At 71.6% G+C, this 56,268-nt stretch carries 48 protein-coding genes and 2 pseudogenes (2 of these 50 cut by a window edge); 29 read left to right on the top strand and 21 right to left on the bottom strand.

Features of this window, described 5'->3' with window-relative positions; all coding sequences use genetic code 11:
* The 4 genes from ACK1X7_RS42325 to ACK1X7_RS42310 form a co-directional block, all read left to right on the top strand.
* A protein-coding gene (locus tag ACK1X7_RS42325; RefSeq protein WP_413116516.1) for an NADP-dependent oxidoreductase crosses the window boundary here: on the top strand, positions 1-912 show its 3' portion. Its footprint begins 90 nt before the window's first position; only the last 912 of its 1,002 coding nucleotides appear in the window; its start codon lies off the left edge, out of view; the stop codon is at positions 910-912.
* Positions 913-1,189: 277 nt separating this feature from the next.
* Positions 1,190-1,981, top strand: a complete 792-nt coding sequence (locus tag ACK1X7_RS42320) for an SDR family NAD(P)-dependent oxidoreductase (RefSeq protein ID WP_390794134.1) — start codon at positions 1,190-1,192, stop codon at positions 1,979-1,981.
* Between the two features lie 252 nt (positions 1,982-2,233).
* Positions 2,234-4,639, top strand: a complete 2,406-nt coding sequence (locus tag ACK1X7_RS42315) for a GH92 family glycosyl hydrolase (protein WP_413116515.1) — start codon at positions 2,234-2,236, stop codon at positions 4,637-4,639.
* An 83-nt stretch (positions 4,640-4,722) separates the two neighbouring features.
* The gene (locus tag ACK1X7_RS42310) at positions 4,723-5,787 is read left to right on the top strand and encodes a zinc-dependent alcohol dehydrogenase family protein (protein ID WP_385146589.1); all 1,065 of its coding nucleotides are present in this window, start codon (positions 4,723-4,725) and stop codon (positions 5,785-5,787) included.
* A 168-nt stretch (positions 5,788-5,955) separates the two neighbouring features.
* Here the strand turns inward: ACK1X7_RS42310 and ACK1X7_RS42305 are convergent, their stop codons facing one another.
* On the bottom strand, positions 5,956-7,263 hold the full coding sequence (locus ACK1X7_RS42305) for a CitMHS family transporter (RefSeq protein ID WP_390794132.1): 1,308 nt from the start codon (positions 7,261-7,263) through the stop codon (positions 5,956-5,958).
* A gap of 144 nt (positions 7,264-7,407) precedes the next feature.
* On the opposite strand from ACK1X7_RS42305, the gene ACK1X7_RS42300 reads away from it, so the two are divergent.
* The 4 genes and pseudogenes from ACK1X7_RS42300 to ACK1X7_RS42285 all read left to right on the top strand — a co-directional run.
* Positions 7,408-8,352 (top strand): LysR family transcriptional regulator, encoded by a 945-nt coding sequence (locus ACK1X7_RS42300; protein ID WP_361502572.1) that lies wholly within the window; start codon positions 7,408-7,410, stop codon positions 8,350-8,352.
* 115 nt (positions 8,353-8,467) lie between these two features.
* Complete coding sequence (locus tag ACK1X7_RS42295) at positions 8,468-9,679, top strand: CaiB/BaiF CoA transferase family protein (protein WP_385146593.1); 1,212 nt, start codon at positions 8,468-8,470, stop codon at positions 9,677-9,679.
* Positions 9,680-9,710: 31 nt separating this feature from the next.
* Positions 9,711-10,658 carry an HpcH/HpaI aldolase/citrate lyase family protein gene (locus ACK1X7_RS42290; protein ID WP_413116514.1) on the top strand — a complete coding sequence of 316 codons (948 nt, stop codon included), beginning with the start codon at positions 9,711-9,713 and terminating at the stop codon, positions 10,656-10,658.
* A gap of 41 nt (positions 10,659-10,699) precedes the next feature.
* A pseudogene (locus ACK1X7_RS42285) lies at positions 10,700-10,984 on the top strand (LLM class flavin-dependent oxidoreductase); the annotation flags it as partial.
* A gap of 126 nt (positions 10,985-11,110) precedes the next feature.
* On the opposite strand, the gene ACK1X7_RS42280 reads toward ACK1X7_RS42285, so the two are convergent.
* The 3 genes from ACK1X7_RS42280 to sigJ form a co-directional block, all read right to left on the bottom strand.
* Complete coding sequence (locus ACK1X7_RS42280; protein WP_413116513.1) at positions 11,111-11,287, bottom strand: hypothetical protein; 177 nt, start codon at positions 11,285-11,287, stop codon at positions 11,111-11,113.
* Between the two features lie 26 nt (positions 11,288-11,313).
* Positions 11,314-11,649, bottom strand: coding sequence for a hypothetical protein (locus ACK1X7_RS42275; protein WP_385146599.1), 336 nt, complete (start codon positions 11,647-11,649; stop codon positions 11,314-11,316).
* Positions 11,650-11,750: 101 nt separating this feature from the next.
* A complete protein-coding gene (sigJ, locus tag ACK1X7_RS42270; RefSeq protein ID WP_390794129.1) occupies positions 11,751-12,641 on the bottom strand; it encodes an RNA polymerase sigma factor SigJ in 891 nt (296 codons plus the stop codon).
* A gap of 228 nt (positions 12,642-12,869) precedes the next feature.
* On the opposite strand from sigJ, the gene ACK1X7_RS42265 reads away from it, so the two are divergent.
* On the top strand, positions 12,870-14,717 hold the full coding sequence (locus ACK1X7_RS42265; protein WP_413116512.1) for a glycoside hydrolase family 9 protein: 1,848 nt from the start codon (positions 12,870-12,872) through the stop codon (positions 14,715-14,717).
* A 61-nt stretch (positions 14,718-14,778) separates the two neighbouring features.
* Here the strand turns inward: ACK1X7_RS42265 and ACK1X7_RS42260 are convergent, their stop codons facing one another.
* A complete protein-coding gene (locus tag ACK1X7_RS42260) occupies positions 14,779-15,267 on the bottom strand; it encodes a glutathione peroxidase (RefSeq protein WP_385141213.1) in 489 nt (162 codons plus the stop codon).
* Between the two features lie 81 nt (positions 15,268-15,348).
* Here ACK1X7_RS42260 and ACK1X7_RS42255 point away from each other — a divergent pair, with 81 nt between their 5' ends.
* Entirely contained in the window at positions 15,349-15,609 is a 261-nt protein-coding gene (locus ACK1X7_RS42255; protein ID WP_385141210.1) for a DUF3761 domain-containing protein, read from the top strand.
* A 78-nt stretch (positions 15,610-15,687) separates the two neighbouring features.
* Here the strand turns inward: ACK1X7_RS42255 and ACK1X7_RS42250 are convergent, their stop codons facing one another.
* Together ACK1X7_RS42250 and ACK1X7_RS42245 are read right to left on the bottom strand one after the other, a co-directional pair.
* Positions 15,688-16,602, bottom strand: a complete 915-nt coding sequence (locus tag ACK1X7_RS42250; protein ID WP_385141219.1) for a YceI family protein — start codon at positions 16,600-16,602, stop codon at positions 15,688-15,690.
* Positions 16,603-16,693: 91 nt separating this feature from the next.
* Positions 16,694-18,442, bottom strand: coding sequence for an FAD-dependent oxidoreductase (locus ACK1X7_RS42245; RefSeq protein WP_413116511.1), 1,749 nt, complete (start codon positions 18,440-18,442; stop codon positions 16,694-16,696).
* A gap of 204 nt (positions 18,443-18,646) precedes the next feature.
* Here ACK1X7_RS42245 and ACK1X7_RS42240 point away from each other — a divergent pair, with 204 nt between their 5' ends.
* The 6 genes from ACK1X7_RS42240 (at position 18,647) to fxsT (ending at position 29,906) form a co-directional block, all read left to right on the top strand.
* Entirely contained in the window at positions 18,647-20,479 is a 1,833-nt protein-coding gene (locus ACK1X7_RS42240; RefSeq protein ID WP_413116510.1) for a sigma-54-dependent Fis family transcriptional regulator, read from the top strand.
* Between the two features lie 85 nt (positions 20,480-20,564).
* Positions 20,565-21,122 (top strand): hypothetical protein, encoded by a 558-nt coding sequence (locus tag ACK1X7_RS42235; RefSeq protein ID WP_385141201.1) that lies wholly within the window; start codon positions 20,565-20,567, stop codon positions 21,120-21,122.
* A gap of 66 nt (positions 21,123-21,188) precedes the next feature.
* Positions 21,189-22,490 carry an effector-associated domain 2-containing protein gene (locus tag ACK1X7_RS42230; protein ID WP_413116509.1) on the top strand — a complete coding sequence of 434 codons (1,302 nt, stop codon included), beginning with the start codon at positions 21,189-21,191 and terminating at the stop codon, positions 22,488-22,490.
* 383 nt (positions 22,491-22,873) lie between these two features.
* The gene (locus ACK1X7_RS42225; protein WP_385141195.1) at positions 22,874-24,373 is read left to right on the top strand and encodes an effector-associated domain 2-containing protein; all 1,500 of its coding nucleotides are present in this window, start codon (positions 22,874-22,876) and stop codon (positions 24,371-24,373) included.
* Positions 24,370-25,551, top strand: a complete 1,182-nt coding sequence (locus ACK1X7_RS42220; protein ID WP_385141193.1) for an AAA family ATPase — start codon at positions 24,370-24,372, stop codon at positions 25,549-25,551. The genes ACK1X7_RS42225 and ACK1X7_RS42220 overlap by 4 nt, the downstream gene beginning before the upstream one ends.
* Positions 25,548-29,906 carry an FxSxx-COOH system tetratricopeptide repeat protein gene (fxsT, locus tag ACK1X7_RS42215; protein WP_413116508.1) on the top strand — a complete coding sequence of 1,453 codons (4,359 nt, stop codon included), beginning with the start codon at positions 25,548-25,550 and terminating at the stop codon, positions 29,904-29,906. Before ACK1X7_RS42220 ends, fxsT begins: the two co-directional genes overlap by 4 nt.
* A 45-nt stretch (positions 29,907-29,951) precedes the next feature.
* Here the strand turns inward: fxsT and ACK1X7_RS42210 are convergent, their stop codons facing one another.
* The 3 genes from ACK1X7_RS42210 to ACK1X7_RS42200 form a co-directional block, all read right to left on the bottom strand.
* Positions 29,952-31,730 (bottom strand): HEXXH motif domain-containing protein, encoded by a 1,779-nt coding sequence (locus tag ACK1X7_RS42210; protein WP_385141188.1) that lies wholly within the window; start codon positions 31,728-31,730, stop codon positions 29,952-29,954.
* Positions 31,731-31,768: 38 nt separating this feature from the next.
* Entirely contained in the window at positions 31,769-31,960 is a 192-nt protein-coding gene (locus ACK1X7_RS42205; protein WP_385141185.1) for a hypothetical protein, read from the bottom strand.
* A 164-nt stretch (positions 31,961-32,124) separates the two neighbouring features.
* Positions 32,125-32,874: a DUF4232 domain-containing protein gene (locus ACK1X7_RS42200; protein ID WP_413116507.1), complete on the bottom strand. Its 750-nt coding sequence runs from the start codon at positions 32,872-32,874 to the stop codon at positions 32,125-32,127.
* A 266-nt stretch (positions 32,875-33,140) separates the two neighbouring features.
* Here ACK1X7_RS42200 and ACK1X7_RS42195 point away from each other — a divergent pair, with 266 nt between their 5' ends.
* The gene (locus tag ACK1X7_RS42195) at positions 33,141-33,560 is read left to right on the top strand and encodes a LysM peptidoglycan-binding domain-containing protein (RefSeq protein WP_385141180.1); all 420 of its coding nucleotides are present in this window, start codon (positions 33,141-33,143) and stop codon (positions 33,558-33,560) included.
* Positions 33,561-33,702: 142 nt separating this feature from the next.
* Here ACK1X7_RS42195 and ACK1X7_RS42190 read toward each other — a convergent pair whose 3' ends face one another.
* Both ACK1X7_RS42190 and ACK1X7_RS42185 read right to left on the bottom strand, forming a co-directional pair.
* Complete coding sequence (locus ACK1X7_RS42190) at positions 33,703-33,993, bottom strand: DUF1876 domain-containing protein (protein ID WP_371834390.1); 291 nt, start codon at positions 33,991-33,993, stop codon at positions 33,703-33,705.
* A gap of 11 nt (positions 33,994-34,004) precedes the next feature.
* Positions 34,005-34,652: pseudogene (locus tag ACK1X7_RS42185) on the bottom strand (phosphoribosyltransferase); the annotation flags it as partial.
* Between the two features lie 144 nt (positions 34,653-34,796).
* Here ACK1X7_RS42185 and ACK1X7_RS42180 point away from each other — a divergent pair.
* Both ACK1X7_RS42180 and ACK1X7_RS42175 read left to right on the top strand, forming a co-directional pair.
* Positions 34,797-35,036 (top strand): hypothetical protein, encoded by a 240-nt coding sequence (locus tag ACK1X7_RS42180; RefSeq protein ID WP_059146070.1) that lies wholly within the window; start codon positions 34,797-34,799, stop codon positions 35,034-35,036.
* A complete protein-coding gene (locus ACK1X7_RS42175) occupies positions 35,033-35,791 on the top strand; it encodes a DUF72 domain-containing protein (RefSeq protein WP_385141177.1) in 759 nt (252 codons plus the stop codon). Before ACK1X7_RS42180 ends, ACK1X7_RS42175 begins: the two co-directional genes overlap by 4 nt.
* Positions 35,792-35,842: 51 nt before the next feature.
* On the opposite strand, the gene ACK1X7_RS42170 is transcribed toward ACK1X7_RS42175, so the two are convergent.
* Genes ACK1X7_RS42170 through ACK1X7_RS42155 form a run of 4 tightly spaced genes read right to left on the bottom strand, consistent with a single transcriptional unit; the run spans position 35,843 to position 40,158 of the window.
* The gene (locus ACK1X7_RS42170; RefSeq protein WP_385141174.1) at positions 35,843-36,667 is read right to left on the bottom strand and encodes a carbohydrate ABC transporter permease; all 825 of its coding nucleotides are present in this window, start codon (positions 36,665-36,667) and stop codon (positions 35,843-35,845) included.
* A complete protein-coding gene (locus ACK1X7_RS42165) occupies positions 36,664-37,572 on the bottom strand; it encodes a carbohydrate ABC transporter permease (RefSeq protein WP_216343179.1) in 909 nt (302 codons plus the stop codon). Before ACK1X7_RS42165 ends, ACK1X7_RS42170 begins: the two co-directional genes overlap by 4 nt.
* Positions 37,569-38,999 (bottom strand): extracellular solute-binding protein, encoded by a 1,431-nt coding sequence (locus tag ACK1X7_RS42160; RefSeq protein WP_398159055.1) that lies wholly within the window; start codon positions 38,997-38,999, stop codon positions 37,569-37,571. The genes ACK1X7_RS42165 and ACK1X7_RS42160 overlap by 4 nt, the downstream gene beginning before the upstream one ends.
* Before the next feature lie 31 nt (positions 39,000-39,030).
* Positions 39,031-40,158 carry a carbohydrate kinase family protein gene (locus ACK1X7_RS42155; RefSeq protein WP_385141169.1) on the bottom strand — a complete coding sequence of 376 codons (1,128 nt, stop codon included), beginning with the start codon at positions 40,156-40,158 and terminating at the stop codon, positions 39,031-39,033.
* A gap of 142 nt (positions 40,159-40,300) precedes the next feature.
* Here ACK1X7_RS42155 and ACK1X7_RS42150 point away from each other — a divergent pair, with 142 nt between their 5' ends.
* The 8 genes from ACK1X7_RS42150 (at position 40,301) to ACK1X7_RS42115 (ending at position 49,124) form a co-directional block, all read left to right on the top strand.
* Positions 40,301-41,062: a DeoR/GlpR family DNA-binding transcription regulator gene (locus ACK1X7_RS42150; RefSeq protein WP_208518750.1), complete on the top strand. Its 762-nt coding sequence runs from the start codon at positions 40,301-40,303 to the stop codon at positions 41,060-41,062.
* Positions 41,059-42,411 (top strand): 6-phospho-beta-glucosidase, encoded by a 1,353-nt coding sequence (locus tag ACK1X7_RS42145; protein ID WP_385141165.1) that lies wholly within the window; start codon positions 41,059-41,061, stop codon positions 42,409-42,411. The genes ACK1X7_RS42150 and ACK1X7_RS42145 overlap by 4 nt, the downstream gene beginning before the upstream one ends.
* A gap of 277 nt (positions 42,412-42,688) precedes the next feature.
* Positions 42,689-43,450 carry a DeoR/GlpR family DNA-binding transcription regulator gene (locus ACK1X7_RS42140; protein ID WP_020866433.1) on the top strand — a complete coding sequence of 254 codons (762 nt, stop codon included), beginning with the start codon at positions 42,689-42,691 and terminating at the stop codon, positions 43,448-43,450.
* Between the two features lie 53 nt (positions 43,451-43,503).
* Positions 43,504-44,853: an ABC transporter substrate-binding protein gene (locus tag ACK1X7_RS42135; RefSeq protein WP_385141159.1), complete on the top strand. Its 1,350-nt coding sequence runs from the start codon at positions 43,504-43,506 to the stop codon at positions 44,851-44,853.
* Complete coding sequence (locus tag ACK1X7_RS42130) at positions 44,850-45,815, top strand: carbohydrate ABC transporter permease (protein WP_385141156.1); 966 nt, start codon at positions 44,850-44,852, stop codon at positions 45,813-45,815. Before ACK1X7_RS42135 ends, ACK1X7_RS42130 begins: the two co-directional genes overlap by 4 nt.
* Complete coding sequence (locus ACK1X7_RS42125) at positions 45,812-46,690, top strand: carbohydrate ABC transporter permease (RefSeq protein WP_216343187.1); 879 nt, start codon at positions 45,812-45,814, stop codon at positions 46,688-46,690. Before ACK1X7_RS42130 ends, ACK1X7_RS42125 begins: the two co-directional genes overlap by 4 nt.
* Entirely contained in the window at positions 46,687-47,676 is a 990-nt protein-coding gene (locus ACK1X7_RS42120; protein ID WP_059146081.1) for a zinc-dependent alcohol dehydrogenase family protein, read from the top strand. The genes ACK1X7_RS42125 and ACK1X7_RS42120 overlap by 4 nt, the downstream gene beginning before the upstream one ends.
* A 77-nt stretch (positions 47,677-47,753) precedes the next feature.
* Entirely contained in the window at positions 47,754-49,124 is a 1,371-nt protein-coding gene (locus tag ACK1X7_RS42115) for an NAD(P)/FAD-dependent oxidoreductase (RefSeq protein WP_385141153.1), read from the top strand.
* Between the two features lie 87 nt (positions 49,125-49,211).
* Here the strand turns inward: ACK1X7_RS42115 and ACK1X7_RS42110 are convergent, their stop codons facing one another.
* The 3 genes from ACK1X7_RS42110 to ACK1X7_RS42100 all read right to left on the bottom strand — a co-directional run bounded on the left by ACK1X7_RS42110 (position 49,212) and on the right by ACK1X7_RS42100 (position 52,469).
* Positions 49,212-49,979, bottom strand: a complete 768-nt coding sequence (locus tag ACK1X7_RS42110; protein ID WP_385141150.1) for an HpcH/HpaI aldolase family protein — start codon at positions 49,977-49,979, stop codon at positions 49,212-49,214.
* A gap of 70 nt (positions 49,980-50,049) precedes the next feature.
* Positions 50,050-51,039, bottom strand: coding sequence for a phosphoglycerate dehydrogenase (locus tag ACK1X7_RS42105; RefSeq protein ID WP_390794119.1), 990 nt, complete (start codon positions 51,037-51,039; stop codon positions 50,050-50,052).
* Positions 51,036-52,469 carry an Nramp family divalent metal transporter gene (locus ACK1X7_RS42100; RefSeq protein ID WP_390794118.1) on the bottom strand — a complete coding sequence of 478 codons (1,434 nt, stop codon included), beginning with the start codon at positions 52,467-52,469 and terminating at the stop codon, positions 51,036-51,038. The genes ACK1X7_RS42105 and ACK1X7_RS42100 overlap by 4 nt, the downstream gene beginning before the upstream one ends.
* Positions 52,470-52,636: 167 nt before the next feature.
* On the opposite strand from ACK1X7_RS42100, the gene ACK1X7_RS42095 reads away from it, so the two are divergent.
* Positions 52,637-53,434 carry a DeoR/GlpR family DNA-binding transcription regulator gene (locus ACK1X7_RS42095; protein WP_385141143.1) on the top strand — a complete coding sequence of 266 codons (798 nt, stop codon included), beginning with the start codon at positions 52,637-52,639 and terminating at the stop codon, positions 53,432-53,434.
* A 59-nt stretch (positions 53,435-53,493) separates the two neighbouring features.
* Here ACK1X7_RS42095 and ACK1X7_RS42090 read toward each other — a convergent pair whose 3' ends face one another.
* Positions 53,494-54,054: a snapalysin family zinc-dependent metalloprotease gene (locus ACK1X7_RS42090; protein ID WP_390794116.1), complete on the bottom strand. Its 561-nt coding sequence runs from the start codon at positions 54,052-54,054 to the stop codon at positions 53,494-53,496.
* 159 nt (positions 54,055-54,213) lie between these two features.
* Here ACK1X7_RS42090 and recQ point away from each other — a divergent pair, with 159 nt between their 5' ends.
* Positions 54,214-56,085, top strand: coding sequence for a DNA helicase RecQ (gene recQ, locus ACK1X7_RS42085; RefSeq protein WP_398158998.1), 1,872 nt, complete (start codon positions 54,214-54,216; stop codon positions 56,083-56,085).
* 177 nt (positions 56,086-56,262) lie between these two features.
* Here recQ and ACK1X7_RS42080 read toward each other — a convergent pair whose 3' ends face one another.
* Positions 56,263-56,268, bottom strand: the end of a protein-coding gene (locus ACK1X7_RS42080; protein WP_413116950.1) for an OmpL47-type beta-barrel domain-containing protein. Its footprint extends 2,148 nt past the window's final position; the window shows 6 of its 2,154 coding nt (coding positions 2,149-2,154); its start codon lies off the right edge, out of view; it ends in the stop codon at positions 56,263-56,265.

Here is a 56,268-nt window from a genome sequence, read left to right as displayed (position 1 = left end):
CTCATCCGGGTGCGGGCCGCGGGCCTGAACCCGATCGACTACAAGCTGAGGCAGGGCCTGATGCGCCTGATCAATCGCCTGCCCCTGCCCATGGTCGCGGGCAGCGAACTGGCCGGAGAGGTCGCGGCGGTGGGCCCCGGCGTGACCCGATTCGCCGTCGGCGACCGGGTGTTCACCCGCGTGGACAAGGGCGAGCTCGGCGCCTTCGCCACCTACGCCACCGTGGAAGAGTCGCTGGTGGCGAAGATGCCCGCGAGGCTGGGCTGCATCGACGCCGCCGGGCTGCCGCTGGCCGGGCTGACGGCGTTGCAGGCCCTGCGCGACGAGCTGGGCCTGCGGCCCCGTGACCGGGTGTTCATCTCCGGCGGTGCCGGCGGCGTCGGCACCCTGGCGATCCAGCTCGCGGTCTCGATGGGCGCCGAGGTGGCCACCACCGCCTCGCCGCGCGGCGCCGCCCTGGTGCGCTCACTCGGCGCCACGACCGTCATCGACTACCGCGAGCAGAGGTTCAAGGACGTACTGCACGACTACGACGGCGTCTTCGACCTGACCGGCGGGAGGGACCTCCTGGACAGTTTCACCATCCTCAAACCGGGCGCCAAGACCGTCTCCATCGCCAAGACCCCCGAACCGGCCACCGCCCGCCAGGACATGGGCAAAGGCCCGCTCCTGGCTGCGGTGTTCGGACTGCTGAGTGCGAAGATCCGGCGCGAGGCGCGCCGGCACGGGGCGAGCTACCGCTTCCTGTTCATGCACCCCAGCGGTGCGGACCTGGAGCATCTGGCCGCGCTGGTGGACGCGGGCGAGTTGAAGCCGGTCATCGACCGCGTCTTCCCGTTCGAGCAGATCGCCGATGCCTTCGCCTTTCTGGAGCAGGGGCGCGCCAAGGGAAAGGTCGTCGTCGAAATGTGAGCCCCAGGCGATCCGAAGTCACCGGATTCGCCGGACACAGCCTGGGCTCCCCGGTCCCGCGGCCCACCGAAACAGCCCGCCGCCCCGGTCCGGAGACCCGCTGGACACCGGACCCGCACCCAGGGGCGGCGGCCCAAAGACCTGGCGGCCGACGGGAGCAGCGGGGGACACGCCGCCCTCAGCGACCGTACGCATACGGGGACGGGGTCCCCGCCCGGCGCGGAGCGCAACCCAGTACCGTGCCGGAACGTACTCGACCGTAACCGGAGGAGATCGCATGCGGATCGACGGCACGACCGTCCTGCTCACCGGGGCCACCGGCGGCATCGGGCAGACTCTGGCCCGCGCGCTCGCGGCCAAGGGCGCCAAGCTGCTGCTCACCGGGCGCCGCGAGGAGGTGCTGCGGCCACTGGCCGAGCGGCTGGGCGGCCGGGTGATCGTCGCCGATCTGGCCGAACGGTCCGATCTGGAGCGCCTGGTCGAGGAGGCGGCGGAGGCCCGGATCCTCATCGCCAACGCCGCGCTGCCCTCCAGCGGCCCGGTCCTGGACTACCGGCCCGAGGAGCTGGAGCGCGCCCTCGATGTCAATCTGCGCGCGCCGATGCTGCTGTCGCGGCTGATGGCACCGCGCATGGTGGAGTCGGGATCCGGTCAGCTCGTGATGATCGGCTCGCTTTCGGGCCGTACGGCCTCCCCCGGCGCCGCGCTCTACAACGCGGCCAAGTTCGGGCTGCGCGGCTTCGCCCTGGGGCTGCGGCAGGACCTGCACGGCACGGGGGTGGGGGTCTCGCTGGTGCAGCCCGGATTCGTGGGCGACGCCGGGATGTTCGCCGACGCGGGCACGTCCCTCCCCACCGGGGTCCGGACGATCTCCAGCCGGCGGGTGGCGGCAGCGACCATCCGGGCCATCGAGCGGAACCGGGCCGAGGTGAACGTGGCCCCGCTGGAGCTGCGCCTGGGCAGCGCCCTCGGCGGGCTGTTCCCGACCCTCGCCGAGCGGGCCCAGCGGGGTGCGGGCGCCGGGGAGACGTCCCGTCAGCTCGCCGACGGTCAGCGCGGCAAGCGCTGAGCGGACCTGGTGAAGTCGGCTGCGGTTCAACAGCGCCGCCAAGGGGCGCGGGGAACTGCGCGACCAGCCACGACGGCGCCGCGGACGAACGACGGCACATCACGGCCAATCCCGCGGAGCGCTTCGCGCCACGGCCTGATGCGCGGGCGGTGTCGATGACCCGTCCGCACACCGGTCATTGACACCGCCCAGCCCCCATGCCAAAGTTTCGCGACTCTGGTCGGACAACGTTGTCAAGCGGAGGTGCGTCCCATGCGGTCGCTGATCGGTGGAATCCGTGCGCGCACAGCGGGCACGGTGGCGGGCGTGATGACGGCGGTGCTGCTGGGCGGCGGCTTGCTGGGACCGCCGGGGGCGACGGCCGCCGCCGCGGCCGGGGACCCTCCGGCCGACCCCACCTCGCTGGTCCATCCCTTCGTGGGCACCGAGAACTTCGGCAACACCTTCCCCGGTGCGAGCGCCCCGTTCGGCATGGTCCAGGTCAGCCCGGACACCGGCGGTCAGGGCGGCTACGACTACGATCAGAACGCCATCCACGGCTTCAGCCAGACCCATCTGTCCGGCGTCGGCTGCGGGGTGGCGGGCGAGCTGCCCATCATGCCGACGACCGGCGCGGTCACCGACGTGGACCCGGAGCACTACCGCTCCACCTTCAGCCATGACGACGAGGAGGCCACCCCGGGCTACTACCGGGTGGGGCTGAAGACCTACGGCATCGACGCCGAGCTGACCGCGACCCGGCGCACCGGCTGGCAGCGCTACACCTTCCCCGCCACCGGCGCGGCCAATGTGCTGTTCAACACCGGCAAGGCCAATCAGAACGTCTTCGGCTCCGAGGTCCGCGTGGTCGGGGACCGGACCGTCGAGGGCCGGGTGGAGGCCGGGAACTTCTGCGCCGGAAAGGACCGGCACACCGTCTACTTCACCGCCACCTTCGACCGCCCCTTCGCCTCCTACGGCACCTGGCGCGGTACGACCCCCTCCCCCGGCTCCCGCGAGGCGGCCGGAGCGGGCGGCAACGGCGCCTGGGCCGGCTTCGACGCGAGCCAGGACCGGGATGTGGTGGTCAAGGTCGGGCTGTCGTACACCGGACCGGAAGGCGCCCGTAAGAACCTCACGGCCGAGACCGGGGACTCCTACGACTTCGACGCCACCCGCGCCGCGCTGCACGACACCTGGCGCGAGAAGCTCGACGCGGTCCGGGTCGGCGGCGGTACCGAGGAGCGGCAGCGCGCCTTCTACACCGCGCTGTACCACGCCCAGTTGCACCCCAATGTGGCGGGCGACGTGGACGGCCGCTACACCGGTTTCGACGGCGCGACCCACACCGCCTCCGGCTATACGCCGTACCAGAACTTCTCGCTGTGGGACACCTACCGGCCGCAGAACCAACTGCTGGAGCTGCTGGAGCCGGGGGTGGCCCGCGATGTCGCGCTGTCGGTCGTCGCCATCGGCCGGGACGGTGGCTGGCTGCCGCGCTGGGCGCTGGCCAACAGCGAGACCAACATCATGACGGGCGACCCGGTGACCCCGTTCCTCGTCGAGGCGTGGTCCAAGGGGCTGCTGGCCGGGCATGAGGACGAGACGTACGCGCTGCTGAAGAGGAACGCGACCAGCACCCCGCCCGCCGGCTCCCCCTACAACGGCCGCTCCGGAGTGGACTACTACCGCAAGCTCGGCTACGTCCCCTCGGGGCTGAAGCTCGGCACCGACTGCGCCGACAAGGGCGGTGACAACGACTGCGTCCACCCCGCCTCGGCCACCCTGGAGTACTCCGCCGCGGACGCCGCGCTCGCCCTGATGGCGCGCGGGCTCGGACACCGCGCCGACGCCCGGATGTTCGCCGAGCGCGGCCAGACCTTCCGCACGCTGTGGGACCCGTCGATCGGCCACTTCCGGCCGCGCACGGCCGACGGCGCGTGGGTGACCCCGTACGACCCGGTGGAGGCGGGCAAGCAGTTCCACGAGGGCGGCGCCTACCAGTACCAGTGGCTGGTGCCGCAGGACCCGGCCGGTCTGGTGGAGCTGATGGGCGGCAGGCGCGCGGCCGAGAAGCGGCTGGACGACTTCTTCGCCTACGACAAGCTGCTCACCGACCCGGCGGGCACGGCCCGCGATGACTGGATCTCCGCCCCGTACGACTACTACGGCAAGCCCACTTACAACCCCAACAACGAGCCCGATCTGCACGCCCCGTACATGTATCTGTGGGCGGGCGCGCCCGCGAAGGCGGCGACGGCGGTACGGGCGGCGATGACCCTGTTCACCACCGGGCCGGACGGGATGACCGGCAATGACGACCTCGGCACGATGTCGGCCTGGTACATCTTCTCCTCGCTGGGCCTGTATCCGACGATGAGCGGCGGGGACTTCCTCGCCCTGTCCAGTCCGCAGTTCGACTCGGCCGTGGTCCGCATCGGGCGGTACGGCACCCGGCAGGGCGGCACGCTGACGGTCACCGCGCCGGGCGCGAGCGACACCAAGCGGTATGTGCGCAGCGTCTCGCTGGGCGGCCGTGATGTGGCGCGGACCTGGCTGGACTGGGACCAGGTCGCCCATGGCGGGAAGCTGGCCCACCGGCTGTCCACGGAGCCGTCGTCCTGGGGCACCGGCAAGGGCGCCGAGCCGCCGTCGGTGGGCGCCACCCGCAAGGGCTGATACCGGCCGGTTGTGGTGTAGGTTCTAGGGCCCGCCTGGACACACGGGCCTGGGGGTGTGGTCGAGCGAGGGAGCGGGTGTCCATGCGTGCTGTGGTGTTCGACGACTTCGGGCGCCGGCCCGAGGTCCGGAGCGTCGAGGACCCCGCTCCCTCCCCGCGCGGCGTGGTGATCCGCGTCGAGGCGACCGGGCTGTGCCGCAGTGACTGGCACGGCTGGATGGGCCACGACCCGGACATCCGGCTGCCGCATGTCCCCGGCCATGAGCTGGCCGGGGTGATAGAGGCGGTCGGCCCCGACGTCCTCAACTGGCGTCCCGGGCAGCGGGTCACCGTGCCGTTCGTGTGCGCCTGCGGGCGCTGTGCCGCCTGTGCGGAAGGCGCCCAGCAGGTGTGCGAGCGGCAGACGCAGCCGGGGTTCACCCACTGGGGCTCGTTCGCCGAGTACGTCGCGATCGAGAACGCCGATGTGAATCTGGTCGGGATACGCAACGAGCTGTCGTTCACCACGGCCGCCGGTCTGGGCTGCCGCTTCGCCACCGCCTTCCGCGCCGTCGTCGCCCAGGGCCAGGTCGCCCCGGGCGAGTGGGTCGCGGTGCACGGCTGCGGCGGGGTGGGGCTGTCCGCGGTGATGATCGCCACCGCTGCCGGGGCCCGGGTGGTGGCGGTGGACATCTCACCGGAAGCGCTCGCCCTCGCGGCCCGGTTCGGCGCGGCGGTGTGCGTGGACGTGGCGTCCACGCTGGGCTCGGTGGCGGAGGCGGTCGCGGACGCCACGGGCGGCGGCGCGCATGTCTCGCTCGACGCGCTGGGCTCCCCACGGACCTGCGCGGCGTCCATCAAGAGCCTGCGCCGCCACGGCCGCCATGTCCAGGTCGGACTGCTGCCACCGGCCGCCGGGACCCCGATGATCCCGATGGACCGGGTCATCGCGCAGGAGCTGCGCCTGCTGGGCAGCCATGGCATGGCCGCCCACGCCTACGGCCCGATGATGGAGATGGTCGAGGCCGGTTCGCTGCGGCCGGATCTGCTGGTCACCGATGTCATCGGGCTGGACGCGGTCCCGGAGGCGCTGTCCACGATGGCCTCCGGCGGGAGGGGCGGAGTCACGGTCATCGAACCGCACCGCCCGCCCTTGGCCGGGAGCTGACGGGCTGCCGCCCTGGCCGGGAGCTGAGGGGCCGCCCTGGCGGGAGCTGACGGGCCGCCACGCCGGGGCCGTCAGCCGGGCCGTCGCGGCGAGGCCGCCCTGACCGGGGCCGCCCGCGCCGTAGCCGCCTCGCCGTGGCCGCCCCCGCCAGGGCCGTCGCCACGAGGGTCAGAGCGGGACGGCGCCCGTCGCCAGAGCCGCGGCGGTCATCACGAGCGTGGTGCCGAAGGCCCAGCGGAAGAGGAAGCGCTGGTGCTCCCCGAGCTGGACGCCGCTCATGCTGAGGAGGATGAAGGTCGCGGCGGTGAGCGGGCTCAGCGGGAAGCCGGTGGTCATCTGGCCGAGGACGGCGGCGCGGGCGATCTCGGCGTGGTCGGTGCCGAAGGCGTCGGCGGTCCCGGCGAGCACCGGCAGCACACCGAAGTAGTAGGCGTCCGGGGTGAGGACGAGGCTCAGCGGCATGCTGGTGACGGCCACGAGCACCGGCAGATGTCCGCCGAGCCCGTCGGGGATGATGTCGACCAGCGCCTCGGCCATCTTCCCGATCATCCCGGTCCCGCCGAGGATGCCGGTGAACACCCCGGCCGCGAAGATCATGGTGATGACGAGCACCACGCTCTTGCCGTGCTTCTCCAGCAGCGCCTGCTGGTCCTCCCAGCGGGGGTGGTTGACCAGCAGCGCGAGGACGAAGGCGAAGACGAAGAGCACGGGCAGCGGCATGGCCTCCAGCACCAGGCAGACCAGCAGCGCCACGGTGAGCAGCAGGTTGAAGACGGTGAGCGCGGGGCCGGGGCGGGCGGCGACCCGGGGGGTGCCGGGGCCGTCCCCGACCGCCACCTCGGCCCGCGGGGCGGGTTCGAGGGCTTCGAGCCGCCGCCGCTCACGGCGTCCGATGAGATAGGCGGCGAGGAGCACCCAGGCGATACCGGCGGCGAGGGCGGGCAGCAGCGGTGTGATGATGTCGGAGGTGTCGATCTTCAGGGACGCGGCGGCGCGGGCGGTCGGCCCGCCCCACGGAATCATGTTCATCACGCCCGCGCCCAGGCCGACCACCCCGGCGAGCACCAGCCGGCTCATCCCGAGTCGCTGGTAGACGGGGAGCAGCGCGGAGATGGTGATGAGGAAGGTCGAGGCGCCGTCGCCGTCGAGCCCGACGCATACGGTCAGTACGGCGGTGCCGACCGTGATCCGTACCGGGTCGTTCTTGGCGGCCCGCAGAATGCCGCGGATCAGCGGTTCGAAGAGGCCCGCGTCGATCATCAGGCTGAAGTAGAGCACCGCGAAGGCGATCATGATGCCGGTCGGGGCGACCTTGGACAGCCCGTCGAGCGCCATCGGGCCCAGGTCGTCGCCGTATCCGCCGATGACCGCGGTGACCACGGGCATGAGGACGAGTGCGACCAGCACCGAGACCCGTTTGAACATGGTCAGCAGCAGGAAGCCGCCGATCGTGCAGAACCCCAGTGCTGCCAGCATGGCCGCTCGCTTCCTCGTCCGGTCGGGTGCTGCCGAAGAGTTTCCGAGCGGGGAAAGATCCGCGTCCAGCATCGAACACAGATCTATCCATGCGATCTGCGCAACAGTTCCGCCGCGCGGCCGCCGCGCCTACGCTCACGGACCATGGACGTCACCCTGCGCCAGTTGACCGCGTACGCGGCGGTCGCGCGCGCCGTGAGCTTCACCGCGGCCGCCGCCGAACTGCATGTGTCCCAGTCGTCGCTGAGCCGTGCGGTCGCCGATCTGGAACGGACGCTGGGGATGCGGCTGCTGGAGCGGGACACCCGCAATGTGCGGCTCACCCCGGCGGGCGCCGAGGCGCTGCGGATCGCCGACCAGATCCTCTCCGCGCACCGCGCGGGCCTGGCCCAGTTGGGGCGTTACGGGGCCGGTGAGCGCGGGGCGGTGGCCCTGGCGACCCTGCCGTCGGTCGCGGCCGTGCTGCTGCCGCCGGTGATCTCCGCCTTCCGCGCGCGGCGCCCGGAGATGACCGTACGGCTGCTGGACGGGCTGGAGCGCTCGGTGCTGGAGCGGGTGGTCGACGGGGACGCCGACTTCGCGGTCAGCACGGTGGCCCGGCGCGCCCCGGGCGTACGGCTGCGGCCGCTGGTGCGCGACCGCTTCGACGCGGTGCTCCCGGAGCACCATCCGCTGGCCGAGCGGGAGGAGGTGAGCTGGGAGGAGCTGGGCCGGGAGCCGTTTCTCGCGGTGGGCACCGACTCCAGCGTGCGCCGGATGACCGACGCGGCGTTCGCCCAGGCCGGTATGGAGGCGAACCCGGCGGCCGAGGCGTCGAACGTGGCCACGGTGGGCGGGCTGGTGGCCGCCGGGCTCGGCGTCTCCGCGCTGCCCGCCCTGGTCCATCCGCTGATGGTGCCGGGCCAACTGGTGCGGCGCCCGCTGGTGGGGCCGGTGGTGGAGCGCCGGCTGTATGTCGTCCTGCCGACGCGCCGCACCCTGCCGCCGGGGGCGCGCCGCTTCCTGGACCAGTTGGAGGAGTTCCGCTCCGCCGCCGACGCCCTGCCGGCGGGGGTGGTGTGGGAGGAGGCGGACGACGGGCCGTGGTGAGGCCGCGGGGGCGCTGTTCAGCGGCGACGGTCAGCAGCGATCTTTGCGAGATCCGCATGAATTGATCTCCTTTCATTGCTGGACGCGCATACACCCCACCCCGCAGCCTGGCCGCATGGAGGACCAGACCAGCACACGGCAGGGACAGCTCACGGGGCTGAAGGTGGTGGAGTTCGCCCATGTGGTGGCGGGCCCGCTCGCCGGGGGGATGCTCGCCGACCAGGGGGCGGACGTCGTCCACGTGGAGCCGCCGGGCTCCGGTGACGCGGCGAGGGCGATGGGGCCGCGGCGCGACGGCGTTCCGCTCTGGTTCAAGGTGGCGGGGCGCAACAAGCGCTCCGTGACCCTGGATCTGCACCACCAGGAGGGCCGGGAGGTCGCCCGGGAGCTGATCGCCTGGGCCGATGTGGTGATCGTGACGCTCCGGGCGGGCCGGCTACGCGCCTGGGGCCTGGACTGGGAGGCCGTCCACGCGCTCAACCCCACCGCGATCCTGCTACAGATCTCCGGCTTCGGCGCGACCTCGTCCCGTGCCGACGCGCCCGGCTTCGGGAAGATGGGCGAGGCCCGCAGCGGTGTGGTCCATCTGACCGGCTTCCCGGACGGCCCGCCCGTGCACACCGGCTTCTCGCACGGAGACGCGGTCACCGGGCTGATGGGCGCGTTCGCGATCCTGGCCGCCCTGCACCGCCGTGACACCGATCCGGACTTCGACGGCGAGTGGATCGACCTGGCGCTGTTCGAGCCGCTCTACCGCCTGGTGGAGTGGCAGATCATCGCGTACGACCAGCTCGGCGCGGCCCCCGAGCGGGCGGGCAACCAACTGGCCGTCGCCCCGGCCGCCGTCATCAACACCTACCGCAGCGCCGACGGCGACTGGCTCACCGTCACCTCCGCCACCAACCGCTCGGTGCGCAATGTGGTGCGGCTGCTGGGCCTGCCCGACGAGGAGTTCGCCACCGTGGACCAGCAGCACGCGGGGCGCGAGCGGCTGGACGCGGCGCTGCGGGACTGGGTCGCGGCGCGGCCCGCGGCCGAGTGCCTGGCGGCGTTCGAACGGGCCGAGGTGGTGGCCTCGCGCGTGTTCACCGCCGCCGACATCGCCGCCGACCCGGTCTACGCGGAGCGCGAGGACATCATCACGGTGGACGACGCCGACCTCGGCCCGGTGCGGATGCAGTCGGTGATCCCGCGCTTCCACCACTCCCCCGGCGCGGTGTGGCGCACCGGCCCCGCGCTCGGCGCGGACAACGCGCTGGTCTACGGGGAGTGGCTGGGCATCGACGACGGACGGCTGGCGAAACTGGAGGCCGAGGGTGTCATCTGACGGCGCTACGGGCGCTACGGGCGCGACGGGCATGACGGACGTGACGGGCCTGACCGATGTGACGGACCCGACGGGTATGACGACGCGGCGCGTCCCCTTGCGCTCCCTGCTCTTCGTGCCCGGCAGTCGGACCGACTGGCTGCCCAAGGCGGAGGCGGCGGGCGCCGACGCGGCCATCCTCGACCTGGAGGACGCCGTCCCGGAGGACGGCAAGGCGGCGGCCCGCGAGGCCGTGGCCGAGGCTGTCGACCGGGCGGCCGGAACGCCCGCTCCCATGCGGCTGCTCGTACGGATCAACGCACTGGACCGGGCCACGGGCTGGCAGGGCGCCGACGACCTGCGAGCGGTGGCCCGTCCCGGGCTCTACGGCATCGCGCTGCCCAAGGTGAGCGGCCCCGAGGACGTGCTGACCGCCGACCGGCTGCTGGCATGGTGCGAACGCGAACACGGTCTGCCCGAGGGCCATTTCGCCCTGCTGCCGCTGCTGGAAACGGCACGCGGACTGCGCGAGGCGTACGCCATCGGCCGGGCCGCCGCCCGGATCGCCCACCTGGGCGCGGTGACCGCCCCGGGCGGGGATGTGGAGCGGGCGATCGGCTACCGCTGGAGCCCGGAGGGCGAGGAGACCCGTGAACTGCGGGCCCGGGCACTGCTCGACGCACGCGCCGCGGACCGCCCCCACCCGGTGGCCGGGCTATGGGCGGACGTGGCGGACCTCGCGGGGCTACGGCGCTTCGCCGAGCAGAACCGCGCCCTCGGCTACGAGGGGATGGCGGTGATCCACCCGTCCCATGTGCCGGTGGTCAACGAGGTGTTCGCACCCGACGCCGAGGAACTGGCCCGCTGTGAACGGCTGATCGCGGCGGTGGAGCGGGCCCAGGCCGAGGGGGCGGGGGCGGTGCTCTTCGAGGGCCGGATGGTCGACGAGGCGATGGCGGCAACGGCCCGCCGCACCCTGGCCCGTCACGGTGAGGAGTAACGGCGGGCCACCACCCTTGCGTCGGCCCCGAGAGGCACGGCGAGGAAGGCGAGGCGGTGCGGCGGCTCCTCGACCGGCGCGGCACCACCTCCACCGCACCGGACCGGCACACCAAGCTCTACCCCAACTACCGCGGACGCATCGCACCGCAGGACCACGACCTGGTCCTGCCCTCCCTGATGAACACCCTGGCCCTGGTCGGCACCCGCGACGACCTCCGCACCCGCATCACCGCCCTGGAACAGGCCGGCATCGACGAACTCCTCATCCAGCCGGTGATCGACCCGCCCACCGAGATGGCCCAGCTCGCGAAACTCCTCACCTGAGCGGACCCGCCCACACAGTGCGCGGTGTGCGAGCAGACCGGGGAGCCCGGCGAGGACCAGGCCGCCGCGCACGCGTCGGCGACCGGCCGCCGTGCCATGGGCAGCGGAGCGTTGATCCAATCACTGTCACCGCTCGGCCTCATCGACGCATATCCGCTCCGCATCCACCCGATCGTCCTGGGCGCGGGACGCCGGCTGTTTCCTCCGGGTCAGGAGCATGGCGAGCGACCGCGCGGCGATCACCGCGGTCGAGGCCAAGGCTGCCGTGGCCGACAAGATGACGAGGGCGGGCCAGATGTACATGAGCTGGGCCAGTGTCCCCTCACGGTTCATGAACAGGCCGACGAGGTCGGTGAGCTGGGCGAGAAGGACAATGGGAAGGGCGCAGGGCAGCATGCGCAAGCCCACGCGCCACAGCGGTCGTCCGCCACGCGCCGTGCCCAGCGGCGTGCTCGAACGGCGCCGAGCACGCCCAGGGCGACCGCCAGCAGGGTGAGCGCCGCGAGGGCGTAGTCGGCCTTCATGACGAACGGGGTCCGCACCGTCGGGGACTTGCCCCGCGCCAGGTCGACCAGCCCCTGAAGCATGACGGCGGCGTCATCCCCGGAGATCATGTCAGCAGCGTCCTCCAGAAACTCGACCTCCGCCTGGGCGGCCAGGGACACCGACGGCTCCTCGCTGTTCTCACCTACCTGCGCGCCTGACAGCCCGACGCCCCCGAAGACAACGAAGGTCCTCGGCCCCGACTCCGGTGGCTCCGGTGGCGTCAGTCCAGGACCGTCAGATCCAGCCCGCTCAGCCGCTGCGGGTCGGCCAGGATGTCGATCGCCACGATCCTGCCGTCCGTGACCGTGAAGGCCAGCACCGAGAACGGCCGCCCGTCGCGGGAGCTGACCACGCCCACCGCCCCGTTGACGAGCGCGGGACGGGCGAGGAGGCCCTTGCCGCCGAGGCGGGAGAAGGTGAGCGCCTGGTCCGCCACGGCCGCCGCGCCGTGCACCTCGCGCGGGGCGGGGGCGGGCGTGGGGCCGTAGTCGGCGCGCAGGACGACATCCGGGTCGAGTACGGAGATCAGCCCCTCGAAGTCGCCGTCGCGCGCGGCGGCGAGGAAGGCGCCCACGACCTCGCGCTGCCGGGCCAGGTCCGCGTCGGGGACCGGGGCCGCTCCCCGCACCCGGCGGCGGGCGCGGCTGGCGAGCTGACGGGCGGCGGCCGGGGTGCGGTCGACGATGGGGGCGATCTCGTCGAACGGTACGGCGAACAGATCGTGCAGTACGAAGGCCAGCCGTTCGGCGGGGGCCAGCGTCTCCAGGACGACCAGCAGGGCGAGGCCGACCGAGTCGGCGAGCAGCGCCTGGTCCTCGGGGCCCGGCCCGGTCTCACCGCTGATGACCGGGTCGGGGAGGTGCACCCCCAGCGGCTCCTCGCGCCGCGCGGTGCGCGAGCGCAGCATGTCCAGGCAGACGCGGCCGACGACGGTGGTCAGCCAGCCGCCCAGGTTCTCCACCGCGGCGGTGTCGGAGCGGCTGAGCCTCAGCCATGCCTCCTGGACGGCGTCGTCCGCCTCGCTCAGCGAGCCGAGCATGCGGTAGGCCACCGCCCGCAGATGGCCGCGGTGGGCCTCGAAGCCCTCCGCCAGAAGGTGGTTCTCGTTCATCGGTCACATCCCCTTGTCGCGGACCGCACCGGCGCAGGCCACACCGTGCTGACGGATGGGCCGGGTGCGATGTGACGGAGGGGACGGAATGTTTTGTGCGGGCCCGTGCACCCGTCCAGTCCCTTGACGCACTGCGATCACATCATTACATAAATTGGGAGCGCTCCCATGTCTCCCACGTCTCCCACATCTCCCCACATCGTCCACGCCGTCCGAGGAGGATCCGTCATGCCCGTGTCCCTGTTACCCCGTCCGCGCGGTGCGCGCGCCGCCACCGCGCTGCTGACCAGCGCACTGCTGCTGATCGCCGCCCAGTCCGCGCCCGCCGGGGCGGACTCCTCCGCGGCGCCCGCGCCCCCGACCGCTGCCTCCGCCGCCCCGTCCGCCGTCCAGGTCAATCAGCTCGGGTATCTGCCGGACGGCCCCAAACGCGCCACCGTCGTGAGCGCGAGCGCCACCGCCCTGCCCTGGCAACTGCGCGACGCCGCGGGCCGCACCGCCGCCTCGGGCAGCACCACCGTACGGGGCGCGGACGCCGCCTCCGGGCAGTCGGCCCATCTGGTGGACTTCTCCTCGTACCAGGGGACGGGTAACGGCTACACGCTCACCGTGGACGGCCGGACCAGCCATCCCTTCGACATCCGCGCCGACCTCTACGACGGGCTGCGCGCCGACGCCATGTCCTTCTTCTACCAGCAGCGCAGCGGTATCCCCATCGAGGCGTCACTGGCCGGTACGGCATACGCGCGCCCGGCGGGCCATCTGGGGGTCGCCCCCAACCGGGGCGACACCGCCGTGCCCTGCGTCAGCGGGGTGTGCGACTACGCCCGGGATGTGCGCGGCGGCTGGTACGACGCCGGTGACCAGGGCAAATACGTGGTCAACGGCGGGCTCGCGGTCTGGCAGCTCGTCAACTCCTTCGAACGCGCGAAGCGCGCGGGGCATGCGGCGGCGCTCGGCGACTCCACGCTGCGCGTCCCCGAGCGCGGCAACGGGATCCCCGATGTGCTCGACGAGTCACGCTGGGAGCTGGAGTTCCTGATGCGCATGCAGATCCCGGAGGGCAAGCCACGGGCGGGGATGGCCTTCCACAAGGTCCATGACGCCGCCTGGACCGGTCTGCCCACCCGTCCGGAGCAGGACGCCGAGCCGCGTGAGCTGCACGCGCCGTCCACCGCCGCCACTCTCAACCTGGCCGCCGCGGCGGCGCAGTGCGCCCGGGTCTACGCACCGTACGACGCCGCCTTCGCCGCCCGCTGCCTGGACTCCGCGCGTCGCGCCTGGGCCGCCGCGCAGGCGAACCCCGATGTGCTGGCGCCGGGCTCCGACTCCACCGGCGGCGGGGCGTACGAGGACGGCGAGGTGGGTGACGAGTTCTACTGGGCGGCCGCGGAGCTGTACGCGACCACCGGGGAGGCGCGGTACCGGGACGCGGTCACCTCCTCGCCGTACCACACCGCGAGCGATGTGTTCACCCCGTTCGGCTTCGGCTGGCAGGACACCGCGCCCCTCGGCCGGATCGTCCTGGCCACCGTTCCCAACCGCCTGCCCGCCACCGACCTCGCCCGCGTCCGCGCCTCCGTGGTCTCCGCCGCCGATGGGCAACTGAGCACGATGGCCGGCCAGGGCTACGGGGTGCCGCTGCCGGCGGACGGCTATGTGTGGGGCTCCAACGGCCAGGTGGCCAACAACGGGACCGTCATGGCCATCGCCTACGAGCTCACCAAGCAGCGGCGCTACCGCACCGGGGCGCTGGAGACGCTGGACTATCTGCTCGGCCGCAACGCACTCGGCCAGTCGTATGTCACCGGCTACGGCGAGCACGCCACGCAGAACCAGCACCACCGCTTCTGGGCGCATCAGTACGACGCCTCGCTGCCGAACCCGCCCGCCGGATCGATCGCGGGCGGCGCCAACGCGGGGCTGGAGGACCCGGTGGCACAGGAGAAGCTCCCGGGCTGCGCGCCCGCGGCGTGCTACATCGACGACATCGGCTCGTACTCCACCAATGAGGTGGCGATCAACTGGAACGCGCCGCTGGCGTGGCTGACCGCGTTCGCCGCGGAACGCGGCTGAGCCGGGGTACCCGGTCGACCCGGCGGGCGAGGGGCCGGTGGCCCCTCGCCCGCCGTCGTTTTCACCGCGGCAACTGCGCCTCGATCGCGGCGACGACGTCCTCCGCCTCCGGCTCGGTGCGCGGCCGGAACCGGCCCACGACCTCGCCGTCCGGCGAGATCAGGAACTTCTCGAAGTTCCACTGCACATCCCCCGCCTCGCCCTGCGCGTCCGGCGTCCGCGTCAGCTCGGCGTAGAGCGGATGCCGCTGCTCACCGTTGACATCGATCTTCTCCAGCAGCGGGAAGGACACGCCGTAGGTCGTCGAGCAGAACGTCTGGATCTCCTCGCTCGTCCCCGGCTCCTGCCCGGCGAACTGATTGCAGGGAACCCCCAGCACGGTGAACCCGCGCTCGGCATAGCGCTGCTGGAGCCGCTCGAGCCCCTCGTACTGCGGGGTGAGACCGCACTTGGACGCCACATTGACCACCAGCAGCGCCGCGCCCCGATGCGCACCGAGAGAGGTCGGCTCGCCGGTAAGGGTGTGCAGGGGAATGTCGTACAGGCTCATGGGATCAACCGCCTTCGTCGTTCGGTGGGTGAGCCCAAATCTATGCGCTCACGGGCCCGTGACGCCCGGTAACCCGTCCGGGTGAAGGACACCGCCGAACCGACCCCCACCGTTACGGTCACCAAGACCGTCACCGCGAAGCCGAAGCCGAAGCCCAAGCCCGCGCCCAAGGCGACGAAGAGCGCCGAGGACGACTCGTCGTCCGGCGGGTCCTCGGCCAGCAGTACGGGCGGATCGAGCAGCGGTGCCACGGCACTCTGCAACGACGGGACCTACTCCTACGCCGCCCACCACCAGGGCGCGTGCTCGCATCACGGTGGCGTCGCCGTCTTCTACAGGTGATCCGACACGGCGATGGGGCGGGTCGCGAAGCCCGCCCCATCGCCTGCCGGGTGACGCCGGGTGGCGCCGGGTGACGGCTTACTCGGGCGGCGTCGGCGTGTCGTGGCTGCGGTACATCGCCTGGATGTCCAGCTCCAGCTTGACCGTGGGGCCGACCACGGCGATGCCGCGGGCGAGCATGTTGCGCCAGTTAAGGGTGTAGTCCTCGCGGTGCAGTTCCGCCGTGGCGAGGGCGGCGCAGCGCAGTTCCTGGTCGTAGCCGCCGTTCACGGCGCCGAGGTAGGTGGTGTCCAGGGTCACCGAGCGGCTGACGCCGTGCATGGTGAGGGGGCCCTGGAGGGTCCACTTGGGTCCGCTGCGCCAGGTGAAGCGGTTGCTGGCGAAGTGGATCTCCGGGAAGTTCTCGACGTCGAGGAAGTCGGCCGAGCGCAGGTGGTTGTCGCGGGTGTTGTTGCCGGTGTTGATGCTGGAGGCGTCGATGACGACCTCGACGCGGGAGTCCTCCATCCGCTCGGCGATGTGGATGCCGCCCCGGAAGCGGGTGAAGCGGCCGTGCACATTGGCCATGCCGACGTGGCGGGCGATGAAGCGGATCGCGGTGTGCGGCGGGTCGAAGAGCCAGGTGCCCGGCGGGGGGAGTTCCAGTTGCTGGGAGGGTTCCATCTGCACCCGGCGGGGCGGTTCGCTCTGGCCGTGGGCGATGTCGACGGTGAGGCGGTTGGGCTGCAACCCGCTTCCGGTGAGCAGCACGGTGTACTGCCCCGGCTCGAGCGTGGCGAGGAACAGGCCGTGTGGATCGGTGGTGGCCTTGGCCACCGTACGGGCGGCGCCACGCGTCTCGGTGACGGTGACCTCCACGCCGCCCAGGGCCTGGCCGACTGGGTCCAGGACCTCGCAGCTAAAGGCTCCGGCACCCACGGGCAGGGGGATCCTGAGTCCTGGTCCGCGGTCCGGACGCTTGGTGCGCATGCGCCGGAGCAGGGCGAGGGGCATTGCAGTCATCTCACTAACGGTTTCTCTGAGGATGTGGGCGCGTCCATGATGGAGCCCCAGGTCGGGCTCGCCGCGCCCGGGGGGGTGGGTGTCAGCCGTGGCCGAGGATCTTCCGTACCGCCCCGATCAGCAACTTCCCCGCGTGCGGGGACACTTCGGGATGGCGGAAGCCGATGTGGTTGTCGGGGCGGGTCAGCAGGGCCCCGCAGTCGCCGATCTCGCGCAGCCGGGCCCAGTCGCCGTACGGGTCCTCGTACTCCTGGCCGGGGCCGATGGAGACGGTGACGAGCTCGATGCCGAGTTCCTTACGGGCCGCCGCGGCGGCCTCCTCCCAGCAGTCCCCGCCGATGCCGGTGAAGAGGGTGAACCGGCCGTGGCCACCGAGGTCGAGGGTGGACAGCCGCTCACGGCCCCGGACGACCCACGCATGCGGCAGCTTGGCGCCGGGGCGGGTGCTGGGCTGGTGGTACAGCTCCGGGTCGCGGCCGAAACCGGGGTCGGGGGTGCCGTCTGGGACGATGGCGTCCGAGACGTACCGCTGGTTCATCTCCACACCGTGCGCGTTGAACTCGTACACCTTGGCCGCGATGGCCTCGCGCAGCCCCTGCCGTTGCTTCGCGCCCTCGGGCGTGGCGGCCTTACGGGCGTCGACATTGCGCCACATCTGCTCGGTGTCGGAGGTGACGAGCACACCCAGCGCCTCGAAAACCGGCGCGGTCTCACCGATGCTCCGATTGGCCCGCTCGACGATCTGCCGCCCCACCGGCGCCCGTTCGGCGGAGTAGGTGTCCAGAAGGGCGGGGGCGGCGGTACCGTCGAGGACCAGTTTGAGCTTCCAGGCGAGGTTGTACGCGTCCTGGATGGAGGTGTTGGAGCCGAGCCCGTTGGACGGCGGATGGCGGTGGACGGCGTCGCCCGCGCACAGCACCCGCCGGTCGGCGTAGGTCTCGGCGTACAGATGGTTGACGGTCCATGCGGAGGTCGAGGTGATGCGCACGGGGATCGTGTCGTCGCCGAGCAGCCGGTGCACCACGGACCGCGCGAACTCCTCGGTGAGGTCCGGCGGGCCCGCCTCGAGGTCGTAGCCCCACACCACCATCCACTCGGTCCAGGGGCGCACACAGCGCACCAGGCCCGCGCCGATGCCGCCCACCGTCGCGCCGGGGGCCAGCACCCAGTAGAGGGTGGAGGGGCGATGGGCGGTCAGCTCGGTGAGATCCGCCTCGAAGACGATGTTGAGGCTGCCCGCGACGCCCATCCGGCCGACCGTGGGCAGCCCGGCGTTCTCCACGACACGGCTGCGTCCGCCGTCCGCGCCGACCAGATAGCGGGCCCGGACGCGGTAGGTGTCCCCGCGCAGCCGGTCCTCGACCAGCGCGGTCACGGAGTCGTCCGACTGCTCGTGGGAGAGGTACTCGGTGTGGAAGCGCAGCGCGGTGCCCCGGGAGACCGCGGCGTTCACCAGCACGGGCTCCATCAGGTGCTGGGGCATGTCGCACATCCGGCTGGGGCTGGCCAGTTCATGGGCGGCCTGGACGAGCGGATCGTTGCCCCAGGAGCGCAGCCGTCCCAGCTCCTCGCCCGCGAGGCTGGTGCAGAAGACGGTGTTGCCCATCAGCGGCTGCGGCGTGGCCTGGGCGGTGACCTGGTCCTCGACGCCGAGGTCGCGCAGCACCTCCATGGTGCGCTGGTTGGTGATGTGCGCGCGGGGCGTGTCCGCCAGGCTTCCGTACCGGGTGACCATGACGTTGGGCACGCCGTAGGTGCTCAAGGCGAGCGCCGTCGCGGCTCCGGCGGGGCCACTGCCCACGACCAGGACGTCGGTCTCGACGGTCTCCACTGCTGAAGGGCTCCTCTCCGGGTGATGGGCGATCTGCTGACGATCGGCGGTCTCCCGGCGACCGGCGACCGGCCAACAGCGATCGGCCTTGACGCCTTGCGGCCCGTTCGCGACCGGCGATCGACCATTGGTGATCTTGTTCCAGAACCCGGGCCCCGAGGTGTCTCATTTCGAAACACCGGCGACGTATACGGTGGCGTGGCTGTGACGACCACCGATGACACCCCCGCCGACTCGGCCCTCTCTGCGCTGCGCCGGGCGCGCGACCGGTTCCTCAGCGGACGGCCACCGGGCGACGGGGTCCCCGAGGACCTCGCCGAAGCCTGGCGGCGGGCGCGGTTCTTCGGCGTACCGCGCGATCTGGTGGCCCCGCCCAGGGTCCGGCCGCCCGAGGACTCACCGCTGCTGGCCGCGGCGCGCCCCGCGCTGGACCGCGTGGCGCCCACGCTGAGCGGTGAGATGGGGCTGGTGCTGGTCGACTCCCGCTGCCGCGCGCTGTGGTCGGCCGGCGGCCGTTACACCGGCACGTCCCCCGATGTGGCCGGTCTCGATCTGTCGGAGCAGGCGGTCGGGCACAACAGCGCCGCGCTCGCGCTGCGCACCGGGCGCCGGGCCGAGGTCCACGGCCCGGAGCACTTCCTCGACCTGTGGCAGGAGGTGTCGGCGGTCAGCGTTCCGCTGTACGAGCCGACGGCGGGCCGCCCGGCAGGCACCATCACCGTGGTGACCCCGCTGGGCGAGGGCCGCACCGGCCATCCGGCCGCGGCGGTCGCCGAGGCCACCGCGCACGCCGTCGAGACGGAGTTGCTGGGCCGGGCGCGCCCGCCGGAGCGGGTGCTGCTCGACGCGTATCTGCGTCAGCGGGCCGACGGGGCGGCCGTGGTGGCGCTCGACGGCAGCAGCCGCCTCGTCAGCCCGGAGGCGGCGCGGCTGCTGTCGCAGGAGACGCTGGCGCGGCTGGAACGGCATGCCACGGCCCTCCTCAGGGACGCGGACGCCGGACCGGAGGGCGCGGACGCGGGACCGGAAGACGCGGACGCGGGACCGGAGGGCGTGCGCTCCGGGACGCCGGAGGAGATCGCCGTACCGGACGTCCCCGGGCTCACCGTAAGGATGACGCACGTGGTGCACGGGGGCGAGGTCATCGGGGCCGTCGCCACCGTGTGCCCGGCGGCCCGGCGGGCGCGGGCGGCGGAACGGCCGGGCCATGACCGGCTCCCGGGGCTCGTCGGCACCTCCCCGCCCTGGCGGGTGGCCGTCTCCCGGGCGACGGAGCTGGCGCGGGCCGCCGAGCCCCTGCTGCTGATCGGCGAGCCGGGCGTGGGCAAGACCGCGCTGGCCCGCGCCCTGCTCGACCGCCGGGGCGCGGCGGCACCACGTCTGGTCGACGCCGCCGAGCAGGTGGCCGGTGAGGTCCCGGGCTGGTGCCGCGCGCTCGCGGAGGGGGACGGCGGCGCGCCGCCGCTGCTCCTGCGCCACGCCGAGCGGCTGGGCCAGTCCGATGTGGCCGCGCTGCTCTCGCTGCTGGAGGGGCGGCCCGCGGTGCCGTTGGTGGCGACGCACACCCCGGGGGCGCGGACCGGTCCGTGTCTGAGCCGGCTGCTGGACATCCTCTCGGCCCGCTCGGTGACGCTGCCGCCGCTGCGCGAGCGGGTCGAGGACATCCCGGCGCTGCTGGCGGGCCTCGCCCGGCGCCCCTCCCCCGGACGTCCCCCGCTGACCTGGAGCCTGGACGCGCACCGGGCGCTTGAGCAGCACATCTGGCCGGGCAATGTGGCCGAACTCGCCCATGTCGTACGGGAGGTGGCCGAGCGCCGCCGCGCCACCGGGCCGGTGCGGCGCGAGGAGCTGCCGTACGGACTGCGGGTGCCACCGGCCACCCGCCGGCTGAGCGGCATGGAACGGGCGGAGCGCACGGCGATCCTGGAGGCGCTGCGCCGCCACGGGGACAACAAGGTGCGGGCCGCCGAGTCCCTGGGCATCGGCCGGGCCACGCTGTACCGGAAGTTGCGCGCGTACGGAATGGACCAGGCGTAGGGGAATGGACCAGGCGTAGGGGCGGAAACAGTCACCAGGGGGCCGGTCACAGGGGAGCCGGTCATCGGTCGCGGAGGGGGCAACGGTGACGCGAGACAACAGCGCCGAGGGCGAGGCGGTCACGGGCAGGCTGCTGATCCTGGAGTACGAGCAGGTGAAGGAGGAACAGCGGGCGCGGATCGGGTTCCGCGACAATCTGCTCTACGCGACACTCGCCGCGATGGCGGCCATCATCACCTTCTCCCTCCAGAGCCATGGACGTCCGGAGCTGCTGTTGCTGCTGCCCCCGGCGTCGGCCCTGCTGGGCTGGGCGTATCTGGTCAACGACGAGAAGATATCGGCCATCGGGCGGTATGTCCGGGAGGATCTGGGGCCCCGGCTGGCGGCGCTGGTGCCGGGCCGGCCACCGGTGTTCGGCTGGGAGCGGGCCCACCGCGACGACGGCCGCCGGATCTCCCGCAAGCGGCTGCAACTGGCGGCCGATCTGCTGCTGTTCACGGTGGCGCCGATGGCCGCCCTCGTCGTGTACTGGGCCTCGGAGCCGGTGCGGGCGGTGCTGCTGGTGGTGTCGGTGGCGGAGGTGGCGCTGATCACCGTCCTGGGGGTGCAGATCGTGCTGTACGCGGATCTGCACCGCCCCTGACGCATGAGGCCCATAAGGTGCATCGCATCCATAAGGTGTCGACGGAAGCTGTCCTAGGGGGGATCCATGGGCGCTGCGGGCAAGGGCGGGACGGCGCGGGCCGATGTGGTGGTGCTGACCGCGCTGGAGGTCGAGTACCGGGCGGTCCGGGCCCATCTGGAGGACCCGCGCCCGGTCGACGCGGAGCGCGGCGCGCTCTTCGAACTGGGCGTGTTTGGCGACGGGTCCGGTGAGCGGATGGTCGCCATCCATATGACGGGGCCGGGGAATCCGGGCGCCGCGGCCTCGGTCGAGCGGGCCGCGGCGCTCTTCGCGCCCCGGGCGGTGCTGTTCGTGGGGGTCGCGGGCGGCGTCAAGGACGTCGCGCTGGGCGATGTGGTGGCCGCCGACGCGGTCTACGACTACGAGACCGGTAAGGACACCGAGTCGGGGTTTCTGCCCCGGCAGAAGTCCCATCAGTCCGCTTACGGGCTGGTGCAGTTGGCCCGGCTGGTGGCGGCGGGCGACGCGTGGCAGCGGCGGATCCGCCCGGGGGACGACGTGCCACGCCCCCGCGCCCATGTGAAGCCGCTCGCGGCGGGGGGCCGGGTGGTGGCGCATCACCGCTCGGATGCCGGGCTGAGGCTCGCGGCCAGTGCGGGGGACGCGCTCGCGGTGGACATGGAGGGCTTCGGCTTCCTCGCGGGCGCGTATGTCAATCAGCAGTTGGACGCGCTGGTGATCCGCGGCATCTCGGATCTGCTCGGGGACAAGGGCGAGGCGCACGACGAGCGCTGGCAGCCGGTGGCCTCCCGGCACGCGGCCGCCTTCGCCTTCGAACTGATCGGCCGGATCCCGGTGGCGGCGCAGGCCCGGGCGGCGGCGGACGCCGCGACAGCCCGCCCGCTCGCCGCCGACACGCGGTCCCTTGCCTCGGGTACGCCGTCCCTCGACGCCGATACGCGGTCCCTTGCCTCGGGTACGCCGTCCCTCGACGCCGATACGCGGTCCCTTGCCCAAGGTACACCGTCACTCGCCACCAGCACGCGGTCTCCCGCCGCCGAAACGCGGCCCGAGACCCCCCGTCCGCGCAAGCTGACGATCCGTGACCTCGGCGGTCTCGCGGACACCCTGCTGGCCGTGTCCGGGATGACCTCCCCCGCCCGCTGGCAGCAGTTGCTCGACGAGCTGCCCACCGTGGGCACCGCGGTGGGCCGTCACTCGGCGAGCCGCGCGGAAGCCCTGTCCCTGCTGCGCACCTGCGAGGCGCGGCATGCGATGGGCGAGCTGGTGGAGGTGGTCGCGGTGCTCGCCCCGGACGATCCGGCGGCAGCCGAACTCGCCCGGCGGGTCGAGGAGCTCGGATGGGGAGGTCATCCCGGACAGTGACCCTCCTCACCCTCCCGACCCGGCGGGTGCCGAACCCAGGGCCGCCCGCGCGCGGGGCCCGCACCCTCCCCGGGCCACGGCGGAAGGCCGTCCCGCACGCCACGTCGCCGGAATCGTCCAGGTGGCCCCCTGGGGAGGAGCGCCTTCCGCCTTACGGGCGCGTGCTCCCTCGGTCCACCAGCGGGACATGTCCCCGCCGCGGCACGGCCCGCCCGGCTCGGGGACCGTGCCCTGGACATAATCACCCAGGGGGTGTCAGGCGGACCTCGCGGGGAAAACAACTTGTCCCGGAGTCCGAGCGGTTGGCGCCCGCGTGTGGCAGGGTCTCCGGCGGGATCATCGGCGGCGGGGACCGGTGATGCGGCCTCGGGGGAGGGCACAGCATGGCGGCCATGGGGGAAGGTGGCCTGAAATCGGTTGGCAACCTCGTCACGGCGTTGAAGGAGTTCCGCTGTCTGACGGATCCGGATCTGCGCACGCTGTGTCTGGATCTGGTCGCCATGGAGCTGGAGATGACCAGCGTTCCCGTGCGCGTCCACCGAGTGACCGACTACTTCCTGGTGGAACTGGCCCGCGAATGCCTGGAAAACGTGCGGATCATGCACGCGCTACGCGCGTCCCTCGCGGTGATGGCGGCGGCCGACGAGGACGCCATGATGCGGCTCGACTCGGTCATGGAGCAGATGACGGCCCGTCCGGCACTGCCCGAGACCGCCGCCGCGAAGCTGCGGTCGCTGCTGGAGGAGCTGGAGATCGAGCAGTTGGGCCAGTTGTGCCGTACGGCGGCGGGCCCGCTCCAGGACATCCCCGCGGTCACCGGCCCCTGGCACGCCTTCGAGGTGCTGAGCCGGATGAACGCGCAGCCGGGCGGGCTGCCGCCGGGGCTCGCCCTCGTGGAGTACCTCGCGGCGGCGGCGCGTCCGCTCGAGCGCGCCGACGCGCTGCGCGAATGGGCCGATGAGCGGGCCCGGGAGCTGGGCCTGACGCCACAGTTGCGGTCGCTGCGGCAGCAGGTGGGACATGCCGCCCCGGCCGGGCCGGTGGACGCCTATCTGGTGATCCGGCTGCTGCCGCAGGAGGAGGCAGGGTGCTACGAGCTCTCGTCCTGGCACCAATACGACCCGTCCGGCTGGCATCCCGCCCGCGGTCCGGTCACCCAGGTCACCTCTGAGACCGCGGAACGGGCGGTCCAGACGCTGGTGTACGAGGCCGCGGAGGAGTGGGACGACGCCGGGGCGATCCATGTCGAGTTCATGCTCGACTCGGATGACCTGAATCTGCCGGTCCACCGCTGGCGTCTGGAGCTCGACAGCGAGTCCCCCATCCCGCTGTACATGGGGGGCTATCCGGTGGTCGTACGGAGCCTGGAGCGAAGCCGGACCAGACGCTGGCACCGCGAGTGGAAGCAGCGCTGGAACGTCTTCGACCAGCAGCCCGAGCGCGCCAAGCAGCTCGTGGTGGACGGCGAGGACCCGGACAGCCCGCGCTCCGGCGACACCACCGCCCTGCTCGCCCGGCTCAAGGCCGACCCCCAGGTCGTCGCCCTGATCCTCAACTCGCCCCCGGGGGCCACCCCCGAGGGAAACTCGGAGGTGCTGACCGCCTGGCGGGCCGGGATCCCGGTGGTCGCCTGGGACGGCCGGATGCCCCGTGACCCCTGCTTCGTCCAGCAACTGAGACAAAAACAGGCCGAGCCGACCGGGAACCTGGCACGGCTCCGCGAAGCCGTGACAGAGTTACGTCTGGACGCCCATACGATCGGCTCCGCGGAGGGGGAGCATCACCTCGGGCAACATGTGGTGCTCGTTTGGGACGACCCAACCCGACCGGTGGAACCTCTTGGGCGCATGACGGGGCCGGACGACGGGGTAGGTGGTCGATGAGCGACGGAGAGCCTGCGCGGCGGCACAACGGACGGGTCCAGCAGGACTCGGGGTCCGCTTCCGGTGCCCTGCCGTCCGGGATACCGCGCCCCTGGTGGATCTACCAGGGCACCGGGCGCCCGCTCCACGACGTAAGCCTGGAGGAGATCCTTCCGCCGCCGCCCCCGTGGCGCACCTTCGGCGGGGTCTCGGCCTGCCCGTCCGACGGCGAGGGCCTGCCCGGCGCGTTATCGGATCGGGACGACCCTCCGACCGAGCCCCCGGCGCCGCCGGAGGACGAGCAGGACACCGCCCGGCGGCTGGGCACGGCACCCCTGGGCGTGCGCTCCGACCCCGAGGAGGCCGATCTCGTCAACGCGGCGCTGATCCTCAGACGTCCCCTTCTGGTGACGGGCCGCCCGGGCACCGGCAAGTCGACGCTGGCGTACCGCATCAGCCGGGAGCTGGGCCTGGGCCGGGTGCTGCGCTGGCCGATCACGACGCGATCCACCCTACGGGCCGGGCTTTACGGCTACGATGCCGTCGGCCGTGTGCACGCCGCCGCGGCCGGACAGGCGTCGGAGGGGGACACGCACGAACCCGGACCGGAGGACATCGGCGACTTCCTCCAACTCGGGCCGCTGGGCACCGCGATGCTCCCGCACCGTCTGCCGCGCGTCCTGCTCATCGACGAATTCGACAAGAGCGATATCGATCTGCCCAATGATCTGCTCGACATCTTCGAGGCCGGCGAGTACTCCATTCCCGAGCTGGTGCGCATCCGCCGACGCCGCCCGGCCGTATCGGTCCTCACCGACGATCCGGAGCGCAGTACCGTCATCGCCTCGGGGCGGGTGCGGTGCAGCGCCTTCCCCGTCGTCGTCATCACCAGCAACGGCGAACGGGACTTCCCGCCCGCGTTCCTGCGGCGCTGTCTCCAGCTCCGGCTGCCCGACCCGGACGCGGACCGGCTCGCCGCGATCGTGGCCGCGCATCTGGGACGGGCCGACGATCCACGCGCGCGGGAGCTGATCCAGATGTTCCTCGAGCGCAGCGAGCGCGAAGGCGGCCTCGCCGCCGACCAGTTGCTCAACGCGGTGTATCTGGTGACGGCCCAGTCACATGTACCGGGGCCCGAGTGGGAGGAGCTACTGCAGGCCGTCTGGCACCGGCTGGACAGTGCAGCAGGCTCGACATGACACATCACCCAGGCGGCCGGTCCGCCGGGCCCGGCCCTCGGGACCTCGACTGGCGGCAGCTCGCCGACGCCCTGTGGCTGGCGGTCTGCAAGGCCGAAACGGACCCGGGCCCCGGACGGCCGGACCCGGGACCCCTTCCGGGGACACCGGAGGCGGACGCCCCGCCGCCCGGTGACGAGCCGTCCGACGAGCCACGGCAGGACCGCGAAGGGGAGCGCCCCGCGTCCAAGCCCGAGGCCGGGCCCGCGGCCGCGGAGCCGCTGCTCCCCGTGGAGCTGCTCGGCGTCCCCGCACCGCCCGGGGACGCGGAGCCGGTGACCCTCGCGGAAGCATTCGTGCCCGCGCGCCGGGCGCCCGTCTCCGAGCGGCCGCTGCCCGAGCGCGCCCTGTCCCGGGCGCTGCGGCCGCTCAAGCGCACCTCGCCCTCGCTGGTCGAGACGGAGATCGACGAGGAGGCCACGGCCGAGCACGCGGCGCGCGAGGGACTGTGGGTGCCCACCTGTGTGCCGGTGCGCGAGCGCTGGATGGACGCGGTTCTGGTGGTGGACCGCGGCAGTTCGATGGTGGTGTGGCGGCGGACGGCCGAGCATCTGGCCACCGTGCTGCGACGCACCGGCGCGTTCCGGGATGTGCGGGTGCACCGGCTGAACACCGACCATCCATTATCCGAGGACCGGTCGCCGGTCGCCGGGATGCCGCCGCGCGGCAAGCGGACGGTGCTGGTGCTGACCGACGGCATCGGCGCGGCCTGGGCCGATGAGAGCGCCCAGCGCGCGCTGGCCCACTGGGCGCGGCACGCCTCGGTCGCCGTGCTGCACGTCTTACGCCAGGGCCGCTGGCACCACACCGGTGTGGCGCCGGAGCGGGTGCGGGTGCGGGTCCCCGAGGCGGGCGCGCCCAATGGCACCTGGCGGCGGGCGGACGGCGGTTCCTGGCCGGACAGCGCACCACCGGTCCCGGTGCTGGAGCTGGACGCGCGGTGGATGGCCAACTGGGCACGGCTGGTGACCCGCCCGTCGGCGCGCGGCGAGGACACGATGGCGCTGCTGCCCGGGGCGCCGGCCGAGCGCTGGGAGCCCGAGCCCGAACCGAGCGCCTGGGACCGCGTCTTCCGGTTCCGCGCCACCGCCTCGCCGAGCGCCTTCCGGCTGGCGTCCCGGCTGGCCGCCGCGCCGTTGAACATTCCCGTGATGGAGTTCGTGCAGGGGATCCACCAGCCGGAGGGCAGCCCCGGCGATCTGGCCGAGGTCCTGCTGGGCGGACTGCTGCGCAAGGTGGGGACCGCCGACCCGCTGGACGAGACGGGCATCGGCTACGAGTTCCACGAGGGGGTACGGGAACTGCTGCTGTCCGCCGGGATGCGGGACGAGTCGCTGTACATCCTCGGCAGCGTCCTCGACCGGCTCGGCCGCCGCTGGAAGCCGCTGCTGATGCTCCGCGATCTGCTCAACCACCCCTCCGGCTCGGTGCGCGACCTTCCCAACACGGAGCGCCTGCTGCCGTACATCCGCCTTCAGGAGCAGGTGTACCAAGCGCTTTCCGGCCCGTACCTGGAGGGCGCGCGCTCCTTTCGCGCCCTGGTCCTGGCTCATCAAGCGCTCGCCCGCTCGGGGGAAAGCCGACCAGATCCAGTTGAAGGCGCATTACACAGGGGAAAATATGTGGACTCCGAGGCGGTTGACATGACGTACTCCACGACTCCCCGACCTGATCCGCAACCCGAGGCCGACGATTCACCATCCCCGCCGGCGCACGGCACGCCGGGCCCGGCGGCGGAGCATCTGAGAGGAACATTCGTGTCCGTGACCGCTGCCCGGTCCCTGCCCGCCGTGGAGGAGCGCCAGGCCGGGGAACCCCCGTCCATCTGGGGAAATGTACCGCCCCGGAACAACAACTTCACCGGGCGGCAGACGTTGCTCGACACTCTCCACGAGCGGCTGAGGAGCGAGGGCACCGCCGCCGTGCTGCCCGAGGCGCTGCATGGGCTGGGCGGGGTGGGCAAGTCACAGATCGCGCTGGAGTACGTCCATCAGCACTCCGCCGACTACGACGCGGTGTGGTGGATCCCGGCGGAGCGCCCGGAGCAGATCCGCCAGGCGCTGGTGCAGCTCGCCGACCGGCTCGGACTGCGCGCGGGCATGGAGGCCAACACGGCCGTGCCGAGCGTGCTCGACGCGCTGCGCACCGGACGCCCGTGCCGCAACTGGCTCCTGGTCTTCGACAACGCCGAGGAACTGGAGACGGTGCGGCCGTTCTTCCCGGCGGGCGGGCCGGGCCGGATCCTGGTCACCTCGAGGAACGCCCAGTGGTCGCGCGCCGCCCGCACGGTCGAAGTGGACGTCTTCGAGCGGGAGGAGAGCATCGAGCTGCTGCGCCGCCGGGGGCCGGAGCTGCCGCGCGATCAGGCCGACCGGGTCGCCGACGCCCTGGGGGACCTTCCGCTGGCCATCGAGCAGGCGGCGGCCTGGCTCACCGAAACGGGTATGCCGGTCGACGAATACCTTCAGGTCTTCGAGGACGAGCGGGCCGATGTCTCCACCCGCCGCAATGAGCTGCTGGCGGCGGGCGTTCCGGTGGACTACCCCGAACCGGTCGCCGCCGCCTGGAACATGTCGCTGCGCCGACTGGCCGAAACCCATCCGGGTGCGCTCCAACTTCTCCAGATGTGCTCGTTCTTCGCGCCCGAGCCGATCTCCCGGCGGCTCTTCTCCGGCGTGCGCGGGGTCTCCCTCTCCCCCGAGCTGTCTGAGGTGCTCCAGGACCCCATCAAGCTCGGCCACGCGATCCGTGAGATCAACCGCTACGCCCTGATCAAAATCAATCACCGCAGCAACACGATCGAAATGCACCGGCTGGTGCAGGCCGTGCTGATCGGCCAGATGTCCACGCAGCAGCAGGCGGATATGCGCCACAGCGCCCATGTGCTGCTGGCGTTCGGCGACCCGAACGACGTCGCTCCCCCGAACTGGGGGCGGTACGCCGACCTCCTCTCCCATGTCCGGGCGTCACGCGCGATGGAGTGCGATGACAAATGGGTGCGGCAGATGGTGCGTAACCTGGTCCGCTTCCTCTATATCTGGGGGGATCACGAGGGTGCGCTCGAGCTCGGTACCCAGGTGCGCCGGGAATGGGTGGAGACGCTCGGCGAGGACAGTGCGGAGACGCTGGCCGTCTCCCGGACCCTGGGCCATGTCCTGACCGTGCTCGGGCACTTCAAGGAGGCCCGGGAGCTCAACCGCCGGACGCTGGAGCTCCAGCGCGCCAAGGACGGCGACGACCACGAGAACACCCTGGTGACTCAGGGCGCGGTCGCCGTCGACACCCGCTACCAGGGCGACTACGCGCGCTACGTGGAGCTGGAGAAGGACCGCTGGACCAGGACTCTGCGGCTCTTCGGGGACGAGGACCCGTACTCCATCGGCTCGGCGAACGACTACGCCCTGGCACTGCGCGCGGTGGGGGACTACGAACGCGCCCGGCAACTGGACGAGGACGCCCGGCGCACCGCCGGTCTGGTGCTCGGTGAGAACGCCCTGCTCACCATCCTGGTGGAGGCCAACCTCTCCATCGACATCCGCGAGGGCGGTAACTATCCGGCCGCCCGCGACATGCTGGAGCAGACCTGCGCCCGCGCCCGCCAAGCGCTCCCGCAGAACGCGCCCATCGGGGTCTACGCCCTGCGCAACCTCGCCGTGGCGCGTCGTAAGGCGGGCGACCACGAGGGCGCCCTGGACCTCAGCCGGGAGGTGCTGGAGCGCTACCGGCTGCGCTACACCGAGCCCAACCTCAACATCACCATCACGGCCCTGGCCCTCTCGATGGATCTGCGGCAGACCGCCGATCTGGAGGGCGCCCGTGAGCTGGGCCGCAAATGCCTCGACGAGATGCGCGTCCTGCTGGGGGAACGGCATCCGGCGACGCTGGGCGCGGCGACCGACCTCGCCGTGACGCTGCGGCTGCTGGGCGAGATGGATGAGGCGCTCGCGCTGAACAAGCAGACGCTGCCGGTGCTCGTCGAGCGGCTGGGAGCCGACCACCCCACGGCGCTGGCCTGTGCCATCAACATGGCCAGCGACCACTACACCCTCGCGGACTACCAGGAGGCCCGCGACCTGGACACCACCACCCTGGCGACCTGCCGGTCCCGGCTCGGTGAGGACCATCCCACCACCCTCGCGTGTGCGGTCAATCTGTCGGGGGATCTGCGCGCGCTGGGCGAGGGCAGGCAGGCGGAGGAGTTGCACCAGGACGCGCTCGGCCGGCTGCGCCGGGTGCTGACGGCCAACCACCCGACGACGGTCGCGGCGGCCCGTGGCATCCGGGCGGACTGCGATGTGGAGCCGATCTCCATCTGAGCCGCCGTCCGCGGCTCCGTTCACGGGGCCCGTGCCGCGCTCCGCTCACCCGGGTGTACGCGTCCCGATCCACCGCGCAAGAGCCACCGGATCGGGACTCGCCTCCGGCGCGGTGCGCAGTTCCCGGTGGACGGCCAGGGCCAGTTCGGGGTGGTTCAGCAGCGTCGTCCTGGCCGCGCCGTCCGGCAGGCTGAGCGCGAGCCCCGCCCATGCCGCGATGTCGTCCGGGTCCGCTCGCAGGCGGGCCCGGTAGCCGCGCAGCGCGGCCACTGGGTCCCCCGCGGCCCAGTCGAGGTCGGCCTGGTCGGGGGCGTCACCACCCCCGGGCAGCCCCTCTCCCCGGTCCTCGCACAGCCGGGCGAACCCCGCCGGATCCCCGAGCCGGAGCCGGGCGAGCGCGGGGCGCGCCGGTGCCTCGGGGCGGGTCGGCCGGACGGAGGTCCCGGGCGGCTCTTCGGGAGGATCGGTCCGTTCCCGCCAGGCCCGTGCCCACCGGGCGGTCGGCTCCGGGTCCGCCGACAGGTGGCGCATGCGGTGGACGAGCCGGTGGTCGTCGATCAGATCGGACGCCAGGCGCTTCGGCAGGGAGGGCACCCGCTGCGCCAGCCACAGCCTCAGGCGTTCTCCCAGCCGGTTGAGGAACTCCGCGCCCCGGGGCGTCAGTTCGGCGTGAGCGAGGAGCGTGCGCAAACCCGAGGCGGTCTGTGCCCGCCGCAGCGCGAACTCGAACGCGGCGCTGTCCCGAGCCGGTCCGGGCTCGGCGCGCCGCACCCGGTCCCACCAGAATCCGGTCACGCCCATGAACGCGTACACCCCCTGGAGGAGTCCGCGCAGCGGTCGGGGGTCCAGCCGCCAGGGCGCGTAGTGGATCTCCTCCAGGCCCCCTTCGATCAGGGGCACCAAGTCCATCAGGGCGCTGAGTTTGATGTGCTGGGCCTCGTGCACCAGCGCGGCGGCGAAGGTCAGCGGGTCCATGGCCCCGTTGAGCAGCACACAGCCGTACGCCTCCGGCGATGAGGCGCTGAACGGTTCGGGCCAGGCGGCATACGGCACCGGCACGACGGAGGCCAGACAGGCGCCGATTCCCCGCGGGTCCACCTGGCGCTGCTCCGAGACCAGCCGCCACGCATTGTCGAATCGCTCCTGCCAGCCCTGCCACTCTTCGTCCTCGAGCCGTTCCGGCTCTCGGATTCGGAGAAAGTCGCGATAGGGGTCGAGGTCATCGACAAGGGGGGCGCAGACAATCCCCCCGTGCTCTCCGCGCAGCCGCCGAAGACCGTGCCAACCTGGAGCGTCCTCGGAGAAGTCGGCGGGCAGCGCCACCGAATTGGAGCCGGATAACACCGCCGCCTTCCGGTCGTTCATGACGACCTCGGCGACATCGGTGGTGTCCGGAATGCGGGCGAGTCCCAGGGCGGGCAACATCACCGCGCCCTCGCGTGCCGGAACGGCGCCGCGAAAGTCGATTCCGGCGAGAAGAGCGGCCGAGGCCGCTATGGCATGCAGATGTCCCACCGCGCTCCACAGCGGCCCGTCCCCCGATTCCATACCGCGCAGCCTGCGCAGACAGCGGTTGAGCCAAACGCCCGTGGGAGGGTGCAGCAGCAGCCTGTCCACGGCTGCCGGGGAGCGGTTCTCGGCCCGGATCAGCAGGTGCCAGGCGTCCCGGGGCGGGGGAAGGGAGCCGGGCAGGGCGGGGTGCGCGGAGGCGATGTCCACCAGGGCTCGCAGCAGCAGCATGGCCCGGCTGCGCTGCCCCGACCTCAGTTCGGCCACGGTGGAGGGGCCACCCGAACCCCGCGCCAACTCGGCGAAACACCTCACCGACAAACGATGATTAAGACCCTGCATGGCGGAGGACGTCATAGCCGACTAACTGATGGCCCACAGCCTTCCGACGTCGACGAGTTGCCGCTGACCGTCGGCGGGTACTGGACGATGTCGAGCAGCCGCTCCGTCACCGCGGAAAGCCCTTTGTGCCGCTCGAGGTCTTCGAGTGTCGCCCCCGATAGGTCCAGCAGCTCTGTCTCGACCTCGGTCGCGACCCGCTCCATGACACGGTCCCCCCTCCGGACGCTCCCCAACGGCTCATACGAGGCATCCCTATGGTGTCCTACCCCTTTTGATTGCGAAAGAGTGAACACGGCCAGTCGGAGCCTGCCTTGTCAAGATTTTCGGTCACTTACACATGCCTGGGAGCCCCCCTGATATGCCGGTGTCATCCACTCGTTCCGGATTGCATCGCCTCGACCTCGAACACGCCTCCGCACGCCCGGAACGACCGCGCCGAGATCTTCATCGCGTCGAAGGAATCCGGCGGATAGACACGAATCCGCGCGGCGGCCCGCCGGCACGGGGTGTCGGTCATGCCCTCGTTCAGTGTGTGCAGGGCGGCCGAGGCGCTGCCGCCGGGCGGCAGGGTGATCGGGGCGTGCGTGGGGCCGCGTCGGGTGGCGGGGGCGCCGATCGCCGTGTCGGTGGAATCGAGCAGCGAGACACCGGGATATCCGGTGAGAGTGCAGGTCGTGGCGCCCTTGTTGGTGAACACCAGGGGCAGATACACATTGCCGGCGCCCACATCCACCCGGCCGGCCGCCAGCGTCAACTGCGTCTTGGAGCAGACGCGGCGCGCTCCGGAGGCGGCGGCGGGCTGTGAGGAGGGCGCGTGCGAGGGGGCGGGGTGCGCCGAGGGCGGAGGGGACTGCACGGTGTGCGAGGCGGGCCGCTCGTTCCGTGAGCCTTCGGATGTGTCGGCGGAGTCGGCCGACGGGGACGAGGGTGGTGCGGCCGAGGAGGCGGAGGTGACGGACGAGGCGCGCTGTGCGGAGTCCCCGTCCCCGGTGTCGCTGCCGCAGGCGGTGACCGTGGCCAGCGCGCCGACGAGCAGCGCGCATAAGACCGGTGGCCGGAGCGAGCGGGACCGCGATGTCGTCGTACGCCGAGCAGTCGAGCCATTGCGTTGACTCATGAGCGACCTCCCGAGGTCAGCCATCTGCCGGGGACCGGCCGCGAGGTCGGGTGCCCCGATGTCTGCCGTGCGTCCCCCTTCGGTCTCCCTTCCCCGCCTGAAGGCTCTTATGTCCGGGCACATTGAGCGCATCAGCGCGCCAATTCCTCACATGGGATTCTCTACCGCAAACATCAGAACGCCTTGTCCCAGCCAGAACCGTGGGATTACTGTTCGGCAGCCATCGCACTTGCCAACTGCCGTACCAGGACAGGAAGAAGGACTCCATGGCCGCTCGAGGACGTCATCGCCGGCCCCGCCCCCACCGTGTCTCCCGCGCCTCGCTCGCGATCACCGCGGGCGGCGCCGGTGTCGCCCTGCCGCTCATCGGCATCGGCCAGGCGAACGCCGCCTCGGCCACCACATCCACCTCGCCCGCCCCGGCCGTCACCACCGTCAAGACCGTCACGGCCGAGAAGGCGCAGCCGCTCCTCATCGTCCCGAAGGCCGTGCCCGAGCCCCCGGCCAAGGCGCACCCTCAGCCCGCCTCGTACACGGTCGTCCGCGGTGACACCCTCTCCGCGATCGCGGACACGGAGAACGTGGCGGGCGGCTGGGAGCGGCTCTACGAGATCAACCGCCAGGTGATCGGCGCCGACCCGGATGTGATCCGCCCCGGCCAGCGGCTCACCCTCGGGCGCCACTGAACAGGGGGCGTCAGTGAACCGGCGAGCGCCACTGAACCGGCGGGCGCCTGTATGCGGAAACGCGCGCAGACGCGCATGAGCCTCCGCCCGCGGTGGACCACCGCGGCGGACGCCCTCCGCCTCAACGGGCCTCAGCCCCGCCTCAGATCAACAAATGTGCCTTGGAGTGGGTGACTTCCTCGATGTCGCCACCTGCCTTGCCGATCAGCCGGTGCGCCAGATTGGTCAGTGCCCGCGCCGCCGCGATCTCCTCGCCGACCCTCGGCTGTGACGGGTCCTCGGGGTTGCGGTTGGCACGGCCCTGAGCCAGCATCTCGGTGCCGTCGTGCATCCTCAGCCGGACGACCGCTTCGGTCAGCGGGCCGATCTCACGGAATTCCATCTGAATGTCGCATCCCACGATCGTCTCCATCGCGATCACCTCCTGCGTCACCTTCCAGGATGCGCCTCACCCGTCTCTCCAGTCGACCGGGACAGCAACTCCACCACCTCGTCGTCCGCGGTCTGGGAGAAGTCCTCGTACCACTCCCCCACCGCCGCGAAGTCCGAGGGGGTGGAGAGGGCCACCACCTCGTCCGCGTCCTCGCGCAGCGTGGTGACCGCGTCCGGCGGCGCCACCGGCACGGCGAGGACCACCCGGGCGGCTCCCTGAGCCCGTGCGACCCGGCAGGCGGCCTGGGCCGTGGCGCCGGTCGCGATGCCGTCGTCCACGACGATCACGGTCCGGCCCTCGACCGGGACCCGTGAGCGGCCCTGGCGGAACCGGTGCGCCTTGCGGGCCAGCTCCTCCCGCTCGGTCCGCTCCACCTCGGCGAGGTCCTCCTGGTCGGCCCGGCTCATCCGGACGATCGCCTCATGGACGACCCGTACGTCGCCCTCGCCGATGGCGCCGAACCCCAGCTCCCGGTGGAAGGGGACGCCGAGCTTACGGACGATGATCACGTCCAGGGGCGCATGGAGCGTCCGGGCCACCTCGAAGGCCACCGGCACCCCGCCCCGCGGCAGCCCGAGCACGACCGGTTCGGCGTCGCCCAGGGGGCGCAGCGCCTCGCCGAGGCGCTGCCCGGCGTCCACCCGGTCGGTGAAGATCATGGACTCACCCCCGCTGCTCAGGACTCTTCCGCGAAGCGATCCGACGGTTACGAATCAAGCCGACGATTCGCCCGTCCGCAAACCGGCGGCCCCCGGCCGACGGCCAGGGCTCGCGAATGCCGCGGACTCCGGCACCCTGGAGGTATGGAGAACGCCACAGGCCCGGGCGAGTCCGGATACCCCGTCTTCGTCGAGTCATTCGACGCCGACAGCCGCTACCGGCGGGTGCGGCTGCGCGGCCTGGGCTGCGAACCACTCGAACCGGAGGAGTTCGAGCCGCGCGTCCGGCAGGTCTTCCCCGATATCGACCTCGACGACCCGGCCCAGGTCCACTGGGAGGACCGGCCCGGGCAGTGGCCGCCCTGGCATCCGGGCGAGGCATGACCGTCCTGGTCGGCACCTCGGGATGGCAGTACCGGGACTGGCGCGGCGAGCTCTACCCGGAGGGCTGTCCGCAGCGGTTGTGGCTCGAGGAGTACACCTATGCCTTCGACACGGTGGAGAGCAACAACGCCTTCTACCGGCTGCCCTCGTACGACCAGTTCGCCACCTGGCGGGAGCGCCTTCCCGAGGGCTTTGTGATGGCGCTCAAGGCGAGCCGGTACCTGACCCATATCAAGCGGCTGCGCGAGCCGGAGGAGCCGGTGGCGCGGCTGATGTCGCACGCGGCCGGGCTCGGCGACCGGCTGGGGCCGGTGCTGCTCCAGTTGCCGCCCACGCTGCGGGCCGACGGCGAGCTGCTGGACCGCTGTCTGCGCTGCTTCCCCGCCGGGACGCGGGTGGCCGTCGAACCGCGGCACACCTCCTGGTGGACCGAGGAGATCCGCGCGGTGCTGGAGCGCCGCGCGGCCGCGCTGTGCTGGGCCGACTCCGGCTCCCGCCCGGTCACCCCGCTGTGGCGGACCACCGGGTGGGGGTATGTGCGCTTCCACGGCGGCCTCGCCCGGCCGGCCCCGCACTACGGGCGCCGGGCGCTGGACACCTGGGCGCGGCGGATCCGGGACACCTGGCCGGCCGGGGCGCGGGTCTACGCGTACTTCAACAACGACACGGGCGGGGCGGCCGTGCACGACGCGGCCGTCTTCGCCCGCGCCGTGTCCCGCGCCGGGCGCCCGGTCAGCGCCGCCCCCGCGCGGTAGCGACCGCCCGGTCGGCGGCACCCCACTCCGTAGGCCCGCTGCCCGCCGGGTTCATTCCTTCACCGCCCCGCCCAGCATGCCCTCGATGAACCGGCGCTGAAGCGCCACATAGACCACGACCACCGGCAGGGCGATGAGCACCGAGGCCGCCGCGAGGAGCGACGCGTCGGAGCTGTGCCGGCCCTGGAAGAAGGCGAGGCCGAGGGGGACCGTGCGATGGGCCTCGTCGCTCACCATCACCAGGGCCATCAGGAACTCGTTCCAGGTCCACATGAAGGTGATCACGACCATGGTGGAGATCGCCGGGCGGCCCATCGGGACCAGGACGCGCCACAGCGTGGTCCAGGTGTTCGCCCCGTCGATCCGGGCCGCCTCGATCACCGACCGTGCGCTGCCGCGGAAGTATGTGCGCATCCAGAAGACCCCGAAGGCCAGCGACTGCGCGGTCTGCGGCAGGATCAACGCCCAGTAGCTGTCGGTGAGTTCGGCGTAGCGCAGATCGAAGTAGAGCGGGACGACCAGTGCCTCCTGGGGCAGGGTCAGCCCGATCACGAAGAGGTGGAAGAGCACCGTGGAGCCGGGGAAGCGCATCACCCCGAAGGCGTACGCGGCGAGGACGGCCAGCACGGTGGTGGCGGCCACCACGACCGCGGTGACCAGGACCGAGTTCCCCAGATAGGTGCCGAAGTGGCCACGGCTCCAGGCGTCGGCGAAGTTGCTCCAGTGCAGTCCGCCCTTGGGCAGCGAGAAGCCGGTGTCCAGGGAGTTCTGCGAGCCGAAGGCCGTGGAGAGGATGCCGATCACGGGGGTGAGCGCGATGACGGTGAAAAGGGTGAGGATGCCGTAGGTGACGGTGCGTTCCAGGCGTGTCGTCATGACCGCCGCCCTTCCACGAGCCGGGAGACCGTGACGGTCAGGACGAAGATCAGAACGGTGAGGGCCACGCCGACGGCGGCGGCCGAGCCGACCTGGTTGGTCTCGAAAGCCCGGTGGTAGACCTCGTAGGCGGGTACGGAGGTGGCGTTTCCGGGGCCGCCGCTGGTGGTGATGTAGATCAGGTCGAAGTTGCGCAGCCCCGCCACGATGGTCAGGGTCAGCGCCACCGCGATCTGCGGCCGCAGACCGGGCAGGGTGACGGTGAGGAATTCGCGCAGCGGACCGGCGCCGTCCATCCGTGCCGCCTCGTACAGCTCACGCGGGATGCGCTGGGCCCCGGCGAGGAAGAGGACCATGCACAGCCCGGTGCCGACCCAGGTGCCGACGATGCCGACGGCGGGCAGCGCCCAGGTGTAGTCGCCGAGCCAGGGGCGGGCGAGGCCGCCGAGGCCGACCGCGCGGAGGGCGTCGTTGAGCAGCCCGTCGGGGGCGAGGATCGAGCGCCAGGCCACGCCGACCACGATCAGCGCCAGGACCTGTGGCAGGAACAGCACCGTACGGAAGAAGGTCATCCCCCGGATCCGGACCCGGGACATCAGGGCGGCCAGCAGCAGCCCGATGGCCACCGGCAGGGCCGCGTAGAAGACGAGCAGCAGCAGCGCGTGGAGGAAGGGGGCGCGCAGGCTCGCATCGCTGAACAGGGCGCGGTAGTTGTCGAATCCGGCGGGGGTGGCGACCGTCAGCCCGTCCCAGTGGACGAACGACAGCCACACCGACTGCCCGAAGGGGTAGAGCAGGAAGGCGGCGTACACGATCAGCGCGGGCAGGATGTACACATAGCCGATGGCGCGCGGCTCTCCGGGCGCCCGGCGGCGGTAGGCCCTGGTCACGGCGGTGGCCTTCATCGGGTCCCCGCCGGTGCGGGGGTGGCCTTGTGCTGCTCGCGCTGCTTCTTCATGAACGCGCCGTAGTCCTTCTCCAGGGTCGCCGCGAAGGCGTCCGGGGAGGTCTTGCGGCTGATCACGCCCTGGAGGGCGGCCGAGAGCGTGTCGTAGAAGCTGGGGGTGGAGTAGTCCAGGTACGGGACGAGTCCGTCGGCGGCGCTCAGCCGCTTCCAGCCGGCGACCATCTGGCCGTCGGCGCTGTCCGGGCTCACCCGCGACGCGGCCTTGCCCGGTACGGCGGGCAGCACTCCGTGCCGGGTCATGACGTCGGCGGCGTGCGCGTCGGTGAGGAAGTCCAGATAGGCGGCGGCCACCTCCGGGTGGCGGGAGCGCGAGGTGATGGACCAGGCGAGCCCCTGGCCGCCGGTGGTGACGGGGTCGCCGCCTGCCTTGGCGGGCGGGGGCGGCATGATGCCCAGCTTGCCGCCCATGGACTTCTTGAGGTCGGCCAGTTGCCAGGTGCCGGTCAGCAGATACGCGCCGTCGCCGGAGGCGAACTTCTTGGCCGCGTCGTCATAGCCGAGGCCGTTGGCGCCGCCCGGCAGATAGCCGCGCTTCATCCAGTCGGCGAGGGTGGCCGCGGCGTCCTTGGTGGCGGCGTTGTCGAAGCCGTCGCCGCGGCCGAGGACGGTGTCGCGGGCGTCGGCGGCGCCGAGCTGGTCGTGCAGCACCCCGAAGGTGTGGATGGCCGGGTACTTGTCGAGGTTGCCGAACTGGACCGGCAGCTCGCCGCGGTCCTTGAGCCGGGCCAGGCCGTCGGTGAACTCGCCCCAGGTGCGCGGGGGTTGGAGCCCGGCCTTCTTCAGCAGCTCCTTGTTGTAGTAGAGGCCGATGTACTCGCCGGTCTGGGAGATGCCGTACAGCCGCCCCCTGCCGAAGTCGTTGCCGTCGGCGGAGACCCGGTTGAGGCCCAGCAGGGTGCCGGGGTAGCGGGTGTTCCAGTCGTAGATCCCGGCATAGTTGTCGAGCGGGGCGAGCAGCCCGGCCCGGACGAAGGCCACCATGTCCGGGTAGCCCTGGTTGGCCTGGATGACATCGGGCGGATTGTTGCCGGAGACGGCCAGCTTCAGGGTGGTCTTCAGATCGGTGAAGCTCCGGGCGACCCGCTTGATCCGCACATTGGGGTACTTCTTCTCGAACTCCCGGTTCAGTTGCTGTATCTCGCCGTTGGTCCCGCCGCGTATCTCCTGGTCCCACACGGTCAGCGTGGTCTTTCCGGCCCTGGCCGGATCGGGTATCGCGGTGGCCGCGCCGGTCCCGGCACCGGCGGCCCCCGAGCCGTCGGTGCCGGGGACACACCCCGCGGCGAGCAGGACGACGCCGACGGCGAGCGCGGCCGGGACGGCTCTGCAACGCGGCCGGCGCGCCCGGGTACGGGCGAGTTCCATGGGGTTCTCCTCGATGCGGTGGTCAGGAGCGTCAGGACCGTTGGGCACTGTCATGCACCCGGAAGCCGATGGTGGGCAGGGCCCGCAGCCGTGGGCAGTCGCGCACCCGGTCCGGGATCAGCTCGCCCAGGAAGGCGTAGCGGCGGGCGAGTTCGGCCGCCTCCGTCCCGCCGTCGGCGGGCCGCCCGGCGCGGTTCCACCAGGCGGCCACCTCCGGCCAGCCGGGCGCGGCCAGGGAGCCGCCGAAGTGCTGGACGGAGAGGGCGGCGGTGAGGTTGGCGAAGGCGAGCCGGTCGGCGAGCGGCCAGCCCGCGAGCGTTCCGGTCATGAATCCGGCCACGAAGACATCGCCCGCCCCGGTCGGGTCCAGGGCGTCCACGGGCAGCCCGGGCACCTCGGCGCTCTCCCCGGTGAGCGAGTCGATGGCCACGGCGCCCTCGGCGCCCCGGGTGACGACCGCGATCGGCACCAGCTCGGCCAGGGCGCGCACCGCCCGCTCGGGGCTGTCGGTGCGGGTGTAGCGCTGGGCCTCGGCCGCGTTGGGCAGGAAGGCGTGGGCATAGGGCAGATCGGGGAGCGCGGCGGGGTCCCAGCGGCCGGATTCGTCCCAGCCGACATCGGCGAAGATCTTGCTGCCCTGGGCGTGCGCCCGGCCCACCCAGTCCTCCTGGCGGCCCGGTTCGAAGGCGGTCACACAGGCGCGGGAGCGGGGCGGCGCGCCCTGGGCGGCGGGCGGCGGGGCCGGGTGCTCATGGGTGACCATGGTGCGCTCGCCCTCGTACGCCATGGAGACGGTGACCGGGGAGTGCCAGCCGGGGACGCGCCGGGAGTGGGTGAGGTCCACGCCCTCGCCGAGGGCGAGGCTCTCCCAGCAGTAGTCGCCGTAGACATCGGTGCCGAAGGCGGCGGCGAGCGTGGTGTGCAGTCCCAGCCGGGCCAGGGCGGTGGCCATGTTGGCGATGCCGCCGGGGCTCGATCCCATGCCGCGCGCCCAGGACTCGGTGCCGCGGACGGGGGCGTGGTCGAGCCCGGTGAAGATGATGTCCAGGAACACGGTGCCGGTGAGGTAGACGTCGTGCTCGGGGTCCGTGGCGGCGCGCAGCGCCGCGAGCGGGTCGATCGGCTGGATCGGATCGGGTGTTGCGGCCGTGGTGCTCACCGACGTGCCTTTCCTTGTGCGGCATGGCCTGTTCGCGCCCAGGGTCCTTCTGGCGTGAGCGACACCTTGCACCTCGGATGGGGTGAATGCAAGAGGTCGATCACAGTCGCGCACACTCGCTCATCTGGAGTACGTTGCCACCATGCTGCGAGAGACCCGCCACGAGAAGCTGCTGAGCATCCTCGGCGAGGAGGGTGTGCTGCCCATCGGGGAGATCGCCACGCGTCTGGGCATCAGCGAGGCCACCGCCCGCCGGGACCTCACCGAGCTGGGCCGGGCCGGCCGGCTCACCCGGGTCTACGGCGGCGCGGTGGCGGCCCCCACCGAGGACGAGGAGCGCCCGTTCGGCGAGGTGGCGGTCGACGACCTGGCCGACAAGGAGGCCGTCGCCCGGGCCGCCGCGGAGCTGGTCGCGGACGGCGATGTGCTGCTGCTGGACATCGGCACCACCACCCTCCAGCTCGCCAAGCTGCTGCGCGGCCGTCCGGTCACCGTGGTGACCAGCAATCTCGCGGTCTACGACGAGCTGCGCGACGACCCGAAGGTGACCCTGATCCTGCTGGGCGGGCAGGTGCGCGCCAACTACCGCTCCCTGGTCGGCTTTCTCACCGAGTCCAACCTCCGCCAGTTGCGGGTGGGCCGGCTCTTCCTCGGCGCGAGCGGGGTCCTTCCCGACGGCAGCGTGCTGGACAGCACCCATGTGGAGGTGCCGGTCAAACGGGCCATGCTCGGCGCCACCCGGGAGGTGGTGCTGCTCGCCACCGCGGGGAAGTTCCCCGGTGACACCGGCCTGGCCCGGATCTGCGGACCGGAGCGGATCGACACCCTGATCACCAACAAGACATCCGACCCGGCGACGCTCGCCGTATTCCGCGAGGCCGATGTGGAGGTAGTGACCGTATGAGGCTGACTGTGCTGGGCGGCGGCGGGTTCCGTATGCCCCTGGTGTACCGGGCCCTGCTCGATGACACCGGGGACAAGGCCGGGCGCTGCACCGAGCTGGTGCTGTACGACACCGACCCGCGCCGGCTGGACGCGATCCGCGCGGTCCTGGCCGAACAGGCCGAGGGCCGCCCCACCGCCCCCGCGGTCCGGGCCACCACCGATCTGGACGAGGCGCTGCGCGGCGCCGACTTCGTGTTCTCGGCCATCCGCGTGGGCGGTCTGGAAGGCCGGGCCAACGATGAGCGGATTCCGCTCGGCGAGGGGGTGCTGGGGCAGGAGACCGTGGGGGCGGGCGGGGTGCTCTACGGGCTGCGCACCCTCCCGGTGGCGCTGCGGATCGCGGAGCGGATCGCCACCGTGGCCCCGGACGCGTGGGTCATCAACTTCACCAACCCCGCGGGCATGGTCACCGAGGCGATGCAGCGGGTGCTCGGCGACCGGGTGATCGGCATCTGCGACTCCCCGGTCGGCCTGTGCCGCCGCGCCGCGCGGGCGGTCGGGGCCGATCCGGACCGGGCCGGCTACGACTATGTGGGCCTCAACCATCTGGGCTGGCTGCGCCGGGTGGTGGTGGACGGCCGGGACCGGCTGCCGGAGCTGCTCGGCGACACCGCCGCCCTGGAGTCGTTCGAGGAGGGCAAGCTCTTCGGCGCCGAGTGGCTGCGGGCGCTCGGCGCGCTGCCGAACGAGTATCTGCACTACTACTACTTCAACCGGGAGGCGGTGGCCTCGATCCGCCAATCCCCGGCCACCCGTGGGGAGTTCCTCCGCGACCAGCAGGCCAGATTCTACGAGACGGCGGGCTCCGGCGCGCCCGGGGCGCTCGGGGTGTGGGAGCGCACCCGGCTGGAGCGCGAGGCCACGTATATGGCCGAGAGCCGCGAGGCCACCGGCGGCTGGGAGCGCGACTCCTGCGATCTGGACGGCGGCGGCTACGACCGGATCGCGCTCGCCATCATGCGGGCCATCGCCCGCGATGAGCGCGCCACGCTGATCCTCAACGTACGCAACCGTACGGCGGTGCCCGGTCTTGACGAGGACGCCGTGGTGGAGGTGCCCTGCCTGGTGGACGCGGGCGGGGCACGGCCGCTGGCGACCGGCGCGGTGGCGCCGGACCAGCTCGGCCTGATGCTGTCGCTCAAGGCCGTGGAGCGCTCGGCCATCGAGGCGGCCACGACCGAAGCGGGCAGCGATTCGGGCATCGCCCGCGGTGCGGCCCTGCGGGCGCTGGCGCTTCACCCCTTGGTGGACTCGGTCAAGGTCGCGGGCCGGATTCTGGATGCCTCAGGGGCGCTCGCCCGCTCTTAGCACATGTCCGTTCGGGCATTCCCCAGTATCTGGAGGCGCCCGGTCGGGCTCCGTTCACGCCCTCTTTCGGTAAACGGGCGAGAATCGGGCCCTCGGTAAGGACAATCAGGCATCCGGGTTCCTCACCGTCCGTTGCCTCATCCGTTCTGACCTGCTGAGATAACGGTTGTGAAACGGGCGCATACGGTCACGATCTCCGCAGTGCCAAGGCTGGCCACTCCTGTTGCACGCTTGTAAAACTGCCACGCAAGCCGAAAGAGAAGGCAGGAGGTGCGGCGTGGACGCCGAGGAACGCCGTCGGGAGATCCTCGACACGGCTCGCCGTGCCGGCGTCGTCGATGTGGGCAAACTCGCCGCCGACCTCGGGGTGTCCAAGGAGACGGTCCGCCGCGATCTGCGGGTTCTGGAACAGCATGGACTGGTGCGGCGTACCCATGGCGGCGCCTACCCCGTGGAGAGCGCCGGTTTCGAGACCACCCTGGCCTTCCGCACCACCATGCATGTGCCGGAGAAGTCGCGGATCGCGACCGCGGCAGCCGATCTGCTGGGCGACGCCGAGACGGTCTTCATCGACGAGGGATTCACCCCGCAACTGATCGCGGAGGCCCTGCCCAGGGACCGGCCGCTCACCGTGATCACCGCTTCCCTCACGACCGCCACCGGCCTCGCCACCCGTGACAACACCACCGTGCTGCTCCTCGGCGGCCGGGTGCGCGGGGGCACGATGGCCACCGTCGACCACTGGGCGACGCATATGCTCTCGGGCTTCGTCATCGACCTGGCGTTCATCGGCGCCAACGGCATATCCCGCCAGTACGGCCTGACCACTCCGGATCCGGCGGTCAGCGAGGTCAAGGCGCAGGTGGTGCGGGTGTCCCGGCGGAAGATCTTCTCCGGGGTGCACACCAAATTCGGAGCCGTCAGCTTCTGCCGGTTCGCCGATGTCTCGGACTTCGAAACGATTGTGACCGACACCGGTCTACCGCTGACCGAGGCACATCGCTATTCGCTGCTGGGCCCCCAGATCGTCAGGGTCTGACGCCCTCCCTCCGCTGTTCTCACTTTCCCCACGTCCCTTCGATTGGACCCGTTATGCCAGTCCTGACTCTTCGTGCTGCCCGGATACCGGTGGTGGCCCTGACCGCGGGCGCGCTCCTGACCGGTTGCGCCGGTATGGGGGGCGGCAGCTCAGGCGACAAGACCATCCGCGTTCTGATGGTGAACAACCCGCAGATGGCGGACTTGCAGAAGCTCACCAAGAAGTATTTCACCAAGGAAACGGGCATCACGGTCAATTTCACGATGATGCCCGAGAACGAGGTCCGCGACAAGATCAGCCAGGACTTCGCCAATCAGGCGCGCCAGTACGACGTGGCCACCATCAGCAATTTCGAGGTGCCCTTCTACGCGAAGAACGGCTGGCTGATGCCGCTGGACGGCTATGCCGCCAAGGACAAGGCATTCGACCAGAAGGACGTCCTCCCCTCGATGCGGCAGTCGCTGACCGCCGAGGACGGCAAGCTCTACGCCGAGCCCTTCTACGGCGAGTCGTCGTTCCTGATGTACCGCAAGGACGTCCTCGCCGAGAAGAATCTGAAGATGCCCGAGCGGCCCACCTGGCAGCAGGTCGCGGACATCGCGTCCAAGGTCGACGGCGCCCGCAAGGGGATGAACGGCATCTGCCTGCGCGGCCTGCCCGGCTGGGGTGAGCTGATGGCCCCGCTGACCACGGTGGTCAACACCTTCGGCGGCACCTGGTTCACCAAGGACTGGAAGGCGCGACTGGACTCGCCCGAGTTCACCAAGGCGACCAAGTTCTATGTCGACCTGGTGCGCAAGCACGGTGAGGCCGGTGCGGCCCAGTCGGGCTTCGCCGAGTGCCTGAACAACCTCACCCAGGGCAAGAGCGCCATGTGGTACGACGCCACCTCGGCCGCCGGGTCGCTGGAGGCCGCCAAGTCCCCGGTCAAGGGCAAGATCGGATATGTCCAGGCGCCGGTGGAGAAGACCGACAGCTCGGGCTGGCTCTACACCTGGGCCTGGGGCGTCCAGAAGGCGACGCGCCACCCCGACAACGCGTGGAAGTTCATCTCCTGGGCATCCAGCAAGAAGTACGAGGACCTGGTCGGCAAGAACTTCGGCTATGCCAACGTACCCGCGGGCAAGCGGTCGTCCACCTATGCCAATCCGGACTACCGCGACACCGCCGGCTCCTTCTCCGAGGAGACCCGCAAGGCGATCCTCAGCGCCAAGCCGCGTGATCCGGGAGTGCAGCCCCGGCCGACCATCGGCATCCAGTTCGTCGATATCCCCGAATTCGCCGATCTGGGCACCAAGGTCGCCCAGGAGATCAGCGCCGCCATCGCCGGAAAGCAATCCGTCGAATCGGCATTGAAGAAGTCGCAGAAGCTGGCCGAGAAGGTCGGCGAGGAGTACCGATGAGTAATCCGACGACGGCAGTATCCGTGAGCGGCAAGCGGCCACCGACCGCGACACCCGCCTCCGCACCGCGCCCGGTGGCGCGGCGGAACCGGGCCCGGGAGTGGGCCACCCGGGCGCCGCTGCTGCCCGCACTGATCTTTCTGATCGTGGTCACCCAGCTTCCGTTCGTGGCCACGCTGGTGATCTCGCTCTTCGACTGGAACTCGTTCCGGCCCGACCGACGCGCCTTCGCGGGGCTGGACAACTACAAGACGGTGCTCAGCGACGACGCGCTGCGCGAGTCCATCGTCACCACTGTGCTGCTGACCGCCTCCGTGGTGATCGTCAGCGTGGTGCTGGGGCTGCTGCTGGCACTGCTGCTGGACCGCAAGTTCCGTGGCCGGGGCCTGGTCCGCACCATGCTCATCGCACCGTTCCTGCTGGTGCCGGTGGCCTCGGCGCTGCTGTGGAAGCACGCGCTGTACAACCCCGAGTACGGCCTGTTCAACGGCGTGCTCAACTGGTTGGGCGGGCCCCAGCCGGAGTGGCTCACCGATACGCCGCTGATCGCGGTGGAGGCGTCGCTGATCTGGCAGTGGACGCCGTTCATGATGCTCATCCTGCTGGCCGGGCTACAGAGCCGCCCGCTGGACATGATCGAGGCGGCCCGGCTGGACGGGGCGGGCAACTGGCAGATCTTCCGCTTTCTGACGCTTCCGCATCTGCGCCGCTATCTGGAGCTCGGCACACTGCTGGGATCCATCTACATCGTGCAGAACTTCGACGCCGTCTTCACCATGACCCGCGGTGGCCTGGACACCGCCAACCTGCCGTACACCATTTACGAAACCTTCTACAACGCCCACGAGTACGGGCTGGCATCGGCCGCGGGGGTCGTGGTGGTGATCGGCACGATCATCATCGCCACCTTCGCGCTGCGCGTGGTGTCGTCCCTCTTCCGTGAGGAGGCGTCCCGCGCATGACCGCCGTGAGCACCCCGGTGCCCATCACATCGATTCCGGAAGCCACCCGCCGGGCCAAGCGGCGCGGCGCCGCGCTCGGCGTACTGGCCTGGTTCATCGGCATCGTCTTCGTCCTGCCGGTGCTGTGGATGCTGCTGACCTCGTTCCACTCCGAGGCCGACGCCGCCACCAACCCGCCGTCGCTGGCCGCTCCGCTGACCCTCGACGGGTACAAGGACTTCTTCGGCGTGGGCGGCGGGGCCAGCCCCTGGCCCGCGCTGCTCAACTCGGTGGGCACCTCCCTCTTCTCCACCTGCTTCGTGCTGGTGCTGGCGCTTCCGGCGGCGTTCGCGCTGTCGATCCGTCCGGTGCGCAAGTGGACGGATGTGATGTTCTTCTTCCTGTCCACCAAGATGCTGCCGGTGGTGGCCGGACTGCTGCCGGTGTTCCTGTTCGCCAGGGACATCAACTTCCTGGACAACGTCTGGCTGTTGGTGATCCTCTACACCTCGATGAACCTGCCGATCGCGGTGTGGATGATGCAGTCCTTCCTCGCCGACATCCCGGTGTCCATCATCGAGGCCGCCCAGATGGACGGGGCGCGGCTGCCCACCATCCTGTGGCGGGTCGTCGCCCCGATCGCGGGCCCGGGCATCGCCGCCACCTCGCTGATCTGCTTCATCTTCAGTTGGAACGAGATGCTCTTCGCCCAAGTGCTCACCGGTGTGGTCGCCCAGACCGCCCCGGCGTTCCTGACCACGTTCGTCACCAGCCAGGGGCTGTTCCTGGCCAAGGTGTGCGCGGCGTCGATGGTCATTTCTCTGCCGGTGCTCGCCGCCGGTTTCGCCGCCCAGGACAAGCTGGTCCAGGGCCTGTCGCTAGGAGCAGTCAAATGAGGGCCGCAGTCATCGAAGCCCCCGGCAAGGTCACCGTCGCCACCGTCGCGGACCCCACCCCGGGCCCCCGTGAGGTCGTGGTGGACGTGGCGGCCTGCGGGCTGTGCGGCACCGATCTGCACATTCTGCAAGGGGAGTTCGCGCCCACGCTGCCGATCGTGCCCGGGCATGAGTTCGCCGGTGTGGTCGTGGGCATCGGCAGCGGTGTCACCGAGCTGGAGGTGGGCGACCGGGTCGCGGTCGACCCCTCCCTGCACTGCCATGAGTGCCGTTACTGCCGGATCGGCCGGGGCAATCTGTGCGACAACTGGAACGCGATCGGAGTCAGCGTCGCCGGCGGGGCCGCCGAGTTCGCGGTGGCCCCGGTGGCCAACTGCGTCAAGCTGCCCGAGCATGTGGACGTGGCCGACGCGGCCCTGATCGAGCCGCTGTCCTGCGCGGTGCGCGGCTATGACGTGCTCAACGGCAACCTGGGCGCCGAGGTGCTCATCTACGGCTCCGGCACCATGGGGCTGATGATGCTCGAGCTGGCCAAGCGGACCGGCGCCGCCAGTGTGGACATGCTCGACGTCAACTCCGAGCGGCTGGCCACCGCCGGCACCCTCGGCTGCACCCGGTCCGCCGCCTCGGCGGACGAGCTGGAGCAGCCGCGCGGCTGGGACGTGGTCATCGACGCCACCGGCAACCAGGCGGCCATTCAGGACGGCCTGGGCCGGGTGGCCAAGGCCGGGACGTTCCTCCAGTTCGGTGTCTCCGACTACGCGACACGGGCCACCATCGAGCCGTACAAGATCTACAACCAGGAGATCACCATCACCGGCTCCATGGCCGTGCTGCACAGCTATGAGCGTGCCGCCGGGCTGTTCGCGACCGGGGTGCTGGACCCGAAGATCTTCATCAGCCACCGGCTGCCGCTGGAGGAGTACCCCCAGGCGCTCGACCAGTTCAAGGCGGGACAGGGCCGGAAGATCGTGGTCGTCCCGTAACCGTACGTGGTTGACGGTCCAGGCCCGGGGCACCAGGCTTGGGCCGTCAATGATCACGGTCGGCGGGAGGGCGGGCAATGGGCAAGGGCGACGCGGTGGTGGTGGGCGGAGGGCTCGCGGGCACACTGGCCGCGGGGGCGCTCCTCGGCCACGTCGACACGGTCACCCTGGTGGAGCGCGACCGCTACCCGGAGCAGCCCGCCTTCCGCAAGGGCGTGCCCCAGGGCCGCCATCTGCATGTCTTCCTCAGCGGCGGACGGCGCGCCCTGGAAGAGCTGTTCCCCGGGCTGAACGGTGAGCTGGAGGCGGCGGGCGCACACCGTCTGGAGGCGCCCCGCGATGTGGTCACCAAGGCCCCCAACGGCTGGCAGCGCCGCTTCCACGAGGGCAGGCACGCCACGACCAGTTGCACCCGGGCGCTGTTCGACGCCACCGTACGGGCGCGGGTGCTGGCCGAGGCCGAGGGGTCCGGGACCCGGGTGGAGGTGCTCCAGGGCACCGAGGCCATCGGCCTGCTCGGCGGCGCGGACCGGGTGACCGGCGTACGGGTGCGGGCGCGCGACGCCGGGCGCACCGGCCGGGAGCTGCCCGCCGATCTGGTCGTGGACGCCTCGGGGCGCGGTTCGCGCGCCCCCAAGTGGCTGGCGGAACTGGGCGCTCCGGCGCCGCGCGAGGAGATCGTCGACGCCGGGATCGGCTACTGCACCCAGATGTTCCGGCCCGCCGAACCGCTGGACATGGTGATGGTCATCCAGCCGCGCCCGGACTGTCCGCGCGGCGCCGCATGGTCCCCGGTCGAGGGCGGCAACTGGCTGCTGACGCTGTCGGGGGTGCGCGGTCAGCATCCGCCGACCGAGGGCTCGGAGGTGCTCGGCTTCGTCAAGTCCCTGAACGAGCCGACGCTGTACGAGCATCTGCGGAGCTGTGAGCCGGTGTCCCCGCCGTACGGGTTCCGCGACACCTCCAACCGCCGCCGCCACTACGACGCCCCGGGCGCGCTGCCCGAGGGGTTTCTCGCGGTCTCGGACGCCGCCTGCACCTTCAACCCGATCTACGGTCAGGGCATGGCGGTGGCCGCCCTCAGCGGGCTCGCCCTGCGCCGCTGCCTGGCCGAGTCAGGTCTGCGGCCCGGCTTCGCGGCCACGGCACAGCGCGCCGTGGCCCGGGCGAGCGACACCGCCTGGCTGACCGCCGTCGGCGCGGACCGCCCGTACGCCGCGGACGCGGGCACCACACCGCCCGGGGCGGCCGAGCGGCTGCGGAGCTGGTACTTCGGGCGGCTGGCGGACCGGGCGGGGATCGACCCGGTGGTCGGCGCGGCGTTCCGTGACGTCACCTATCTGGCGGCGGGCCCGTCCCGGCTGCTCTCCCCCGGAGTCGCCCTGCGAACGGTGCTGCTGCCGAGGGCCCGGGGCCTGGCGGACCCGCCGCTGCGCGTGGAGAGCTGACCCGGGCCCGGGGCTGCTACCGCTGGGGCGGAGCCCCCGGACCCCCGTCCCGTGGGCTCCGCATCCCCCGGGACCCGGGGGATGCGCTCAGGCGCTCGCGTCCCGCAAATGCGCGGCTGCCGCCTGCTCCAGGTGGACCAGGTCACTGCTGACGGTGGCGAAGGTGAAGCCCTGGGCCAGGCGCCTGGCGGCCGTCGCCCCGTCCGGGCAGTGGATTCCGGCGGCGATGCCCGCGGTCCGTGCCTCCTCGGCGACCTTCGCCAGCGCCGCCTCGAACTCCTCCGCCACCGAGGTGTCGGTCGAGGTCCGGCCGCCGAGCGCGATGGTGAGGTCGGAGGGGCCGATGTAGACGCCGTCGAGCCCGTCCGCGGCACAGATCTCCGCGGTGTTGGCCAGTGCCTGGGCTGTCTCGATCATCACGATGCAGGCGACCTGCTGATTGGACTCGGCCGGGGCGGGGCCCACCCGCAGACCCGAGCGCATCGGGCCGTACGAGCGCACCCCGAGCGGGGGGTAGCGGCAGGCGGCGACCGCGGCGGCCGCCTCCTCGGCGGTGTTGACCAGCGGGACGATGACCCCGCGGGCCCCGGCGTCCAGGGCCTGGCCGATCCAGAAGCCGTCGTTGGCCGGGACGCGCACCATACCGGCGGCGGTGCCGCGGGCGTCGATGGCGGTCATCGCGCCGAGGGTGCCCTTGTAGTCGAGGAGGCCATGCTGGGCGTCGACGCAGATGTAGTCGTAGCCGAGCCCGGCCAGCCGCTCGGTGCCCACGGGGTTGTCGAGGACGACCCAGTAGCCGATGATCCGCTGGCGGGCGCGCAGCCGGGCGGCGAAGTCGGCGGGGGAAGTGTTCATGCTGTCAGCTTCTCTCGTTCTCTCTCGTTGAGCTTTTCCGCAAGCGGCTACGGGGTGGGCCATGGCGCGTTCACACCACGGCGTTCACCGGTTCCTCTCCCCGCAGGACCCGCACCACATCGGCGGCCACGGTGGTGCCCATCGCGGCGTTGGCCTGCTGGGTGAACGCGGCGCAGTGCGGGGTCAGCACCGCGTTGGGGGCGGTGAGCAGCGGATTCCCGGTGGGCGGCTCGGTGGCGAACACATCGATACCGGCCGCCGCGAGATGCCCGCTGTGCAGCAGCTCGGCCAGGGCGCCCTCGTCGACCAGCCCGCCCCGTGCCGTATTGATGACGCAGGACCCCGGTTTCATGGCCGTCAGTTCGGCGCGGCCGAGCAGCGGTCCGCCGGACGGCATCGGCAGATGCAGGGTGAGCACATCGGCGGCCGCGATCAGCTCGTCGAGGGTCACGGCCGGCACCCCCTGCTCGGCGAAGACGGCGGCGGGGAGGTGGGGATCGTAGGCGATGAGGTCCATGTCGAAGCCCCGGGCGCGGCGGGCGACCGCCTGGCCGATCCGGCCGAAGCCGACGATGCCGAGGGTGCGCCCGGCCAGTTCGGGCCCGAAGAACCGGTCCCAGCGGCCGCCGGTGACCGAGGCGTGCGCGGGCACGATCCGCCGTACGGCGGCCAGCAGCAGGGTCATCGTCATATCGGCGACCGCGGTGGTGTTGCTCCCGGGGGCGTTGACCACGTGGACCCCGTGGGCGGCGGCCGCGGCCAGGTCGATGTTGTCGGTGCCGACGCCGTGTTTGGCCACGACCTCAAGTGACGGTGCCGCGTCCAGGACGGCCGCCGTCACCGGGTCGAGCCCGACGACCAGTGCCCTGGCCCCCTCGGCCTCTTCGATCAACTGCCGCTCGGTGAGCGGATGCGCCGCGCTCGCGGTGCGCGCCCGTACTCCGGCGGCCTCGAACACCTCCCAGGGTTCGCGCGCATGCTGCCCGAAGCTGGGTGTGGTCACCAGGACGTCATGGCCGGTGGCTCCCCCGGCCTCGTTCGCCTCGTTCAACGCGCTCAACTCCCCACCCCGAACCCGAGGACATCGAGGACCGAATAGATTCCCAGGGCGCCGATGGCCGTGCTGCTGAGCACCAGCGCGCCGTTCAGCACCGGGTTGCGGCGGAACCGCGGATCGACCTCCGTGGCGCGCAGCCGCCAGACCGCGATCACGACCGCGAGCAGGAAGATCCCGCCCGCGATGCCCCCGGCCTGCACCATCAGCACCGGCTCCTGGAGATAGAGGTAGAAGGCGGCCCACAGGGGCGGCAGGACGACGGTGAGCACGCGGATGACGCGCTGCCGGGCCTTGACGTTCCGCCAGTCGAACACGCCGAGCAATCCGAGGGTGTTGGTCCACAGCCGCGGCACGCTCGCGGTGGAGGCGATGATCGTGGAGTAGAGGACGGCGATGGCGCCGATGAGGAAGAGGTACTTGCCCGTGGGGCCGAGGGTGTCGGTGTACATCCGGGACAGCGTGGTGATCATGTCGTTGCCCTCGGGCACCAGCTTCTGCCGGTGCAGGATGGCCGCGCCGATGATGTAGAAGGAGAGCGTGCACAGGGTGCAGACGACCCATGAGGTGAGCGCGTCGATCCGCATCACCCGGATCCAGCCCTCGGCGCGCCGGGCCCGGGCCTCGGTGCCGTCGTCGGGGCCGGTCCAGCGGGCGTACCCCTTCTCCAGACACCAGTAGGTGTAGGTGGTCATCTCATCCGCGCCGACACCGGTGATGCCGAACATGGCGACCGCGAAGCCGAGCGTCCCGGCGGGGATGGACAGGGTCAGCCCGGAGGCCAGATCGGAGCCACCGTAGCCGAATTCGGTCCAGGGCAGCCCGACCGCGAGGGCGACGGTGGAGAGGGTGAAGAAGACGACGGTGATGAACCCGGCCTTCTCCACCATCCCGTAGCGGCCCGTGTACATCAGCGCGACGACGGAGGCGACCACGATCACGGTCCAGACGGTGAGCGAGGTGCGGCCCAGCGGTTCGCCGCCGATCGGGGCGAGGACGCTGAACGCGGCGGCGGTGCCGCCGATCATGCCTCCGCGCTGGAGCATCTTGGCGAAGTCCATGAGGATCCACAGCACATTGATCCAGCCGACCCGGCCCACCTTGGGAGGGACCTGGCCGTAGCCGGCCAGGGCGGTCTTGCCGGTGAGGATGGTCCAGCGGGCCAGCTCCATCTGCACCCACACCTTGACCAGGGCGCTGGCGATGACCAGCCACAGCAGGACGAAGCCCGCCTTGGCGCCCAGGGAGGTGGTGGTGATCAGCTCACCGGATCCGACCACGGCGGCGGAGAGGATCATCCCGGGGCCCAGCCGGCGCACCGTCCCGCGTAGATCGCGCGGCGGCTCCTTGATGTCGCCCGCTCGCAGTGCGTACGGATCGTCGGACGGCGCCTCGCCCCCCGTTCCGACCTGCGCCGGCACACTGTCCGCCGTCATGCGACCTCCCCACTCCATGCGTGTTGTGAGCGGAACGCTCGCACGATTGCACGTAACACGCAAGACTCTGCGCAGTGTCCGCGAGGAAACAGCGCGGAATGCGCAGACTGGTAATGTTGCTCAGGGCTGCGCAGAGTCGCGCAGGGTGAGGGAAGGATGGGGCCGCCATGAGCCAGGAGGCCGGTGTGGAGGAGCGCAGACGGCTGCGCGCCGGGGACCGCCGGGAACTGATCGCCCGAATGATCCAGACCGATGGCACGGTGGTCGTGGAGGAGCTGGCCCGCTCGTTGGAGGTGACCCCCTCCACCATCCGCCGGGATCTCGCGCTGCTGACCGAACAGGGCGTCATCGCCCGCACCTACGGCGGCGCGATGAGCGCGGGTCACACCGTCGAGCCCACCCTCGGGCAGCGCAGCGGGCTCGCGGTCGCCGAGAAGGACCGCATCGGGCGCTGGGCGGCCGCGCGGATCGGGCCGGGCGACACCGTCATCCTCGACGCCGGCACCACGACCGGACGGCTCGCCCACCATCTGCGCGCCCGTACCGATCTGACCGTGATCACCAGCGGGCTCACCGCGCTGCGCGAGCTGGCCGAGGCGGACGGCGTCGAGCTGATCACCCTCGCCGGGACGCTGCGCCATGTCAGCCAGGGCTTCGTCGGACCGCTCGCCGAGCTGACCCTGTCCCGGCTGACCGCGGACAAGGTCTTCCTCGGCGCCGACGGGCTGGACGCGCGGCGGGGCATCTGCGAGGCGAGCCTCCAGCAGACCTCGCTCAAGGAGATGATGGCCGACCGCGGCAAGGAGCTGTACGTGCTCGCCGACAGCAGCAAGCTGGGCCAGTCACCGTTCACCGCCTGGGCGCCGCTGGACCGGCCGTGGGCGCTGGTCACCGACAGCGGGGCCACCGATGACCAGCTCGGTCCCTTCCGGGCGCTGCCCGACGTCGAGGTGATCACCGTCTGACGCGGACCGCCCCGGTGCGGGCGAGGGGCCGGGAGCCTGCCGCTCCCGGCCCGCTCGGGTCAGTCCCGGTACATCCGCGGCGCGGCCGTCACCGCGCCCACCAGGCCGAAGCTGTCCTCGACCTCGGCCTTCTCGGCGGTGTTCGGGTAGGGGTTGGTGCAGGAGATCCCGGCGGTGGAGCCGGACATCAGGCTCGAACACGGCCCCGGCTTCATATCCGGCAGGCCGAGGATATGGCCGAGCTCATGCGAGGAGATCCGCACCGTGTTGTAGCCCTCGTCGACGGCCTGGCGGCCGAAGTAGATCGTGCCGCGGCCCAGTCCGGTGGAGAGGGTGCGGGGCCAGCCGTTGTCCGCGATGATGCGGACGTTGGCCTGCTGCCCGGACGCGGCCGGCTTCAGCTCCACGTTGGCCACGCTCTCGTTCCAGATCGCCGCGCCCTTGGAGACGGCGTCCTTGAACTCGGCCGCCCCGCTGGCGTCGTAGGTGACGACTCGCGCGGCGGCGGTGTGCTCCGCCGGGGCGGCGGAGGAGGGAGCGGCCACGGCCTGTCCGGCCGTCAGGGCGAGCACCGCCGTCACCGCGGCGGGTAAGGCACGGATGAACTTGCCGGATCTCACGATCGGCCTCCTTGTGGGGGAAGGACGGACAGAGCAAGTGGGCATGAGCATGGCACGCCGCTCAGCTCATCGGCCACTGTGCCCCCACACCTTGCCTCATCCGGCCGGTTGTCCACAGGTGGTCACCGCGGGTTCCCGCGGGCCCCCTAGAATCGGCGGATGGCTCTTCCCGACACCGGCCCCGATACGAGCGCCGCGCTCGGCACCGATGCGAGCGAGGCGCTCGGCGTGCTGCACCGCGTCTTCGGTTACGACTCGTTCCGGGGAGGTCAGCAGGAGATCATCGACCATGTCGTGGCCGGTGGTGACGCGCTCGTCCTCATGCCGACCGGCGGTGGCAAATCGCTGTGCTACCAGATCCCGGCGCTGGTGCGGAAGGGCGTCGGCGTCGTCGTCTCCCCCCTGATCGCGCTGATGCAGGACCAGGTCGACGCCCTGCGGAACCTCGGGGTGCGGGCCGGGTTCCTCAACTCCACCCAGGACCTGGACGAGCGGCGGCTGGTCGAGGCCGAGTTCCTCGCCGGCGAGCTGGACCTGCTCTATCTCGCGCCCGAGCGGCTGCGGGTCGAGTCCACGCTGCGGCTGCTGGACCGGGGCACGATCTCGCTGTTCGCCATCGACGAGGCGCACTGTGTGGCCCAGTGGGGGCACGACTTCCGGCCCGACTATCTGGCCCTGTCCGAGCTGCATGAGCGCTGGCCCACCGTGCCCCGGATCGCGCTGACCGCGACCGCCACCGAGGCCACCCACTCGGAGATCGCGTCCCGGCTGAAGCTCCAGGACGCGCTGCACTTCGTGGCCAGCTTCGACCGTCCGAACATCCAGTACCGGATCGCCCCCAAGAACGAGCCCAAGAAGCAATTGCTGGAGCTGCTGCGGGCCGAGCACGCGGGCGACGCGGGGATCGTCTACTGCCTGTCCCGCTCCTCGGTGGAGAAGACGGCCGAGTTCCTGGTCGCCCAGGGCATCGACGCGGTGCCGTACCACGCGGGGCTGGACGCGCGGATGCGCGCCGAGCACCAGGCGCGCTTCCTGCGGGAGGACGGTCTGGTCGTGGTGGCCACGATCGCGTTCGGCATGGGCATCGACAAGCCCGATGTGCGGTTCGTGGCCCATCTGGACCTGCCCAAGTCGGTCGAGGGCTACTACCAGGAGACCGGCCGCGCCGGGCGGGACGGGCAGCCCTCCACCGCATGGCTGGCCTACGGGCTCCAGGATGTCGTCCAGCAGCGGAAGATGATCGACACCTCCGAGGGCGACGAGACCCATCGGCGCCGCCTCGGCGCCCATCTCGACGCGATGCTGGCGCTGTGCGAGACGGTGGAGTGCCGCCGGGTGGGGCTGCTGGCCTACTTCGGTCAGGAGTCCGCCCCCTGCGGGAACTGCGACACCTGCCTCACGCCCCCGGAGTCCTGGGACGGCACCATCCCCGCGCAGAAGCTGCTGTCCACGGTGGTGCGGCTCAAGCGGGAGCGCAACCAGAAGTTCGGCGCGGGGCAGATCATCGACATCCTGCTCGGCAAGAAGACGGCCAAGGTCATCCAGTTCGACCATGACGCGCTCTCGGTGTTCGGCATCGGCACGGAGCTTCGCGAGGCCGAATGGCGCGGCGTGGTACGGCAGTTGCTGGCGCAGGGGCTGATCGGCGTCGAGGGCGACTACGGCACGCTGGTGCTCTCCGACACCAGCTCGGAGGTGCTGGGCCGGCAGCGCGAGGTCAGGCTGCGGCGCGAGCCGGAGAAGGCGCCGCGCGCCGCCAAGGGGAAGACGGGGGCTTCGGGGAAGTCCAAGAAGGCCCCGGTGGATCTGCCCGAGGAGGCCATGCCGGTCTTCGAGCGGCTGCGCGCCTGGCGCGCGGCGACCGCGAAGGAGCAGGGCGTCCCCGCGTATGTGGTCTTCCATGACGCCACCCTGCGCGAGATCGCGGTCCTCTCCCCCACCACGCTCGATGAGCTCGGCACGGTGAGCGGGGTCGGCGAGAACAAGCTGGTGAAGTACGGACAGGGGATTCTGGACACCCTGGCCTCCTGACGGTACGTCAATCCGGACCCGGTTACCGATGGGTGTTCGGGGGTTACCGATGGGTGTTACCTGAGGTAACGTCAGGCCGTGCAGAAGACGGTGGCCGCCGGGGGCTGGGGTGCTCCGGCGGCCACTCATCTCCTCATGCCGTTCTCGCGCCGTTCCTCACGTCGTACGCGGGCTGTCCTACAG

It is taken from the genome of Streptomyces sp. CY-1 (assembly GCF_047218265.1).
In the GTDB taxonomy this organism is placed as follows: Bacteria; Actinomycetota; Actinomycetes; order Streptomycetales; family Streptomycetaceae; genus Streptomyces; species Streptomyces niphimycinicus.
This window is presented reverse-complemented; position numbering and strand designations above follow the sequence as displayed.

Coding starts and splice junctions, on each gene's coding strand:
- ACK1X7_RS42315 (WP_413116515.1), top strand. CDS start 2,234: ATGCGGTCGCTGATCGGTGGAATCCGTGCGCGCACAGCGGGCACGGTG.
- ACK1X7_RS42205 (WP_385141185.1), bottom strand. CDS start 31,960: ATGGAGCGGGTCGCGACCGAGGTCGAGACAGAGCTGCTGGACCTATCG.
- ACK1X7_RS42120 (WP_059146081.1), top strand. CDS start 46,687: ATGAGGGCCGCAGTCATCGAAGCCCCCGGCAAGGTCACCGTCGCCACC.
- ACK1X7_RS42250 (WP_385141219.1), bottom strand. CDS start 16,602: ATGCCCCTCGCCCTGCTCCGGCGCATGCGCACCAAGCGTCCGGACCGC.
- ACK1X7_RS42200 (WP_413116507.1), bottom strand. CDS start 32,874: ATGAGTCAACGCAATGGCTCGACTGCTCGGCGTACGACGACATCGCGG.
- ACK1X7_RS42175 (WP_385141177.1), top strand. CDS start 35,033: ATGACCGTCCTGGTCGGCACCTCGGGATGGCAGTACCGGGACTGGCGC.
- ACK1X7_RS42180 (WP_059146070.1), top strand. CDS start 34,797: ATGGAGAACGCCACAGGCCCGGGCGAGTCCGGATACCCCGTCTTCGTC.
- ACK1X7_RS42150 (WP_208518750.1), top strand. CDS start 40,301: ATGCTGCGAGAGACCCGCCACGAGAAGCTGCTGAGCATCCTCGGCGAG.
- fxsT (WP_413116508.1), top strand. CDS start 25,548: ATGACACATCACCCAGGCGGCCGGTCCGCCGGGCCCGGCCCTCGGGAC.
- ACK1X7_RS42165 (WP_216343179.1), bottom strand. CDS start 37,572: ATGAAGGCCACCGCCGTGACCAGGGCCTACCGCCGCCGGGCGCCCGGA.
- ACK1X7_RS42225 (WP_385141195.1), top strand. CDS start 22,874: ATGGCGGCCATGGGGGAAGGTGGCCTGAAATCGGTTGGCAACCTCGTC.
- recQ (WP_398158998.1), top strand. CDS start 54,214: ATGGCTCTTCCCGACACCGGCCCCGATACGAGCGCCGCGCTCGGCACC.
- ACK1X7_RS42300 (WP_361502572.1), top strand. CDS start 7,408: ATGGACGTCACCCTGCGCCAGTTGACCGCGTACGCGGCGGTCGCGCGC.
- ACK1X7_RS42145 (WP_385141165.1), top strand. CDS start 41,059: ATGAGGCTGACTGTGCTGGGCGGCGGCGGGTTCCGTATGCCCCTGGTG.
- ACK1X7_RS42295 (WP_385146593.1), top strand. CDS start 8,468: ATGGAGGACCAGACCAGCACACGGCAGGGACAGCTCACGGGGCTGAAG.
- ACK1X7_RS42095 (WP_385141143.1), top strand. CDS start 52,637: ATGAGCCAGGAGGCCGGTGTGGAGGAGCGCAGACGGCTGCGCGCCGGG.
- sigJ (WP_390794129.1), bottom strand. CDS start 12,641: ATGAACGAGAACCACCTTCTGGCGGAGGGCTTCGAGGCCCACCGCGGC.
- ACK1X7_RS42195 (WP_385141180.1), top strand. CDS start 33,141: ATGGCCGCTCGAGGACGTCATCGCCGGCCCCGCCCCCACCGTGTCTCC.
- ACK1X7_RS42160 (WP_398159055.1), bottom strand. CDS start 38,999: ATGGAACTCGCCCGTACCCGGGCGCGCCGGCCGCGTTGCAGAGCCGTC.
- ACK1X7_RS42310 (WP_385146589.1), top strand. CDS start 4,723: ATGCGTGCTGTGGTGTTCGACGACTTCGGGCGCCGGCCCGAGGTCCGG.
- ACK1X7_RS42130 (WP_385141156.1), top strand. CDS start 44,850: ATGAGTAATCCGACGACGGCAGTATCCGTGAGCGGCAAGCGGCCACCG.
- ACK1X7_RS42290 (WP_413116514.1), top strand. CDS start 9,711: ATGACGGACGTGACGGGCCTGACCGATGTGACGGACCCGACGGGTATG.
- ACK1X7_RS42135 (WP_385141159.1), top strand. CDS start 43,504: ATGCCAGTCCTGACTCTTCGTGCTGCCCGGATACCGGTGGTGGCCCTG.
- ACK1X7_RS42110 (WP_385141150.1), bottom strand. CDS start 49,979: ATGAACACTTCCCCCGCCGACTTCGCCGCCCGGCTGCGCGCCCGCCAG.
- ACK1X7_RS42265 (WP_413116512.1), top strand. CDS start 12,870: ATGCCCGTGTCCCTGTTACCCCGTCCGCGCGGTGCGCGCGCCGCCACC.
- ACK1X7_RS42125 (WP_216343187.1), top strand. CDS start 45,812: ATGACCGCCGTGAGCACCCCGGTGCCCATCACATCGATTCCGGAAGCC.
- ACK1X7_RS42115 (WP_385141153.1), top strand. CDS start 47,754: ATGGGCAAGGGCGACGCGGTGGTGGTGGGCGGAGGGCTCGCGGGCACA.
- ACK1X7_RS42320 (WP_390794134.1), top strand. CDS start 1,190: ATGCGGATCGACGGCACGACCGTCCTGCTCACCGGGGCCACCGGCGGC.
- ACK1X7_RS42100 (WP_390794118.1), bottom strand. CDS start 52,469: ATGACGGCGGACAGTGTGCCGGCGCAGGTCGGAACGGGGGGCGAGGCG.
- ACK1X7_RS42230 (WP_413116509.1), top strand. CDS start 21,189: ATGGGCGCTGCGGGCAAGGGCGGGACGGCGCGGGCCGATGTGGTGGTG.
- ACK1X7_RS42280 (WP_413116513.1), bottom strand. CDS start 11,287: ATGTACATCTGGCCCGCCCTCGTCATCTTGTCGGCCACGGCAGCCTTG.
- ACK1X7_RS42260 (WP_385141213.1), bottom strand. CDS start 15,267: ATGAGCCTGTACGACATTCCCCTGCACACCCTTACCGGCGAGCCGACC.
- ACK1X7_RS42170 (WP_385141174.1), bottom strand. CDS start 36,667: ATGACGACACGCCTGGAACGCACCGTCACCTACGGCATCCTCACCCTT.
- ACK1X7_RS42220 (WP_385141193.1), top strand. CDS start 24,370: ATGAGCGACGGAGAGCCTGCGCGGCGGCACAACGGACGGGTCCAGCAG.
- ACK1X7_RS42305 (WP_390794132.1), bottom strand. CDS start 7,263: ATGCTGGCAGCACTGGGGTTCTGCACGATCGGCGGCTTCCTGCTGCTG.